Source organism: Enterocloster sp., from assembly GCF_057861365.1.
The window spans coordinates 115,343-173,013 of sequence record NZ_DBMACH010000005.1 but is presented as its reverse complement, the minus strand read 5'-3'; the positions used below and the strand labels follow the sequence as shown (position 1 = coordinate 173,013).

Annotated in this window: 50 protein-coding genes (2 of these 50 running past the window's edge); 39 read left to right on the top strand and 11 right to left on the bottom strand. The window is 47.5% G+C overall.

Annotated elements, in window-relative coordinates:
* The 6 genes from ACZM6M_RS07440 to ACZM6M_RS07415 all read left to right on the top strand — a co-directional run.
* Positions 1 to 194 carry the end of a nucleoside deaminase gene (locus ACZM6M_RS07440; RefSeq protein WP_066544700.1) on the top strand. Its footprint begins 286 nt before the window's first position, so 194 of the gene's 480 nt are visible here — the last part of the coding sequence; the start codon falls outside the window, past its left edge; it ends in the stop codon at positions 192 to 194.
* A 19-nt stretch (positions 195 to 213) separates the two neighbouring features.
* Positions 214 to 1,512: a uracil-xanthine permease family protein gene (locus tag ACZM6M_RS07435; protein ID WP_066544699.1), complete on the top strand. Its 1,299-nt coding sequence runs from the start codon at positions 214 to 216 to the stop codon at positions 1,510 to 1,512.
* A gap of 96 nt (positions 1,513 to 1,608) precedes the next feature.
* Complete coding sequence (locus ACZM6M_RS07430) at positions 1,609 to 2,376, top strand: GntR family transcriptional regulator (RefSeq protein WP_066544697.1); 768 nt, start codon at positions 1,609 to 1,611, stop codon at positions 2,374 to 2,376.
* Between the two features lie 157 nt (positions 2,377 to 2,533).
* Positions 2,534 to 3,445 carry a 4-(cytidine 5'-diphospho)-2-C-methyl-D-erythritol kinase gene (gene ispE / locus ACZM6M_RS07425; protein ID WP_066544694.1) on the top strand — a complete coding sequence of 304 codons (912 nt, stop codon included), beginning with the start codon at positions 2,534 to 2,536 and terminating at the stop codon, positions 3,443 to 3,445.
* 21 nt (positions 3,446 to 3,466) lie between these two features.
* Positions 3,467 to 4,171: a GntR family transcriptional regulator gene (locus ACZM6M_RS07420; RefSeq protein ID WP_066545276.1), complete on the top strand. Its 705-nt coding sequence runs from the start codon at positions 3,467 to 3,469 to the stop codon at positions 4,169 to 4,171.
* 3 nt (positions 4,172 to 4,174) lie between these two features.
* Positions 4,175 to 4,378, top strand: a complete 204-nt coding sequence (locus ACZM6M_RS07415) for a hypothetical protein (protein WP_066544692.1) — start codon at positions 4,175 to 4,177, stop codon at positions 4,376 to 4,378.
* A 36-nt stretch (positions 4,379 to 4,414) separates the two neighbouring features.
* On the opposite strand, the gene ACZM6M_RS07410 is transcribed toward ACZM6M_RS07415, so the two are convergent.
* Positions 4,415 to 5,065, bottom strand: a complete 651-nt coding sequence (locus ACZM6M_RS07410; RefSeq protein ID WP_081422846.1) for a stage II sporulation protein R — start codon at positions 5,063 to 5,065, stop codon at positions 4,415 to 4,417.
* Between the two features lie 309 nt (positions 5,066 to 5,374).
* On the opposite strand from ACZM6M_RS07410, the gene ACZM6M_RS07405 reads away from it, so the two are divergent.
* Together ACZM6M_RS07405 and ACZM6M_RS07400 are read left to right on the top strand one after the other, a co-directional pair.
* On the top strand, positions 5,375 to 6,436 hold the full coding sequence (locus ACZM6M_RS07405; protein ID WP_066544691.1) for a D-alanine--D-alanine ligase family protein: 1,062 nt from the start codon (positions 5,375 to 5,377) through the stop codon (positions 6,434 to 6,436).
* Between the two features lie 36 nt (positions 6,437 to 6,472).
* On the top strand, positions 6,473 to 6,898 hold the full coding sequence (locus ACZM6M_RS07400; RefSeq protein WP_418926590.1) for a YwiB family protein: 426 nt from the start codon (positions 6,473 to 6,475) through the stop codon (positions 6,896 to 6,898).
* An 84-nt stretch (positions 6,899 to 6,982) separates the two neighbouring features.
* Here ACZM6M_RS07400 and ACZM6M_RS07395 read toward each other — a convergent pair whose 3' ends face one another.
* Positions 6,983 to 7,435, bottom strand: a complete 453-nt coding sequence (locus ACZM6M_RS07395; RefSeq protein WP_066544684.1) for a hypothetical protein — start codon at positions 7,433 to 7,435, stop codon at positions 6,983 to 6,985.
* A gap of 309 nt (positions 7,436 to 7,744) precedes the next feature.
* On the opposite strand from ACZM6M_RS07395, the gene rpoB reads away from it, so the two are divergent.
* Positions 7,745 to 11,677 (top strand): DNA-directed RNA polymerase subunit beta, encoded by a 3,933-nt coding sequence (rpoB, locus tag ACZM6M_RS07390; protein ID WP_066545270.1) that lies wholly within the window; start codon positions 7,745 to 7,747, stop codon positions 11,675 to 11,677.
* Positions 11,678 to 11,696: 19 nt separating this feature from the next.
* Complete coding sequence (rpoC, locus tag ACZM6M_RS07385; RefSeq protein WP_489490042.1) at positions 11,697 to 15,548, top strand: DNA-directed RNA polymerase subunit beta'; 3,852 nt, start codon at positions 11,697 to 11,699, stop codon at positions 15,546 to 15,548.
* A gap of 73 nt (positions 15,549 to 15,621) precedes the next feature.
* On the opposite strand, the gene ACZM6M_RS07380 is transcribed toward rpoC, so the two are convergent.
* From ACZM6M_RS07380 to ACZM6M_RS07360, 5 genes are all read right to left on the bottom strand, one after another.
* Complete coding sequence (locus tag ACZM6M_RS07380; protein WP_337434279.1) at positions 15,622 to 16,527, bottom strand: GDSL-type esterase/lipase family protein; 906 nt, start codon at positions 16,525 to 16,527, stop codon at positions 15,622 to 15,624.
* A 45-nt stretch (positions 16,528 to 16,572) separates the two neighbouring features.
* On the bottom strand, positions 16,573 to 17,991 hold the full coding sequence (locus ACZM6M_RS07375; protein WP_337434255.1) for an MBOAT family O-acyltransferase: 1,419 nt from the start codon (positions 17,989 to 17,991) through the stop codon (positions 16,573 to 16,575).
* A 218-nt stretch (positions 17,992 to 18,209) separates the two neighbouring features.
* On the bottom strand, positions 18,210 to 18,641 hold the full coding sequence (locus tag ACZM6M_RS07370; RefSeq protein WP_418926541.1) for a PepSY domain-containing protein: 432 nt from the start codon (positions 18,639 to 18,641) through the stop codon (positions 18,210 to 18,212).
* A 148-nt stretch (positions 18,642 to 18,789) separates the two neighbouring features.
* Positions 18,790 to 19,752 (bottom strand): anti-sigma-I factor RsgI family protein, encoded by a 963-nt coding sequence (locus tag ACZM6M_RS07365; protein ID WP_489490040.1) that lies wholly within the window; start codon positions 19,750 to 19,752, stop codon positions 18,790 to 18,792.
* On the bottom strand, positions 19,749 to 20,477 hold the full coding sequence (locus tag ACZM6M_RS07360; protein ID WP_066544673.1) for a sigma factor: 729 nt from the start codon (positions 20,475 to 20,477) through the stop codon (positions 19,749 to 19,751). The genes ACZM6M_RS07365 and ACZM6M_RS07360 overlap by 4 nt, the downstream gene beginning before the upstream one ends.
* A 271-nt stretch (positions 20,478 to 20,748) precedes the next feature.
* Between ACZM6M_RS07360 and rpsL the strand changes: the two genes are divergently transcribed.
* From rpsL to ACZM6M_RS07335, 5 genes are all read left to right on the top strand, one after another.
* Positions 20,749 to 21,168, top strand: coding sequence for a 30S ribosomal protein S12 (gene rpsL / locus ACZM6M_RS07355; RefSeq protein ID WP_066544671.1), 420 nt, complete (start codon positions 20,749 to 20,751; stop codon positions 21,166 to 21,168).
* Positions 21,169 to 21,400: 232 nt separating this feature from the next.
* Positions 21,401 to 21,871 carry a 30S ribosomal protein S7 gene (rpsG, locus tag ACZM6M_RS07350; RefSeq protein ID WP_176255006.1) on the top strand — a complete coding sequence of 157 codons (471 nt, stop codon included), beginning with the start codon at positions 21,401 to 21,403 and terminating at the stop codon, positions 21,869 to 21,871.
* A 42-nt stretch (positions 21,872 to 21,913) separates the two neighbouring features.
* Positions 21,914 to 24,031 carry an elongation factor G gene (gene fusA / locus ACZM6M_RS07345; RefSeq protein WP_066544667.1) on the top strand — a complete coding sequence of 706 codons (2,118 nt, stop codon included), beginning with the start codon at positions 21,914 to 21,916 and terminating at the stop codon, positions 24,029 to 24,031.
* 100 nt (positions 24,032 to 24,131) lie between these two features.
* A complete protein-coding gene (tuf, locus tag ACZM6M_RS07340) occupies positions 24,132 to 25,325 on the top strand; it encodes an elongation factor Tu (RefSeq protein ID WP_066544665.1) in 1,194 nt (397 codons plus the stop codon).
* 130 nt (positions 25,326 to 25,455) lie between these two features.
* Positions 25,456 to 26,070: a thiamine phosphate synthase gene (locus ACZM6M_RS07335; protein ID WP_066544664.1), complete on the top strand. Its 615-nt coding sequence runs from the start codon at positions 25,456 to 25,458 to the stop codon at positions 26,068 to 26,070.
* On the opposite strand, the gene thiM is transcribed toward ACZM6M_RS07335, so the two are convergent.
* Together thiM and thiW are read right to left on the bottom strand one after the other, a co-directional pair.
* A complete protein-coding gene (gene thiM / locus ACZM6M_RS07330) occupies positions 26,057 to 26,875 on the bottom strand; it encodes a hydroxyethylthiazole kinase (RefSeq protein ID WP_066544662.1) in 819 nt (272 codons plus the stop codon). The genes ACZM6M_RS07335 and thiM overlap by 14 nt on opposite strands.
* A gap of 48 nt (positions 26,876 to 26,923) precedes the next feature.
* Positions 26,924 to 27,640, bottom strand: a complete 717-nt coding sequence (gene thiW, locus ACZM6M_RS07325) for an energy coupling factor transporter S component ThiW (protein WP_066544660.1) — start codon at positions 27,638 to 27,640, stop codon at positions 26,924 to 26,926.
* 397 nt (positions 27,641 to 28,037) lie between these two features.
* Between thiW and ACZM6M_RS07320 the strand changes: the two genes are divergently transcribed.
* The 6 genes from ACZM6M_RS07320 to ACZM6M_RS07295 all read left to right on the top strand — a co-directional run bounded on the left by ACZM6M_RS07320 (position 28,038) and on the right by ACZM6M_RS07295 (position 34,386).
* Positions 28,038 to 28,916: a YitT family protein gene (locus ACZM6M_RS07320; RefSeq protein WP_066544659.1), complete on the top strand. Its 879-nt coding sequence runs from the start codon at positions 28,038 to 28,040 to the stop codon at positions 28,914 to 28,916.
* Positions 28,917 to 29,036: 120 nt separating this feature from the next.
* Entirely contained in the window at positions 29,037 to 30,773 is a 1,737-nt protein-coding gene (locus tag ACZM6M_RS07315) for a DUF5722 domain-containing protein (protein ID WP_418926542.1), read from the top strand.
* Between the two features lie 54 nt (positions 30,774 to 30,827).
* On the top strand, positions 30,828 to 31,601 hold the full coding sequence (locus tag ACZM6M_RS07310; RefSeq protein WP_066544655.1) for an AIM24 family protein: 774 nt from the start codon (positions 30,828 to 30,830) through the stop codon (positions 31,599 to 31,601).
* A 217-nt stretch (positions 31,602 to 31,818) separates the two neighbouring features.
* Positions 31,819 to 32,517, top strand: coding sequence for an N-acetylmannosamine-6-phosphate 2-epimerase (locus ACZM6M_RS07305; protein ID WP_296036266.1), 699 nt, complete (start codon positions 31,819 to 31,821; stop codon positions 32,515 to 32,517).
* A 10-nt stretch (positions 32,518 to 32,527) separates the two neighbouring features.
* The gene (locus tag ACZM6M_RS07300) at positions 32,528 to 33,433 is read left to right on the top strand and encodes an ROK family protein (RefSeq protein ID WP_066544650.1); all 906 of its coding nucleotides are present in this window, start codon (positions 32,528 to 32,530) and stop codon (positions 33,431 to 33,433) included.
* Between the two features lie 95 nt (positions 33,434 to 33,528).
* Positions 33,529 to 34,386 carry a MurR/RpiR family transcriptional regulator gene (locus tag ACZM6M_RS07295; RefSeq protein WP_066544647.1) on the top strand — a complete coding sequence of 286 codons (858 nt, stop codon included), beginning with the start codon at positions 33,529 to 33,531 and terminating at the stop codon, positions 34,384 to 34,386.
* A gap of 79 nt (positions 34,387 to 34,465) precedes the next feature.
* Here the strand turns inward: ACZM6M_RS07295 and ACZM6M_RS07290 are convergent, their stop codons facing one another.
* Positions 34,466 to 35,107 (bottom strand): GDSL-type esterase/lipase family protein, encoded by a 642-nt coding sequence (locus ACZM6M_RS07290; protein ID WP_066544645.1) that lies wholly within the window; start codon positions 35,105 to 35,107, stop codon positions 34,466 to 34,468.
* Positions 35,108 to 35,260: 153 nt separating this feature from the next.
* Here ACZM6M_RS07290 and ACZM6M_RS07285 point away from each other — a divergent pair, with 153 nt between their 5' ends.
* The 18 genes from ACZM6M_RS07285 to ACZM6M_RS07200 all read left to right on the top strand — a co-directional run bounded on the left by ACZM6M_RS07285 (position 35,261) and on the right by ACZM6M_RS07200 (position 57,521).
* Positions 35,261 to 36,184, top strand: a complete 924-nt coding sequence (locus ACZM6M_RS07285) for a dihydrodipicolinate synthase family protein (RefSeq protein ID WP_417301525.1) — start codon at positions 35,261 to 35,263, stop codon at positions 36,182 to 36,184.
* 273 nt (positions 36,185 to 36,457) lie between these two features.
* Positions 36,458 to 37,849 (top strand): ABC transporter substrate-binding protein, encoded by a 1,392-nt coding sequence (locus tag ACZM6M_RS07280; protein ID WP_066544639.1) that lies wholly within the window; start codon positions 36,458 to 36,460, stop codon positions 37,847 to 37,849.
* 66 nt (positions 37,850 to 37,915) lie between these two features.
* The gene (locus ACZM6M_RS07275; RefSeq protein ID WP_066544637.1) at positions 37,916 to 38,812 is read left to right on the top strand and encodes a carbohydrate ABC transporter permease; all 897 of its coding nucleotides are present in this window, start codon (positions 37,916 to 37,918) and stop codon (positions 38,810 to 38,812) included.
* A gap of 14 nt (positions 38,813 to 38,826) precedes the next feature.
* Positions 38,827 to 39,651: a carbohydrate ABC transporter permease gene (locus ACZM6M_RS07270; RefSeq protein WP_066544635.1), complete on the top strand. Its 825-nt coding sequence runs from the start codon at positions 38,827 to 38,829 to the stop codon at positions 39,649 to 39,651.
* Between the two features lie 454 nt (positions 39,652 to 40,105).
* Entirely contained in the window at positions 40,106 to 41,317 is a 1,212-nt protein-coding gene (locus tag ACZM6M_RS07265; RefSeq protein ID WP_066544632.1) for an aspartate kinase, read from the top strand.
* Positions 41,318 to 41,647: 330 nt separating this feature from the next.
* Positions 41,648 to 43,099 carry an acyl-CoA carboxylase subunit beta gene (locus ACZM6M_RS07260; protein ID WP_066544631.1) on the top strand — a complete coding sequence of 484 codons (1,452 nt, stop codon included), beginning with the start codon at positions 41,648 to 41,650 and terminating at the stop codon, positions 43,097 to 43,099.
* Positions 43,100 to 43,116: 17 nt separating this feature from the next.
* On the top strand, positions 43,117 to 43,944 hold the full coding sequence (locus ACZM6M_RS07255) for an OadG family protein (RefSeq protein ID WP_066545266.1): 828 nt from the start codon (positions 43,117 to 43,119) through the stop codon (positions 43,942 to 43,944).
* A 32-nt stretch (positions 43,945 to 43,976) separates the two neighbouring features.
* On the top strand, positions 43,977 to 44,369 hold the full coding sequence (locus ACZM6M_RS07250; RefSeq protein ID WP_066544629.1) for a biotin/lipoyl-containing protein: 393 nt from the start codon (positions 43,977 to 43,979) through the stop codon (positions 44,367 to 44,369).
* A gap of 50 nt (positions 44,370 to 44,419) precedes the next feature.
* Positions 44,420 to 45,565 carry a sodium ion-translocating decarboxylase subunit beta gene (locus tag ACZM6M_RS07245; RefSeq protein WP_066544627.1) on the top strand — a complete coding sequence of 382 codons (1,146 nt, stop codon included), beginning with the start codon at positions 44,420 to 44,422 and terminating at the stop codon, positions 45,563 to 45,565.
* 40 nt (positions 45,566 to 45,605) lie between these two features.
* Positions 45,606 to 47,018, top strand: coding sequence for an oxaloacetate decarboxylase subunit alpha (locus ACZM6M_RS07240; RefSeq protein ID WP_317439079.1), 1,413 nt, complete (start codon positions 45,606 to 45,608; stop codon positions 47,016 to 47,018).
* Between the two features lie 200 nt (positions 47,019 to 47,218).
* Positions 47,219 to 48,835 (top strand): response regulator transcription factor, encoded by a 1,617-nt coding sequence (locus tag ACZM6M_RS07235; protein WP_484074125.1) that lies wholly within the window; start codon positions 47,219 to 47,221, stop codon positions 48,833 to 48,835.
* Positions 48,832 to 49,908 (top strand): sensor histidine kinase, encoded by a 1,077-nt coding sequence (locus ACZM6M_RS07230; RefSeq protein ID WP_296036234.1) that lies wholly within the window; start codon positions 48,832 to 48,834, stop codon positions 49,906 to 49,908. Before ACZM6M_RS07235 ends, ACZM6M_RS07230 begins: the two co-directional genes overlap by 4 nt.
* 23 nt (positions 49,909 to 49,931) lie before the next feature.
* Positions 49,932 to 51,383 (top strand): ATP-binding cassette domain-containing protein, encoded by a 1,452-nt coding sequence (locus ACZM6M_RS07225; RefSeq protein ID WP_296036231.1) that lies wholly within the window; start codon positions 49,932 to 49,934, stop codon positions 51,381 to 51,383.
* Positions 51,384 to 51,496: 113 nt separating this feature from the next.
* Positions 51,497 to 52,801, top strand: coding sequence for an AGE family epimerase/isomerase (locus tag ACZM6M_RS07220; protein WP_296036228.1), 1,305 nt, complete (start codon positions 51,497 to 51,499; stop codon positions 52,799 to 52,801).
* Positions 52,802 to 52,822: 21 nt separating this feature from the next.
* Positions 52,823 to 54,358: a sugar ABC transporter ATP-binding protein gene (locus ACZM6M_RS07215; protein ID WP_317439077.1), complete on the top strand. Its 1,536-nt coding sequence runs from the start codon at positions 52,823 to 52,825 to the stop codon at positions 54,356 to 54,358.
* A 13-nt stretch (positions 54,359 to 54,371) separates the two neighbouring features.
* Positions 54,372 to 55,388 carry an ABC transporter permease gene (locus ACZM6M_RS07210; protein WP_296036223.1) on the top strand — a complete coding sequence of 339 codons (1,017 nt, stop codon included), beginning with the start codon at positions 54,372 to 54,374 and terminating at the stop codon, positions 55,386 to 55,388.
* Positions 55,389 to 55,454: 66 nt separating this feature from the next.
* Positions 55,455 to 56,540 carry a substrate-binding domain-containing protein gene (locus tag ACZM6M_RS07205; protein WP_296036220.1) on the top strand — a complete coding sequence of 362 codons (1,086 nt, stop codon included), beginning with the start codon at positions 55,455 to 55,457 and terminating at the stop codon, positions 56,538 to 56,540.
* A 69-nt stretch (positions 56,541 to 56,609) separates the two neighbouring features.
* The gene (locus ACZM6M_RS07200; RefSeq protein WP_337434272.1) at positions 56,610 to 57,521 is read left to right on the top strand and encodes an ROK family protein; all 912 of its coding nucleotides are present in this window, start codon (positions 56,610 to 56,612) and stop codon (positions 57,519 to 57,521) included.
* A gap of 8 nt (positions 57,522 to 57,529) precedes the next feature.
* Here ACZM6M_RS07200 and ACZM6M_RS07195 read toward each other — a convergent pair whose 3' ends face one another.
* Positions 57,530 to 57,671 carry the 3' end of a S8 family peptidase gene (locus ACZM6M_RS07195; protein ID WP_417045305.1) on the bottom strand. The gene runs 1,124 nt beyond the window's last position, so only the last 142 of its 1,266 coding nucleotides appear in the window; its start codon lies beyond the right edge, outside the window; it ends in the stop codon at positions 57,530 to 57,532.

Sequence of the window (57,671 nt, the reverse complement as noted above, 5' to 3'; positions counted from 1 at the left end):
ATATCGGAAGGGTTGTTTACGGCATGACAGAAAGAAGGCTGTTGGAGCTTACGGGAAGCAATGAACAGAATCCCACCTTTGATCTTCCGTGCCGCGAGGTGTTCGCCAGAGGACAGAAGGATATAAAGGTCATCGGACCGGTAGAGGCAGTAGAGGTAGAAGCGGCAAAGGTACATGAGGGATACTGGAATTAGTATTCAGTAAGGAGTGGGTATGAAAAAGGAGAGTTTTGACGAAAAAGTGGGATGGGGCAGGATGCTGTTAGTGGGGTTTCAGCATGTGCTTACCATGTGCCCTGGAACCATTGCAGTTCCGCTGATACTGGCAGGAGCTTTGGGATTGGATGAAAAGGAAACAGCCTTTCTTGTCTCAGCCAATTTCTTTACAAGCGGCATTGCAATCCTGATCCAGGTGCTGGGGATCGGAAAGCTGGCAGGATCCAGATACCCGATTGTTCTGGGGTCGTCCTTTGCACCCTTAAGTCCCATGATCCTGATCGGTAAGGAATATGGGATGGCGGCTTTGTTTGGTTCAGTAATTGCCTCCGGTGCGGTGATTTTTCTTTTATCCTTTTTCATGGATAAGATTTTAAAGCTTTTCCCGCAGGTAGTTGTGGGAACCTTTGTAACACTGATTGGAATTACTTTGGCGCCTACCGCGCTGAGGGATCTGGCGGGGGGAGAGGGAAACGCAGGCTTTGGCTCCGTCGAAAATCTCATCCTGGGTCTGGCAGTGCTTATATTTATACTGATGGTGGAAAAGTATGGAAAAGGCATCTGGAAAAGTATGTCATTGCTTCTTGGTATTACCGCAGGAACGGCTGCAGGATGTTTTTTACATATGGTGGATATTGCTTCCATTGCGCAGGCAGAGATATTCCAGCCGGTTCAGCCTTTTGCTTACGGAGTGCCGGAATTTAAGCTGTGGCCTATTTTCCTTATGACGATTTTCTGCATTATCAATATGATCCAGTGCATCGGCGTATTTTCCGTGATGGATGAAATTGCAGATGTGGAAACAGAAAATGAGATTAAGGAGCGGGGGATCCGCGGGCAGGCAGTAGCTCAGATGATCACAGGAGCATTTAATTCCGTCCCATCTACCATGTTTAATGAAAATGTGAGTTTGATCGGTTTAACAAAGATAAAGAGCCGTTCGGTCATAACGACCGCAGGGATCATGATCATACTGGCAGGAATTTTCCCAAAGATTTCTGCGGTATTTACAGCGGTTCCCAAGTGTGTGCTGGGAGGAGCTACCCTGGCCTTGTTCGGAGTGATCACTTCATCGGGAATTTCCATGCTTTCCAGACTGGATTTCTCAAAGGATAATAATTTTAAAATCGTGGGAACCAGTATTGCCATCGGCGTAGGTGCAGCATTCGCATCCGATGCGTTTGTAAATATTCCCGGAACACTTCAGATGATCCTCAGCAACGGCTTATTTATGGTAAGCATCAGTGCGATTCTTTTAAATCTGCTTCTCAATGGAAAAAAAGCCTTTCGTAAATGATATACTGTATTTCTTGACAAAAAAAAGTGATTCTTCTATCATCTTAGTTAGAATGTATGTTTAAGCACATCGGAAACAGGAAAGAGAGGAATCACCTTGGCGACTCAGAAATTACGCATAAAACCATTGTCAGGGCAGGCGAAGGAGGCAATCCTTCAATATATAGAAGAAATGGATCTGAAAAGGGACAATAAGCTTCCAAGAGAGGAGGCTTTGGCAGAAATGCTGGGCGTAAGCCGGATCACCATCCGCCAGGCCTTAAATGACCTGGCCTCAGAGGGAATCATTTTCAGGCGTCAGGGGCGGGGAACCTTTGTAAATGTGGATTCTCTGGATATCAAGGTTACCTTCAGCCCCTGTATGGAGCTTACGCAGATGATCCAAAAAAGCGGATATACGCCTTCAGTCCGTCTTTTGAAGATCCGGAAAATAAAAAGAGAGGAAGAAATCTGCTCTCTTTTACAGATGCAGCCAGATGAACAGCTCGTTGTTGCTGAAAAGCTGTTTCTGGCAGATGATCAGATCTGCGCCTACTGCCGTGATTATTTTAGCATGGATCTGATCGGGGGAGAGGAATCCTTTGAGATGTTTTCACATTATGAGGATTCCATTTACAGATACATTTATGACCTTTCCGGGGAAAAGGCCCAGTGGGACAAGGTGGAGATCGATACGGCAGACCCGGCGGATATTCCGGGCCTGAAAGGATACGTTTCCGTCAAGGAGCTGGGTTCCAGACCTTATCTGTATCTTAAAACATTAAATTACAGTGATCGGGACAGGCCGCTTGTATATGCAAATGAGTATTTTAATACAGGGATTATACAGTTTAATCTGATACGGCAGAAGAATATACAGTATTAAAAATGGGAGACGTCTGGAAAATGGGCGTCTCTTTTTTCGTAAGTATTACTTTTTGTTTATTTTTTATATTGAAAATCCTTGCATTTTCATGTATACAATGTTATGTATTATAAAAACAGACATATAAACGAGAAAGAGAAAAAGGGGAGCGGGGAGAATGATTTCGCATTTACGCTTAAAAGCATTCGGAAAGATCAATCTGGCTCTGGATGTGCTGGGCAGAAAGCCGGACGGATACCATGAGGTGCGCATGATCATGCAGACAGTGGGCCTCCATGACAGGATTGACCTGTACCGGACAGCGGAGCCGGGAATCCGTTTGGAAACTAATCTTTTTTATCTGCCGTCCAATGAGCAGAATCTGGCTTACCGGGCCGCGGCTCTGCTGTTTGATGAATTTGGTATTGAGGAAGGACTTTCGATCCGCTTAAGAAAGTTTATCCCTGTATCAGCGGGGATGGCAGGAGGAAGTACTGATGCTGCATCCGTGCTTTACGGCGTAAACCGGATGTTTGGACTGGGGCTTACAACCTCACAGCTGATGGAGCGGGGGGTGAAGCTGGGAGCAGATATACCTTACTGCATCATGAGGGGAACGGCCCTTTCGGAAGGAATCGGTGAAAAACTTACCCGTCTGCCATCCATGCCTCAGTGCCAGGTGCTGATCGCAAAGCCGGGGATCAGCGTTTCCACAAAAACCGTATATGAAATGCTGGATGCCAGGACGCTGAGGCCTGAGGATCATCCTGATATTGACGGAATGGTGGAGGCAATCCGAAAAAGGGATCTCTATGAGGTGGCAGGAAGGTTTGGAAATGTTCTTGAACTGGTAACGGCGGGCCGCTATCCGGTGATCGGACAGATTGAGGAACTGATGAAGGAATATGGGGCCATCAATGCTATGATGAGCGGAAGCGGGCCTACTGTATTCGGTCTGTTTTCCAATCCGTCTTCAGCCAGAAAGGCATACGAGGCGCTTCGGTATGGGGAAGGGATAGATCTGGCAAAGCAGGTTTACCTTACCAATTTTTATAACATGAATCAAGGCGCAGCCGGCAGACTGCGGTAAAACACAGGGGAGAGTATTATGATGGACAATAATTTTAAGGTAAATATGAACGAGTATCTTCCGCTTCGGGACGTGGTGTTTAATACGCTGCGCCAGGCGATCTTAAAGGGGGAACTGGCTCCGGGAGAGAGGCTTATGGAGATCCAGCTGGCTGAGAAGCTGGGGGTGAGCCGTACTCCGATCCGTGAAGCCATCCGGAAGCTGGAGCTTGAGGGACTAGTGCTTATGATCCCGCGAAAGGGAGCGGAAGTGGCTAAAATCTCGGAAAAAAGTCTGAGGGATGTACTGGAGGTGCGCCGTTCTCTGGAGGAGCTGGCGATTGAACTGGCCTGCGAGCGTATGGAAGCGGAGGATCTGCGCAGGCTGGAGCAGTGCCAGGAGAATTTCTGCAGGGCGATCCGCAGCGGAAGTCCTATGGAGATGGCAGAGAGTGATGAAGCATTTCATGATGTGATCTACCAGAGTACGGGAAATGAAAAGCTGGTGCAGATGTTAAATAACCTGAGAGAGCAGATGTACCGCTACCGTCTGGAATATATAAAGGATGCAGATAAGCGCCAGGTGCTGATGGTGGAGCATGAGCATATTTTAAGCGCCTTAAAGGTGAGAAATCTGGCTGAGGCCAGGATGGCTGCCAGAGAGCATATTGATAATCAGGAGATTACTGTTTCGAAAAATATTAAGGAGCAGGAGGAAAATGTTCTTCCTGTCCGCGGGAGAAGGTAAAATATGGAAGAGAAGAATTTTAAGGAGCGTTATCTGGCAGGGGAAATCGAGTTTGAAGAAATCGACCGGTACATCAGCCGCTGGAACAACAGTGATGACGAGCGGACGCTGGCAAAGTATCTGGGCCTGAATGAAGAGGAAGAGGACGTCTGGATCGATGAGAGCGACGAGGCGCTCAGGGAGATGCTGGATCGTCAGAAAAAGTAGGATTTTGTATGCAGGGAGGGACTGACCGGGAGATGGTCAGTCCTTTTTTGGGGTGAGAAGTTCCAGGAGACGGAAACGGATCTCTACTTTGGGAGGCTCATTGAAAATGGTTTCGTAATCATCAGGGGCCATATGTTCTGCCAGTTCTTTTTTCGAGGATTCGGGAACAGTTTTTGCGGAAGAATCGGTAAGGCAGAGACTGGGATAGAGGACGCACCACCAGTTGCGTCCTTTTCCATTTCCTATGGTAATCCGGACGGCATCATAGACGCCGCAGGGGAAGGAGGCTTCGCCGTAGGTTTTTGTGGGGAAATAGTCTTTGGTCAGAGTAAGGGATACAGGGGCTGGGGAGCCCTGGGATGTAAGCCAGCTTTCGGCGGTCTGGGTGAGGGTGTTTTTTTGCTGGAGGATCCAGTGGGCCAGTTGGGGCTTGGTGGCGTTTTTGGGGGCGTGTGTCTGGATGTGGCTTAAAAGGATATCGCGGACGCCAAGCTTAAGGGATTGGTCTTTTGGAGAGTTGCTTTCGGCCAGAACATGGAAACGGAGGATGTCCGGGGCGATTCTGGCGGCCATGGTTTCCTGGGAGATGGTGCGGGCGGAGGCCAGGAGCAGGAAGGGGGTTAGAAGGAGGATGGGGAGGATGTGGAAGATTGGGAATGGGAAAAAATAGGAAGGGTGTTTTTTCATAGGGCGTTGGGGGCTCCTTTCTTGGATTTTTGGGTCGCGATCGCTGATTTGGGTCGCGAAAGCTGATTTGGGCCGCGAAAGCTGCGGACGGCGGGGTCTTCTTGTCCGGCTGGGCCGGACAAGAAGCATCGGAGATCCCTCCGATGGGAGACCAGAACCGAAAACCTGCTTACAAGCGAGCTTGACGCAGGTTTTTGGTTCTGGTTTCCCGCCGTCCTGATTGTTTTGGGGTATTTCTATTTATCTCCACATATGCTATACTGTATACGCCCTGTGGGGCAGAAAGATGGAATAGGAGTGAAAATGACGATGGAAAAGAAAACAGCAGCGGTTATTTTCGGCGGGCAGTCTTCGGAGCACGTTGTGTCCTGTATGTCGGCTGCCAATGTGATTGACCGTATCAATACAGATAAATATAACCTGATTCTGATCGGAATTACACAGGAGGGAAAGTGGTTGAAGGTGGACTCTGTCCAGGCAATCAGGGATGAGTCCTGGAGAAAGGGAACGGTTTCTGCTGCAATCCTTCCGGATGCAGAGAAGAAGTGCGCCCTGTTTATGGAGAATGGGACAATGACAGAGGTGAAGCTGGATGTGGTATTCCCGGTTCTTCATGGCCTTTGCGGAGAGGACGGCACGATCCAGGGACTTTTGGAGCTGGCAAAGATACCGTATGTGGGCTGCGGAGTACTGGCATCCGCTGTTTCCATGGATAAGCTTTATACAAAGATCATTGTAGATGAGCTGGGGATCAGGCAGGCGGCCTATGTGCCGGTGATGAAGGAGCAGCTTGAGGATATGAACAAGGTGGTAAACCGCATTGAAGGCCGCTTCGCCTATCCTGTATTTATCAAACCCTCCAACGCAGGCTCTTCCAAGGGAGTGAGCAAGGCGGATAACCGGGAGGAGCTGGAGGCCGGACTTACAGAGGCAGCCTGCCATGACCGCAAGATCCTGGTAGAAGAGATGATCGTGGGCCGTGAAGTGGAGTGTGCTGTATTCGGAGGAGGAAGCGAGGAAGTGAAGGCTTCCGGCGTGGGTGAAATCCTGGCTGCGGCAGATTTTTATGATTTTGACGCAAAGTATTACAACGCAGAATCAAAGACAGTGACAGACCCTGAGCTTCCGGGAGACGCTGCGGAGAAGATCCGCAGGGCGGCGGCGGCCATTTTTAAGGCGGTAGACGGCTACGGCTTGTCCAGAGTGGACTTTTTCGTAAAAGAAGATGGAGAAGTGGTATTTAATGAAATCAACACCATGCCCGGATTCACTGCTATCAGTATGTACCCCATGCTGTGGGAGGCCAGAGGAATTGGCAAGGAGCAGCTGGTAGACATGCTTCTGGAGCACGGCCTGAAACGGTTTGCTTAAACGATACAGCCGGTATAAAAGAAGGAGGAGAACGGCATGACAAAAGATGTACTGATTACCATCCGTGGTGTTCATACTCTGGATCATGAGGATAACGATGTGGAAATGATTGTCCGCGGGGATTATTATCAGAAAAACGGAAAGCATTATATCCTTTATGAAGAGATACTGGAAGGAGCGGAGGAGCGGGTGAAAAATGTCATTAAAATTTCCCCTTCTTCCATGGATATTATAAAAAAGGGTGTTACGAACAGCTGTATGCTGTTTGAAAAGAATAAAAAGAACCTTTCCTGCTACAGCACTCCTGTGGGCAATCTGGTGATCGGCATTCAGGCCAATCACTTTTATGTGGAAGAGCAGGAGAACAGCATAAAGGTCAATGTAGATTATTCCCTGGACATTAACTATGAGCATATGTCGGACTGCCGTATCTGCGTGGATGTGCAGTCATGTACAGCATAGTTCTGTCTGGATAAAACAGAAACATAAAAAAGAAATATAAAAGCAGCCGGCGTCTGAAACCTTCAGATACCGGCTGCTTTTGAATTACTGCTTGTCCTTTTTAAATCTTGCAAAAAATCCCTTTTTCTTTGGAGGAGCAGGGATGGCACCTCCCCGAACGCTTTTGATCTGTGTAATGTAGATACCGCTTAAGACTACTTTTGCCTCTGTCTTTACAGGAAGAGACTCAAATACTCCTGCGTCGGCGATCAGAGTCATCACCTTGGGACCGATCTTTGCTTTTACAACGGGAACTTTGGCCCAGCGCATATACTTGGGCGTCTGGTCCACTACCATCTTGGGAAGCCCGGACTGTGTGAGCTTGAGCTTCTTTTTATCAATGACCAGGATGGATACGGTCTGTGCAGCAGCATCCAGCATCTGCTGCTGCTCTGCCTGACGCTTCTGCAGCTTGCTTCCCAGAAAATAGAGGATCACAAGTACGATTGCAGCGATCGCCAGAAGTATCAGCAATACATTTAGAATGGTTTGTACCATATCGGTATACCTCCAGACTGTAAATAATTTCCTTCTCCTTTGCAGTAAAAACCTGTCATACCTGCCAGAAGACATTCTATAACAGTATATCATTTTTGTAAGAAAAAAGCAAGAAAAAATTCTTGACACCTTGACGTCCCTATGTTATTATGGAGTGTGCACTATTGTGGCGACGTGGGCTTTTTGCGCCCATTATGCGGCGCCCGATTACCGAGAACGACAGTAATGGCCCGGAGTGCTGGAAGAGATGCGCATTCTCCAGCCGGACGGGATATTGCAACCAAATTAGAAAACAGGGGTGAAACGTCAATGGAGAAAAGCAGAATACGTCCGGTACCGGCCGGGAAAAGCGTAAGAATGAGCTATTCAAGGCAGAAGGAAGTCCTTCAGATGCCAAACCTGATCGAGATTCAGAAAGACTCCTATCAGTGGTTCTTAGACGAAGGACTGAAGGAAGCATTTGATGACATCTCTCCGATCACTGACTTCGCAGGACATCTGAGCCTGGAATTCGTTGACTTTACATTATGTAAGGATGATGTCAAGTACACCATCGAAGAGTGTAAGGAACGCGATGCCACTTACGCGGCACCACTTAAGGTAAAGGTTAGACTGTACAATAAAGATAAAGATGAGATGAACGAACATGAGATATTCATGGGAGATCTGCCTCTGATGACAGACACGGGCTCCTTCGTTATCAACGGTGCAGAACGTGTTATTGTCAGCCAGCTTGTGCGTTCCCCTGGTATCTACTATGGCATTGGTCACGATAAGGTGGGTAAGGAGTTATATACATGTACTGTGATCCCCAACCGCGGCGCATGGCTGGAGTACGAGACAGACTCCAACGATGTATTTTATGTCCGCGTGGACAGAACCCGTAAGGTTCCTGTTACCGTGCTGATCCGTGCTCTGGGCTTCGGCACTAATGCAGAGATTTTAGAACTGTTCGGCGAAGAGCCAAAGCTTCTTGCCAGCTTCGGAAAGGATACCTCCGATAACTATCAGGACGGTCTGTTAGAGCTGTACAAGAAGATCCGTCCCGGTGAGCCGTTATCCGTTGACAGCGCGGAGAGCCTGCTCAACAGTATGTTCTTTGATCCCAGAAGATATGATCTGGCAAAGGTGGGACGTTATAAATTTAATAAGAAGCTGTCCTTTAAGTTCCGCCTCAATGGCCAGGTTCTGGCTGAGGATGTGGTGAATGAGGAGACAGGTGAGATTTTAGCCGAGGCAGGCACAAAGCTTGATAAGGAGTCTGCGATGCGTCTGCAGAACTCCGGCGTTCCCTTCGTATGGGTAGAAGGATCAAACAGAAAGCAGAAGGTTCTTTCCAATATGATGGTTGAGCTTGACGCTCATGTTTCCTTCGATCCGGAGGAGGTTGGCGTTACAGAATTAGTATACTACCCTGTGCTGTCTGCTATTCTGGAAAAAGCAGGTTCGGATGAGGAGCTTTTAAAGGAAGAAATTCGAAAGAATATCCACGATCTGATTCCAAAGCATATCACAAAGGAAGATATCATTGCTTCCATCAACTACAATATGCATCTGGAAGAGGAAGTGGGAACGGCTGATGATATCGACCATCTTGGCAACCGCCGTATCCGTGCCGTAGGCGAGCTGCTCCAGAACCAGTACCGCATTGGTCTGTCACGTATGGAGCGTGTGGTAAGAGAGCGTATGACTACTCAGGACGTAGACGGCATCACACCGCAGTCCCTGATCAATATCAAGCCTGTAACGGCTGCTGTAAAGGAGTTCTTTGGAAGCTCCCAGCTGTCACAGTTTATGGATCAGAACAACCCTCTGGCTGAACTGACCCATAAGAGACGTCTTTCCGCCCTGGGTCCTGGCGGTCTGTCAAGAGACCGTGCCGGATTCGAGGTGCGAGATGTTCACTATACACACTATGGCCGTATGTGCCCCATCGAGACTCCTGAGGGCCCCAACATCGGTCTGATCAACTCTCTGGCAAGCTATGCGAGAGTAAACCAGTACGGCTTTATCGAAGCGCCTTACCGCGTAGTAGATAAGACCGCTGATCCTGCCAATCCAAGAGTCACCGATGATGTAGTATACCTGACTGCAGATGAAGAGGACAACTTTATCGTGGCACAGGCGAACGAGGCTCTGGATGAAGAGGGACATTTCGTTCACAATAACGTATCCGGACGTTTCCAGACAGAAACCTCCGAGTTCCAGAAGCGAACCATTGACCTGATGGACGTATCCCCGAAGATGGTATTCTCCGTGGCTACTGCTATGATCCCATTCCTTCAGAACGATGACGCAAACCGTGCTCTGATGGGATCCAACATGCAGCGTCAGGCCGTGCCGCTGTTGAGTACAGAGGCTCCTGTAGTAGGTACCGGTATTGAGGCAAAGGCTGCCGTTGACTCCGGTGTCTGCGTAGTGGCAAAGAATGCCGGTGTGGTAGAACGCTCCGCTTCCAACGAGATCATTATCAAGAGAGATTCCGATGGAAACAGAGATGTATACCATTTGACAAAGTTCAAGAGAAGTAACCAGAGCAACTGCTACAACCAGAAGCCGATCGTATATAAGAATGATCATGTAGAGGCCGGCGAGGTGATCGCAGATGGTCCTTCTACCTCCAACGGCGAGATTGCCCTTGGAAAGAACCCGCTGATCGGTTTTATGACCTGGGAAGGCTACAACTACGAGGATGCGGTTCTGCTTTCCGAGCGTCTGGTTCAGGATGACGTATATACCTCTATTCATATCGAAGAGTATGAGGCGGAGGCCCGTGACACCAAGCTGGGACCGGAAGAAATCACCAGAGATGTTCCCGGTGTAGGCGAGGATGCATTAAAGGATCTGGATGAACGTGGTATTATCCGTATCGGTGCTGAGGTCCGTGCCGGAGATATTCTGGTAGGAAAGGTTACTCCAAAGGGAGAAACTGAACTGACAGCAGAAGAACGTCTCCTGCGTGCGATCTTCGGTGAGAAGGCAAGAGAAGTCCGTGATACCTCCTTAAAGGTACCTCACGGAGCATATGGAATTATTGTAGATGCAAAGGTATTTACAAGAGAAAACGGCGATGAGCTTTCACCGGGAGTAAATCAGACGGTACGTATCTATATCGCTCAGAAACGTAAGATTTCTGTAGGTGATAAGATGGCTGGACGTCATGGTAATAAGGGTGTTGTTTCCCGCGTGCTTCCTGTAGAGGATATGCCTTTCCTGCCAAATGGCCGTCCTCTTGATATTGTACTGAATCCTCTGGGCGTGCCTTCCCGTATGAACATCGGACAGGTGCTTGAGATCCACTTAAGCCTTGCTGCAAGAGCACTTGGCTTTAACGTTTCCACACCGATCTTCGACGGCGCAAACGAGAATGATATACAGGATACCCTGGAGCTGGCAAACCACTATGTAAACCTGCCCTTTGACGAGGCAGAGAAAGCAGAATGGGAAAAGGACGGTGTCACAGAGACGCCTTCCGGACAGCCATGGAATGGAGAAACCTTTGAGCAGCTTTATAAAGAACAGCTTGTTCCGGAGGCAATCGGGTATCTGTCTGAGAACAGAGCGCACAGAGAGCTGTGGAAGGGCGTACCCATTGGCAGAGACGGAAAGGTCCGCTTAAGAGATGGACGTACCGGAGAGTATTTTGATGGAGCCGTTACCATTGGACACATGCATTACCTGAAGCTGCATCACCTGGTAGACGATAAGATCCATGCACGTTCTACTGGCCCATACTCCCTGGTTACACAGCAGCCTCTGGGCGGTAAAGCTCAGTTCGGCGGACAGCGTTTCGGAGAGATGGAGGTTTGGGCTCTGGAGGCATATGGTGCATCCTACACCCTGCAGGAAATCATGACTGTAAAGTCCGATGATGTAGTAGGCCGTGTGAAGACCTACGAAGCTATCATCAAGGGCGAGAATATTCCTGAGCCGGGTATCCCCGAATCCTTTAAGGTACTTCTTAAGGAAATGCAGTCTCTGGGCCTGGATGTACAGGTACAGAGAGAGGATGGAACCGAAGTTGAGATGACCGAAAATATCGACTACGGTGATACCGAGCTGCGCGCCATGTTAGAGGGCGACCGCCGCTTTAACGATCAGGAATCCCTTGCTTCCTACGGTTATCAGGAGCAGGAGATCAAGGATAATGAATTTGTAAGCGTAGAATCGGCTTCCGAGTCTGCTGGAAATGACACAGATGATCTGTATGACGCTTATACAGATGATGGTGAAGACGAATAATAGAAGGGAGTAAGAGCTCATGCCGGAAACAAATGAAACTTATCATCCAATGACATTTGATGCCATTAAGATTGGTCTGGCTTCCCCTGAAAAGATTAGATCCTGGACCCACAGGACACCTGAACCTGCTGACAAGCCCAGCAAGCAGTGGAGAGAATGGTGGGAGCAGGGTGCCATGCGCAACCGTATGCCTGAGCCTTCAGGCGCTCCCTCCAGAGAGTGGAGAGAGTGGTGGGAGCACGGCGTTGTAAAGAAGCCAGAGACCATCAACTATAGAACTTTAAAGCCGGAGAAGGACGGTCTGTTCTGCGAGAGGATTTTTGGTCCAAGCAAGGACTGGGAGTGCCACTGCGGCAAGTACAAGAAGATCCGCTATAAGGGCGTGATCTGCGACCGCTGCGGCGTTGAGGTGACAAAGGCCAGTGTAAGAAGAGAGCGTATGGGACGTATCGAGCTTGCAGCTCCTGTTTCCCATATCTGGTACTTTAAGGGAATTCCCAGCCGTATGGGACTGATTCTGGATATTTCCCCCAGAACCCTGGAGAAGGTGCTCTACTTTGCTTCCTATGTTGTACTGGATCCAGGTGTTACCAGCCTTCAGTATAAGCAGGTTCTGTCTGAGAAGGAGTACCGTGAGGAAGTAGAGAAGTACGGCGGCTCAACTGCCTTCCGTGTGGGAATGGGTGCTGAGGCGATTCAGGAGCTTCTGATGTCCATTGATCTGGAGAAGGATTCAGCTGATTTAAGAAAGCAGCTGGTAGACGCTACCGGACAGAAGCGCGCAAGAATCATTAAGCGCCTGGAAGTGGTAGAGGCATTTTTAAACTCTGGAAACCGTCCAGAGTGGATGATCATGGACGTAATCCCCGTGATTCCGCCGGATATACGTCCTATGGTACAGCTGGACGGCGGACGTTTTGCTACCTCTGACTTAAATGACCTGTACAGAAGGATCATCAACCGTAACAACCGTCTTGCCAGACTTCTGGAACTGGGCGCTCCGGATATCATCGTCCGCAACGAGAAGCGTATGCTCCAGGAGGCAGTAGACGCCTTGATCGACAATGGCCGCCGGGGCCGCCCTGTAACAGGACCTGGAAATCGTGCGCTTAAGTCCCTTTCTGATATGTTAAAGGGTAAGCAGGGACGCTTCCGTCAGAACCTGTTAGGTAAGCGTGTTGACTACTCCGGACGTTCCGTTATCGTAGTAGGCCCTGAATTAAAGATTTATCAGTGTGGTCTGCCAAAGGAAATGGCTATTGAGCTGTTTAAGCCTTTCGTTATGAAGGAGCTTGTATCCAATGGCACCGCTCACAATATCAAGAACGCAAAGAAGATGGTGGAGAAGCTCCAGACGGAGGTTTGGGATGTACTGGAGGATGTAATTAAAGAGCATCCTGTTATGCTGAACCGTGCTCCTACGCTGCACAGGCTGGGTATCCAGGCTTTTGAACCGATCCTGGTAGAAGGTAAGGCCATTAAGCTTCATCCTCTTGTTTGTACCGCGTTCAACGCTGACTTCGACGGCGACCAGATGGCAGTTCATCTTCCTCTGTCTGTAGAAGCACAGGCTGAGTGCCGCTTCCTGCTTTTAAGCCCGAACAACCTGTTAAAGCCTTCTGACGGCGGCCCTGTGGCTGTTCCGTCTCAGGATATGGTTCTCGGTATTTACTACCTGACTCAGGAGCGTCCCGGTGCAAAGGGCGAGGGAATGATTTTCAAGAGTGTAAATGAGGCAATTCTGGCTTATGAAAACCATGAAGCTACTCTGCACTCCAGGGTAAAGGTAAGAGTATCAAAGACTCTGCCTGACGGCACGGTAAAAACTGGTATTATCGAGTCTACCATCGGCCGTCTGATCTTCAACGAGATCATTCCTCAGGATCTTGGCTTTGTAGACCGTTCCATTCCTGAAAATGAGTTAAAGCTGGAGGTTGACTTCCTGGTAGCTAAAAAGCAGTTAAAGCAGATCCTTGAGAAGGTTATCAACGTACACGGCGCTACCCAGACGGCCGTTACTCTGGATGACATCAAGGCAATCGGCTACAAGTTTTCTACCAGAGCAGCCATGACCGTATCCGTTTCCGATATGACCGTGCCTGCAAGCAAACCGGAACTGATCGCAAATGCACAGGCTACCGTAGACCACATTGCAAAGAACTACCGCCGCGGTCTGATCACCGAGGAGGAGCGCTATAAAGAAGTAATCGAAACCTGGAAGACCACCGATGATCAGCTGACCCACGATCTGCTGACCGGACTGGATAAGTACAACAACATTTTCATGATGGCCGACTCCGGTGCGCGAGGATCTGATAAGCAGATCAAGCAGCTGGCAGGTATGCGAGGACTGATGGCCGATACAACCGGTCACACCATCGAACTTCCTATCAAGTCTAACTTCCGTGAAGGTCTTGACGTACTGGAGTACTTCATTTCCGCTCATGGTGCACGTAAGGGTCTGTCTGATACGGCTCTTCGTACGGCTGACTCCGGTTACCTGACCAGACGTCTGGTAGACGTATCTCAGGATCTGATCATCCGTGAGGTAGACTGCTGTGAGGACAAGGATATTCCATTTATGGAGATTAAGGCATTCACAGACGGAAATGAAGTAATCGAGGATCTGCAGGAGAGAATTACAGGCCGTTATATTGCCGAAGATATCGTTGATCCCGATACGGGAGAGCTGGTAATGAAGGCAAACCATATGTGTACGCCTAAGCGTGCTGCAGCTGTTATGAAGGTATTGGATAAGCAGGGACGCAAGTCTGTGAAGATCCGTACCGTATTAAGCTGTAAGTCCCATATCGGTGTGTGCGCCAAGTGCTATGGAGCCAACATGGCAACCGGCCAGCCGGTACAGGTCGGTGAGGCAGTCGGAATCATCGCGGCACAGTCCATCGGTGAGCCCGGTACACAGCTTACCATGCGTACTTTCCATACGGGCGGCGTTGCCGGCGGCGATATTACACAGGGTCTTCCTCGAGTTGAGGAGCTTTTTGAGGCCCGTAAGCCAAAGGGTCTTGCCATTATCACTGAGTTTGGCGGCGTTGTAACTATCAAGGATACAAAGAAGAAGCGAGAGATCACAGTTACTGACAATGAAACCGGAAATTCCAAGACCTATCTGATTCCTTACGGTTCCAGAATCAAGGTTATGGACGGACAGGTTCTTGAGGCCGGTGATGAGCTGACCGAAGGTAGCGTAAATCCTCACGATATCTTAAAGATCAAGGGCGTTCGTGCCGTACAGGATTACATGATCCAGGAAGTACAGCGTGTATACCGTCTTCAGGGTGTAGAAATCAACGATAAGCACGTTGAAATGATCGTTCATCAGATGTTAAAGAAGATCCGCATCGAGGAAAGCGGCGACAGTGATGTACTGCCGGGCGTATCCATGGATGTTCTGGATTTCAATGAGATGAATGAGGCTCTGATCGCAGAGGGCAAGCGTCCCGCAGAGGGCAAGCAGGTTATGCTGGGTATTACAAAGGCATCTCTTGCTACAGATTCCTTCCTGTCAGCCGCATCCTTCCAGGAGACCACCAAGGTTCTGACCGAGGCCGCTATCAACGGTAAGGTAGATCACCTGATTGGTCTGAAGGAGAATGTTATTATCGGTAAGCCAATCCCGGCAGGTACCGGTATGAAGCGCTACAGAACTGTAAAGTTGGATACGGATGATAAGATCGCAGCGGCAGCTGAGGAAGAGATCCTTCTTTCTGAAGAGGAAGAGCTGACATCTGAGGAAAGCAGCGAGCTTACAGAAGATAACGTAGCAGAAGAGGTTCTGGATCTGGACGATACTGTAATCGAGGACGAGGATGCAGAGGAAGAAGAAAGCTCTGAGGATGCAGAAGAATAAAATACAGGTCTGAATGACAGATTGAATCATAAAAACACCGGACGGACAGGGAAAACTGGCCATCCGGTGTTTTTTATGCATTTTGTGTTCTGAGCCATTCGGCCCAGACCGTATAATACTTTCCCATAATGTGGGCATTGTCTACAGAATATTTGGAATCAAGGTTTCCCTGGCCGTCGTCAAAAAGACTGTTTACATCTATATAGCCGCAGCCTTTTTCTACAGCCATCTGGTAAATAGCTTGATTTAAAGAATCAATTTTTCCATTTCCATAGACCGGGTCGGAATCGGACTTCTTTTTTGTTACATGGAGATTAGCCTCCAGAATGATTCTGGCCTGGGGCTGAAGCTGGTGGATCCAGTCTACGATAGAGGCGTACTTCTTTGTTACGGAGGAAGGAGGGTATCCCAGTTCATTGATGCCCAGCATGAGGTAAATCCGCTCATAGCTGTGTTGGGAGAGAAGTTCTTCCAGTGTTTTTTTGCTTCCATCCTTTACGGTAAGATTGGTTGAGAGAAGGTTAAAGCTGCTCATGCCGGAATTGGCAAAAAACTCTGCTTCTTCCAGACCTCCGTATTCCTTTAAGCCTTCTGTCCGTGAATCTCCGATAAAAAGGGAGGTGCTTAGGTCAACGGGAACAGAGGTGTCAGCAGGCGGCAAAGTCTCCGCCGGAGGCGCTTCTGTGGAGGACTCTGTGACAGGGGCAGACCCGTCAGTGGGCGGCTCCGCAGGGGAGGACTCTGGAGAGGGGAACTTTGCTGTAGGAGTTTCGGTGCTGCCTTTGGAGGCAGCACTTTCGGAAATGGAATCAGAGGATAGGGGGATGTTAGATGGCTGTTTATCCTCAGTTTCTGCCAGCCGCTCGATTTTATGTTCACCTGAAAACGTTTCTAGTTCCCATATCCGGGGAATAAGGGAACTTCCTTTTACGGCAATCAAACTTCCAATAAGCATCATAGTATACCAGTATTTTTTCATTTTATTCACACAATTTCTCTTTCTATCTGTTTCTTAGAACTTTCCTTAGAACCGGAAGTATAAAAACGGGTCATCCATTCCCATTTTAATACAGTAAACACAGAGCCAGAACAGAACTATAAGTATAACGGCAGTCAGAAAACTGCGGCGGTGCCGGCTGTAGATCCGCCTTGGCAGATCGGTCATAAAAATCAGGCCTGCAAGAAGAGACAACCCATAGATGCGGCCGTATTTCAGATAGTCTCCCTCAAACCAGGTGTAGGTTCCGGGGGCTGTGAAAAACGGAAAGAGCCTCTGTAAATAAATAAGGATCTGTGGCGGCTGTGAAATGGCAAAGACCAGCCAGTTTAAAGGAATCACAAGAGCCATATACAGGTGCCCCGCGGCTGGAAAACGGTTTAAGATACGTCCCAGTCCCATTTTTTCAATAGAGATCAGAGCAAAAAGCAGAAGACCCCAGAGAAGAAAATTCCAGTCAGCGCCATGCCAGAAACCAGTCAGAAGCCACACGGTGAGTAGATTGCGCACCATAATGACAAAGCCTTTTTGATTGCCACCAAGAGGAATATATACATAGTCGCGGAACCATTTTCCAAGGGTTATATGCCACCGACGCCAGAACTCCGTCATTGTCAGAGACTGGTAGGGATAGGCAAAGTTTCTGGGAATCTGAAATCCCAGGATCCAGCCGATTCCCTGGGCCATGAGGGAGTAGCCGTAAAAGTCAAAGTAAAGCTGAAGGCTGAATGCAATGATTCCCATCCAGGCAAGCGGCGTGGAGATGCTTTCGTATCCAATGGCTCCGACCTGGCTCCACAGCCTGCCGAGCTGATTGGCAAGCAGCACCTTAAGGCTTAAGCCAATAGTAAACTCTCTAAGACCGGTTTCCAGACGGTTCATGGAAAAACGGCGCCGGATCAGCTGAGAGCGGATTTCCTGATAACGGGTAATGGGGCCGGAGGTTACCTGGGTAAACATGGAAAACCAGGTACAGAAGCGAAGGAGGGAATGTTCACTGCGGATTTCCTTCCTATATACATCGGCCAGATAGGCGATGGCCTGAAAGGTGTAAAAGCTGATTCCAAGGGGGAGGGACAGGCGGATGACGGGAAACTGCAGACCTGTTTTTGTATATGACAGGAGCAGGTTTAAGTTTTCCGTTATAAATGTGCTGTATTTAAAAAGGATCAGCCAGAACAGGTTATAGAAGATCCCGGCATTCAGCCAGAAGCTGCGTTCTTTTGCATCCCGTTTTCTTCCAATAAGCTGTCCGATGAAAAAGTTTACAGGTATTGAAAGGAGAAACAGGACAAAATAAAGAGGGGAGTGTCTGGCTCCATAAAAATAGAAGATCAGGCTTCCGGCAAAAAGGCACTGATTCCGCCATTTCTCCGGACATATGAAATAAAGAATCAGAAATAAAGGAAGAAAACGAAATAAAAAGTCAAAGCTGGAAAATATCATTAGTAGTCCATCCTGTCTAAATCATATTTAAGTTTAGGATGCAAATGGCTTCTGCACCTCATATAATATAAATTAGACGAACGGAAGCATATAAAAGTTTCATAGAAACAGAAAAAATTTAAGAAAGTGGGAACACATGAAAAAAGCCGCAGGCTTCTGCGTCAGCATTTGCCATGCGGCTTTGAGCCGGGGATGGTCACTGTCTTACAGAGAACGGATTAGTCGTCCCAGTGGTCATCATCGTCGAATCTGTCGTCATCCCAGCGGTCGTCATCATCCCAGCTGTTATCGCGGTCGTCATCCCAACGGTCATCCCGCAGATCATCCCAGTCACGGTTGTTTTCGTAATCAGCCTTGATCACTTTACCGGTATAAGCGTTTACTTCCACATCATACTCAAACTTTCCGGCAGTGAATTCCAGCTCATATACGCCGTCGTCCAGTTCGCATTCCTGTTCTGTGAACACAGCATCCGCTTCTTTAATTTTCATAGCCTTTAAAGCGGCTTCCTTTGCCTGCTCAATGCCGATTATCTTTTTGGCAGTTCTGGGGGATGCTGATGCGGTAATCGTGCTGCCGATTACAGTTACAAGTGCCATTGCTGCAACAACTGCTGCCATCATAGATTTTTTCAGGTTCATCTTTCTCATTATAGTTTCCTCCTTGATCTATCACCTGTGCTTGGATTGTTTTTTCTTTACATAGACAGAATACGGAGTGCATTTGAAAAAAACGGGGTCGAAATGAAAAAAATATAATTTTTTAAAAGTTTAATATGTCCCTGATATCAGGTCGATTTTAATCATTGCTGTCATCATCATCGTCGTCATTATCGTCATTGTCCCCATTGCCATTATTGCTGTCATCATCTGCTGCGTCATCCCAGTCGTCCTCCTGATTATCGTCTGAGCCATGATTGGTGGTATCATCCCAATCCTCATCCCGCTGTTCATCTGAATCCTCATTCCAATTATCATTCGGGTGGGCTGTCGGGACAGTTTGATGTGCCGCCGGGGCAGTCTGCACAGCGGCAGGCACTGTTTCGGAAACGGGGGGAGCAGCAGGAAATGCGGTTTCGGCTTCACGTGCCGTACCAGATTCCGGACTCTCATCAGGTTTGGGATCAGCACTTATATGGATATCCGATCCAAGGCGACCGTCAAGCTCCCAGGTGAGATCCCTTTTCATCTCATCCGCCCAGTCCTCATGAGCAGAGGAAACGCCTACATAGATCGTCCCGCCTGGAGCCAGATAGTCCATATCTATGGCCCGCTCGGCCAGATCTGCCGCAGCTTCTTCGACTTTCTTCCTTTTATAGTCATATCCCCGGATCAAGTCCTCTCCATCCCGGTTGATGCCGGATAATGAAAGCACATAATCCAGCCGGTTTACAGACAGCTCTACTTCCGGGTTGATGGACAGCCGTACTGTTCCGTAAGGGCTCATAATAAAATAGTGGCCTCCAGACAGCAGAAGGCAAAGGGCTGCGGCTGCGGGAAGAGCAGACTTTAACCAGCGGGAAAGGCGGCTGGTCCTTCGGACGGCAGGCTGTACTTCCACCGCTTCCTCAAATACTGTATCGTAAAAAGAATCAGACTGGCAGTCCGCTTCCGAAAAGGCGGCTCCGGGTTCTACGATTTCCATAATGGTATCTACCGTCTGTCCTACCTCATAATCCATATTGGCGGCCTTCAGAAAACGCCCGTCCTCATCCAGCACCACTGCATAAGCCATATGACATTCCATGATCAGATATTTCATTCTGCTGCGCCTCCTTTTTTCATCTGTGAGAGATGACCGCGTATGATTTCAAATCCGTTTGTAAAAGCAAGAAGAATGGCAATGAGATATTTCCGGTGACGTTCCAGCGTCTTTTTTTCTGCCCCTGAGCCCAGAGCCAGCTGGCTTAAGGGGAGTTTACGGCTGCGGATCATCTGTTCCAGAAGCTCCGGATGCTTTTTGGCGTAATCCAGAACCTTCATGCAGGCGTCCAGGGTGCGCTCCTGGCGGGGGCAGCTGTCTGCCACATCAGTGAGCGAAAGTCCAAAACCTGCAAGCTCTGCGGAAAATGTTTCGATTTCCGACTGAGCGGCAGCCAGATCCTGATAATCGGAAATATCATCAACTCCCGGATCGGTCTTTTCCAAAAGAGTGCAGCCGTCCTCCTCCGCAGGCTGGTCTAAGGAGAGCTGCCCACTGTGCTTTTGCTCCTTCCGGAAATAGTCGATCAGGCGGTTTCGGATTCCGGCTGCTGCAAGAGGCAGAAAAGGACCTCTGTCCGGATTATAAACCGTCATTGTTTCATAAAAAGCAAACATGGCCACAGACAGCTCATCATCCCGTCCCTCAACCGGAGGACGGTGGATAAAGCGTGCGGTTTCTGCTTTGATAAATGGCATATAGGATCGGATCAGCTGATCCGCTGCCTCAGGATCCTGCCTGGAGCGCATGACCTGCTGAACGATTTTATGTTCCTCGAATTTCATAGTAATCCTCCCAAAGATAGAATACGCAGACAAAGAAATGAAAAACGGGGCAGGGGCTGCGTATATTTGATTATCCATGAAAATACCAGATGATGCAATAAAAATTGCGTAAATGTTTTATAGAAAAATGCAAAAGAGCACCCTCAAAAAATACTTGACAGATTTACGCCTTATGCTATAATGAAAAAGTGTGTTCAAAACACTTATGTTTTGGTGCACAAAAGCTGAAAGACACAGCAACCAACAGTCAATATCACAGGAGGTGAAAAGGATGCCAACATTTAACCAGTTAGTTAGAAAGGGAAGACAGAGCAGCGCAAAGAAGTCTACTGCACCAGCTCTGCAGAAGGGTTACAACTCTTTACAGAAGAAGGCAACAGACGTATCTGCACCACAGAAGCGCGGCGTATGTACCGCTGTTAAGACTGCTACCCCTAAGAAGCCTAACTCTGCACTTAGAAAGATCGCCAGAGTACGTCTTTCCAATGGTATCGAAGTAACAAGCTACATCCCAGGAGAGGGACACAACCTTCAGGAGCACAGCGTTGTTCTGATCCGTGGAGGAAGAGTTAAGGACCTGCCAGGTACCAGATACCACATCGTTAGAGGTACACTGGATACAGCAGGCGTAGCAAACAGAAAGCAGGCTCGTTCCAAGTACGGCGCTAAGAGACCGAAAGACAAGAAGTAATTTCAAAGCAGTTTGGAACAAACCAGATTAGTACCACTAACAGCAGTAAAGTGACGGCGGAAGATATTTCCGCATTTGTTAGTGCCGGATCCGTGATATTGTACCTGTGGTTGCAGGAAATATATAGACCGAGCACGAACACATTTTATGGAAACATGTGAGTACCGTTGAGTTAATGGAAACTGCCTGTATCATTTCAGATAAAAGGCAGCATATTAAGGAGGGAAGTAACGTGCCACGTAAAGGACATACTCAGAAAAGAGACGTTCTGGCAGACCCGATCTACAACAATAAGGTTGTGACAAAGCTGATCAACAATATCATGTTAGACGGCAAGAAGGGTGTTGCACAGAAAATCGTATACGGCGCATTCAATCGTGTGGCTGAAAGCACCGGTAAGGATGCAATCGAAGTATTTGAAGAAGCAATGAACAACATTATGCCTGTACTTGAGGTTAAGGCAAAGCGTATCGGCGGCGCTACCTATCAGGTGCCCATCGAGGTTAAGCCTGAGAGAAGACAGGCTCTGGCTCTGCGCTGGATCACTCTGTACTCCCGTAAGAGAGGCGAGAAGACTCAGGAAGAGAGACTGGCAAATGAGATTATGGACGCAGCCAACAACACCGGCGCATCTGTAAAGAAGAAAGAGGATATGCACAAGATGGCAGAGGCAAACAAGGCGTTTGCTCACTACCGTTTCTAATTGCAGACCGGCTTTTTTCGTTAAATTAAGGAGGAAAATCCCTTGGCTGGAAGAGAATATCCGTTGGAAAGAACCAGAAATATCGGAATCATGGCTCATATCGATGCTGGTAAGACTACCACAACCGAGCGTATTCTGTATTACACTGGTGTAAATTATAAGATCGGTGATACTCACGAAGGTACTGCTACCATGGACTGGATGGCTCAGGAGCAGGAAAGAGGTATTACCATTACTTCCGCTGCTACAACCTGCCACTGGACTCTGCAGGAAAACTGCAAGCCGAAGCCAGGCGCATTAGAGCACCGTATCAACATCATCGATACACCTGGACACGTAGACTTCACTGTTGAGGTTGAGCGTTCCCTGCGTGTATTGGATGGCGCTGTAGGTGTGTTCTGTGCAAAGGGCGGCGTTGAGCCACAGTCTGAGAACGTATGGCGTCAGGCTGACACTTACAATGTACCCCGTATGGCATTCATCAACAAGATGGATATCCTGGGTGCAAACTTCTACGGCGCTGTAGAGCAGATCAAGACCCGTCTGGGCAAGAACGCTATCTGCATTCAGCTGCCAATCGGCAAGGAAGAGGATTTCAAGGGAATCGTCGATCTGTTTGAGATGAAGGCCTACATCTATAATGATGATAAGGGCGATGACATTTCTATCGTTGACATTCCTGAAGATATGCAGGACGATGCAGAGTTATATCGTACCGAGCTAGTAGAGAAAATCTGCGAGCTGGACGATGACCTGATGATGATGTATCTTGAGGGCGAGGAGCCTTCCAATGATGAGCTGAAGAAGGTATTAAGAAAGGCTACCTGCGAGTGTACAGCAGTTCCTGTATGCTGCGGTACCGCTTACAGAAACAAGGGCGTTCAGAAGCTTCTGGATGCTATTATCGAATTCATGCCATCTCCATTAGACATCCCTGCGATCAAGGGTGTTGACCTGGACGGAAATGAGATTGTTCGTCATTCTTCTGATGAAGAGCCGTTCGCAGCGCTTGCATTCAAGATTATGACTGACCCATTCGTGGGCAAGCTTGCATTCTTCCGTGTATATTCCGGTACTCTGAACTCCGGTTCTTACGTACTGAATGCTACAAAGGGCAAGAAGGAGCGTGTAGGACGTATCCTTCAGATGCATGCTAATAAGAGAAATGAACTTGATAAGGTTTACTCCGGCGATATCGCTGCAGCAGTAGGCTTTAAGACAACCGGTACAGGCGATACCATCTGTGATGAGAAGAACCCTGTTATCCTGGAGTCTATGGAGTTCCCAGAGCCGGTTATCGATATCGCGATCGAGCCAAAGACAAAGGCAAGCCAGGACAAGATGGGCGACGCTTTAGTCAAGCTGGCAGAAGAAGATCCTACTTTCAAGGTTCGTACAGACGAAGAGACCGGCCAGACCATTATCTCCGGTATGGGCGAGCTTCATCTGGATATTATCGTAGACCGTCTGCTGCGTGAGTTCAACGTAGAGGCTAACGTAGGCGCTCCTCAGGTTGCTTACAAGGAGACCTTTACCAAGGCCGTTGACGTTGACAGCAAGTATGCAAAGCAGTCTGGTGGTCGTGGACAGTACGGTCACTGTAAGGTTCACTTCACACCAATGGAAGCAAACGCAGAAGAGACCTTCAAGTTTACTTCATCCGTTGTTGGCGGTGCTATTCCTAAGGAGTACATCCCGGCAGTCGGCGCAGGTATTGAGGAAGCAGCTAAGACTGGTGTTCTGGGCGGATTCCCTGTACTGGGCGTTTGGGCAGATGTATACGACGGTTCTTACCATGAGGTTGACTCTTCTGAAATGGCATTCCACATCGCAGGTTCCATGGCATTCAAGGATGCTATGCAGAAGGGTAATCCAATCCTGCTTGAGCCGATCATGAAGGTAGAGGTTACCATGCCTGAGGAGTACATGGGTGATGTTATCGGTGATATCAATTCACGCCGTGGACGTATCGAGGGTATGGAGGACATTGGCGGCGGTAAGATGGTTAAGGCTTACGTTCCGCTGTCTGAGATGTTCGGCTACTCTACAGACCTTCGTTCCAGAACACAGGGACGCGGCAACTACTCCATGTTCTTCGAGAAGTATGAGCCAGTTCCAAAGAACGTTCAGGAGAAGGTTCTTGCTGACCACAAAAAGTAAAAAAGGCTTGTAAATCAAAGTAAAATAGAATATAATGATTGATAGCCTGACTAACTATATCAGCCCTAAAAGGGGCGCAAATTAAGGAGGACGTTATAAAATGGCTAAAGCTAAGTTTGACAGAACTAAACCACATTGTAACATCGGTACCATTGGACACGTTGACCACGGCAAAACTACTCTGACCGCAGCTATCACAAAGGTTCTTTCAGAGAGAGTTGCAGGCAACGCAAAGGTAGATTTCGAGAACATCGATAAGGCTCCAGAGGAGAGAGAGCGTGGTATCACCATCTCTACTTCTCACGTTGAGTATCAGACAGAGAAGAGACACTATGCACACGTTGACTGCCCAGGACATGCTGACTACGTTAAGAACATGATCACTGGTGCTGCTCAGATGGACGGCGCTATCCTGGTTGTAGCTGCAACTGATGGTGTTATGGCTCAGACAAGAGAGCACATCCTTCTGTCCCGTCAGGTAGGCGTTCCTTATATCGTAGTATTCATGAACAAGTGCGATATGGTAGACGACGCTGAGCTGCTTGAGCTGGTTGACATGGAGATCCGTGAGCTGTTAAATGAGTACGAGTTCCCAGGTGATGATACACCTATCATCCAGGGTTCTGCTCTGAAGGCTCTTGAGGATCCAATGGGCCCATGGGGCGACAAGGTTATGGAGCTGATGGACGCTGTTGACAGCTACATTCCAGATCCTGTACGTGAGACAGAGAAGCCATTCCTTATGCCTGTAGAGGACGTATTCACCATTACTGGCCGTGGTACTGTTGCTACTGGTAGAGTAGAGCGTGGTACTCTGAACCTGAACGACGAAGTTGAGATCATCGGTATCCATGAGGACGTTCGTAAGACCGTTGTAACTGGTATCGAGATGTTCCGTAAGCTTCTTGACAGCGCTGAGGCTGGTGATAACATCGGTGCTCTGCTGCGTGGTGTTCAGAGAACAGAGATCGAGCGTGGACAGTGTCTGTGCAAGCCAGGTTCTGTAAAGTGCCACAACAAGTTTACCGCTCAGGTTTACGTTCTGACCAAGGACGAGGGTGGCCGTCATACACCTTTCTTCAACAACTACCGTCCACAGTTCTACTTCAGAACAACTGACGTTACCGGCGTTTGCGAGCTGCCAGCAGGTACAGAGATGTGTATGCCTGGTGATAACGTAGAGATGTCCGTAGAGCTGATTCATCCAGTAGCTATGGAGCAGGGTCTGCGTTTCGCTATCCGTGAGGGTGGACGTACAGTAGGTTCCGGTAGAGTTGTATCTATCGTAGAGTAATTAAATCGTTACAGGCCATCAGGCCGTACGAACGTGATAAATGATATATCTGAATGGATATTGTGCCCAAACGAGTTGGCCCCCGGAGTTTCCGGGGGCTTTTTATAATACAGAAAGGGAAATGCAGCTTATGTATGAACGTATGGTAGCAGTAACCAATCACAGGCTCTGCAGAGTGCCGGAGGGGGCGGATCAGACAGAAGATGGCTGTTTTGAACCGGGAACGGGACTCTGGGAGAGCTATCTGGATCAGATTCGGAAGATTGTAAGTGTCAAACCCAGAGCAGTAGTGCTCAGGGAAAAGGACTTAAGCCCTGAGATTTACAGGAAGCTGGCAGAGGAAGTGGATCAGATCTGCCGGGAACAGGATCGGATGCTGATTTTGAACACAGCTCCTGCAGCAGCCGCACAGCTGGGCATGAGGAAGCTTCATCTTCCGATGAGTATATTGAGAAGGGAAGGGAGACCGCTGGATGCAGAGTGTGTGGGAACATCCATTCACTCGTTGGAAGAGGTAAAAGAGGCTGTCCGGCTGGGCGCAGATTATCTGTTTGCAGGCAATATCTATGAGACAGATTGTAAGAAAGGGCTTCCGGGGAGAGGACTGGACTTCTTAAGCCAGGTTTGTATGGAAAGCAGTGTTCCTGTTTATGCCATTGGCGGAGTAAATGAAGAACGCCTGCCGGAGATCCTGAGTACAGGAGCGGCAGGCGGATGTATGATGTCCGGTTTTATGAAGCTGTAGAAGAAAGATCAACAGAATGCAGACGGATTTCGGATTTCAGCGTTTCATCTGTCATCAGGGAAAGCTGATCCAACAGGCTTATGTGATATGTTCCAAGTCCCTTTGAAGCATCGGCCCGTTCTCCGGCAATTCCCAGGACAGCAGCTCCGCAGACCGCTGCCTCAAGGGGGGATACTACTGCCATAAAGGTTCCCATAATGCAGGTAAGCATACAGCCGGTTCCCGTGATGCGGGCCATGGATGGAGAACCGTTTTCAAGAAAATAGGCTTTATCATCCTGAGGAGATACAATAATATCCACCTCACCGCTGGCAGCTACGACGGCCTGTGTGCGGTCTGAAATCTCTTTCATCAGCCGGGCCAGACGAAACTGTGCCATTGGGTCATCCTTAGTGACAGCGTCTTCCCGGCTTACGTCGATCCCCTGGTTGTGGAAGCCTGCGCCGGCAATGGCGCGTATCTCGGAAACATTTCCCTTGATCACAGCGGGACGGCATTCTTCCAGAAACCGTCTGGCAAGCTTCATACGGAAATCACTGCAGGTGATGCCTACCAGATCTATGACAGCCGGACGCACATTTCCTGCCAGAAAAATGGATTCGGCCCTGGCATCGGTGATATTTCCCAGGCTGACAGTAAGGGAACGGGCTATTTGGGCAATCGAGGCTGCTTCTTTGGGATGCTCCGCCATGATAGGACGTGCGCCCAGAGCCAGAACTGCATTTGCACAGTCATTGACTACAATGGGGTGGGTGATGCAGTGGATTAAAGGTGCTTCTTTATGCAAGAGGGAGATAGGATTCATGATGAGATCCTCCTTTGATGTAAGTATGGAAATGGGAAAATGCGCGTTTCAGGCTGCTTTGGGCCGTTTGATGCTCCAGTATATCAGGGCGGCTGCCAGAAAGCCGACCAGAACTATATAGCGGAGACTGTTTATCACAGAACCGCCCTGAGGTACAAGCTGATGGACAGCTACCGTCACAGCCAGATAGCCGATAAAGCCTGAAAATGCGATTCCCAGCGCATCATTTACCACGTCCTCTCCGGAATCATACGTCCGGGAACCCAGAGTTTCCTGGAACATGGATAAGAGTCTGGCTTTCTGCAGATGCTTTAAAAACAGAAATGCAATGGTTCCTCCAATGAGCGTGCCTGCAATGAAGGAAGGCACATAAAAGAACCAGGTAAGGCCGGTTTTTCCCCAGACAAAGGTCATGACAGGATAGGAGAGTATGGCTCCGATGATGCCTGTGCCGATGACCTCCCCTGCAAAGGCCCATACCAGCCTGCCACGGGACATTCGGTAGAGCATACCGGATAAAAAGGCTCCGAATATAGCTCCTGTGAGTGCTAAAGGCGGGATCCCCATACAGGTCATGCGGATGATGCCAATGGCAAGGGCGCACACAAAGGCATACCAGGGGCCAAGCATGACCGCACAGGTGACATTGATAAAATGTGCCATGGGACACATTCCCTCTACCCGGAGAATGGGGGAAATGACCACTCCCAGGGCTGTCATCATGGCAAGAAAGACCAGTTTTGCAGCGTGTTTGTTTTTGTTCATAGATTCCTTCCTCTTTTCTGCTGCGGGAAATGCCGGCAGGGAGCATTTCAGGGTACAAAAAAACGCACCTGCGTGCGTCAAGTCTATGTTCCCGGAATACAGGCATAGCGACGGCAACTTCCAGACAGCTGTAATAGGGCGCAGAATATGCGCTCTGCGGTCGATGCTCGATTGCATCCTCTCAATCCGAAACACGGACTCCCATCGCTATCCTTTTGTACGCAGCATCAGGGCGCTCCCCCTCACACCGGCTCAGCATCCGAAAAAGGAAACAGATACAAAAGTTCTAAATGTATTATAAACGCAGGAAGGAGATTGTCAAGTGCAAGTTTCTTGACAGCTCCCATGAAAAATGATACCCTCGGTGATAGGAAATAAAATAAGGGAGAATCTTGTAATGGAACAGAAGAATGACAGACAAAAATGGCTTCGTATGACCGCACGGGTGGGAGCCATTTTATTTGGAAATGCGATTTATGCCATGGCCGTAGTGTTGTTTATCATGCCGAATGGGCTTGTAACCGGAGGTACTACGGGCATGGGCCTGTTTTTTAACCGGCTCTGGGGAATCCCTGTGAGCCTTTTTGTAAGTATTTTTAATATTGCGGTCTTTGGTCTGGGGCTGTGGCAGTTAGGAAAGGAATTTGCCCTTACCACGGCCTTAAGCACCGTGTTTTATCCCGCTGCCCTGGCAGTAATGGAGCGCACGGGAATACATGGCTTTTACATGGAAGAACGGCTGGTAGCCGTAATTTATGCCGGTATTCTCATTGGAGCGGGAATCGGGATCGTCATAAAGGCAGGCGCTTCTACCGGAGGTGTGGACATCCCCTGTCTGATCCTGCGCAAGAAGTGCGGCATCAATGTATCCCTGTCTCTTTATGTACTGGACTGCGTGATCCTGGCAATGCAGCTCATTACTTCATCCGCAGAGGCAGTGCTTTACGGCATTCTTCTGATCGTGACTTATACCCTGGTGCTGGATAAGGTTCTCATGGCCGGCATGACAAAGATGCAGGTGAAGATAGTAAGCCGACGCCATGAACAGATTAATGCCCTGATCAGCCAGCGGCTGGACTGCGGAACCAGCCTTCTCCACATGGAAACCGGTTACCTTCACCGGGAACAGGATATGGTGCTGGCTGTGATTTCCAAGCGGGATCTGCCAAGGCTGAACCAGCTGGTGCTGGATGAGGATCCGGAAGCGTTTATGATCATCAATCAGATCAATGAGGTTCAGGGGCGGGGATTTACTTTAAAGAAGGTATACAAGTAAGACTTAAGATAATGTAATAAAATCGTAATTGAATTTGTAAGATAGATTATGTATCATAGAGGTTGACATCAAAACGGGTCATCCGTAAGTACACACATCAATTCTGGAGGTAATCTCAAAATGAAGCATAAACTGTTTAAAAGAAGCAGAGGCATGGCTCTGGCAGCCGCGCTGTTTTTTGGAGTGACAGCAGTAAGCCTGGGTGCTTTTTCCAGGTCTGTATCCGCGGAGGAAACACAGGCTTCAGGTGAAGCTGCACAGGAGGCAGCAAAAGAGGATATTGCGCTCACAGGCCAGATCCGTTCCTGTAAGGTGACGGCAGACAAGCAGAATGTGGAAATCGCCTTTTCCACCAGCGGCGATACAGCCGGCACCGATGGAAAGGTCTATATATTTGAACAGCAGACCTATGAGAACAGTCTGGATGGAAGAACCGATTATATTGCTTCGGCAGACGCCCTTATATCATCCTCTGCTCAGGTGCCGTTAAATTTCGGAAGCACAGCAGACCGCCTGTACAGCAAATTTGTACTAGCTGCTTATGACGGCACAGAGTATAAAGCCATCAGCGAGCCTCATTACATTACCAATCCTGAGGCAGTGGCCAAAAATACGGAAGCATTCAAGGATCCTCTGACTAAAAAGGGACTGAACATCGAAATTGATATGCTGGAGGATGCCTTTGACCTGGGCGTAAAGCATGTAACCACCAATATTGCGTTTTCACAGATCATGGGTACAGGCATTGAATATGAATATGACGGCAAGATCTATCATTTTAACAAGGCCATCATGGATGATTATGACAGGACCATCAGCGCTCTTTCCAATAAGGGAATGACCGTCACGGTGATCATTTTAAATGACTGGAACCCCAACCGTTCGGATCTGATCTATCCGGGTACGAAGAAGTCTTCCAATGCCTTTTATTATATGTTCAACGGGGCAAACGAAGCCGGTTTTGAGCAGACCAGAGCCATTGCGGCCTTTTTGGCTGACCACTACAGCGGAAAAGATTCCAACCATGGAAAGGTTTCCAACTGGATCATTGGAAATGAGATCAATAATCAGCAGTGGAACTATATGGGCTCTATGGATCTTACAAATTATGTAAAAGTATACCAGCAGGCGTTCCGTATTTTCTACACGGCCATCAAGAGTACCAATGCCAATGACCGGGTGTATTTCTCACTGGATTACAACTGGATGAATGAGATTGACGGAAAGCTGAAATACGGCGGCAAGGAGATCGTAGACAGCTTCAATTCCATTGCTAATGTTCAGGGGCAGATGGACTGGGGACTGGCCTATCATCCGTATCCCTGTCCCATGATTGAGCCGGAATTCTGGGATGATCCCAAAGCTACCGGGCTCTTTACAAATGATTTTAACTCACCAGTTATAAATTTTGCCAATCTGAACGTACTTACCGATTACTTTAACCAGGAGGCACTGAAGGCTCCTTCGGGAAATGTGCGTCATATTATTCTGACCGAGCAGGGCTTTACCTCCTATAGTCCCACCAGAGGCGATATTCCTGAGATCCAGGCAGCTGCCTATGCGTACTCCTACTACCTTGTAGACAGTAATCCATATATTGACGCATATACGGTAAGCCGCCAGGTGGATGCTCCCAGCGAGGCAAAGCAGGGACTGAAGTTCGGCCTGTGGGAGTGCGATATGAATCAGCCGGATAAGATCGTAGCAACGAAACGCAAGAAGATCTGGCAGGTATTCCGGGATATTGACAAGAAAAATTCGACTCTGGAAACCTCAGAGTTTGCCAAGTCTATTATCGGAATTGAAAAGTGGTCTGATGTGATTCCAAACTTCAAGTGGAAGAATCTGGAAAAATAAAATCAAACGATATCTGCCGCAGGCTGCGATATCAGAGAGAACAGGAGGAAATCTATGTACCGTATTTCTAATTTCACCGACAATGATGATGTAAAAGTCCTTGCAAAGCTGGGAGCCTTTGAGGTAATCGAATATCAGCGCGACTTAAGCGTGACTCCCGGATCGGCAGTAACCGCTTATTACTGCGCGCAGATGAATGTGAGAAAGCGCCAGCTGGTATGCAGTCTGGATCAGTCTAATGTGACCATTCAGGCAGGCGCCATGCAGTGGATGTTAGGAGATGTAAAGGCAACCACCGGCATTAAGGGCGTGGGAGATTTCCTCGGCAAAGCGGTCCGGGGCAAGGCAACCGGAGAATCCGCCATAAAGCCGGAGTATACGGGAAGCGGCGTTTTGGTGCTGGAACCTACCTATAAGTATCTGATCCTGATGGATGCAGCCCAGTGGGGCGGCGGAGTGGTGCTGGATGACGGTCTGTTTTTAGCCTGTGAATCTACCCTGCAGCACAAAGCGGTGATGCGTTCCAATTTCTCTTCTGCAGTGGCCGGAGGAGAGGGACTGTTTAACCTGAGCCTGAATGGGAACGGAGTGTTCTGTATCGAATCTGAATGCCCGAAAGAGGAGTTGATCGAGATTGAGCTTCAGAACGATGTGCTCAAGGTGGACGGCAATTATGCCATTGCCTGGAGCAAGAGCCTGGACTTTACGGTAGAGCGCTCCGGAAAGAGTCTGATCGGCTCCGCAGCTTCGGGCGAAGGCCTGGTAAATGTATACCGCGGCACAGGAAAGGTGCTGATGATGCCAACGGCAAAGATGCCGAATATCTGATGGAACACGTTTGAAATGGAAACAGGATTGTCTGTGAGATGCCATTCTCAGGGCAGTCCTGTTTTTAAAATGAGTAATAAAAAAATATTTCAACACATTTATAATTGAAAAAAATATTTCTTTATGATATAGTTATAAAAGAAATATTTCATGGCATCGACCTTTTGGGCAAAATGGGGAATGTCTGTAAGGGTGGTTGCAGAACAGGAGGAGATACATGAACAAGCAGGAACTATTTGAGCAGATCAAGGGGCAGATGATCATCTCATGCCAGGCTATTCCGGGAGAACCTCTGTATGTGGAGGAAAAATCTGTGATGTACCTGATGGCGAGAGCGGCAAAGATGGCGGGGACTCCGGCGATCCGCACCAGCAGCATCCGGGACGTAGCTGCGATCAAGGAGGAGACAGGACTTCCGGTTATCGGACTGGTAAAGATCCAGTATCCCGGCTTTGAAAGCTACATTACTCCTACCATGAAGGAGGTCGATGAGCTTGTCGCTGTTGGAAGCGATGTGATCGCGTTAGACTGTACGCTGCGCGCACGGGGAGACGGAAAGACCGTAAATGAGTTTATAAAAGAGGTGCGCCAGAAATATCCGGATGCCATTCTTATGGCAGATATATCAAACTATGAGGAGGGAATCAATGCCTGGAAGCTGGGAATGGATATTGTGGGAACTACCATGAGCGGCTATACGGCAGATTCTCCTCATATGGACGGCCCGGATTATGAGCTGGTAAGCCGTTTGTCAAAGACTGTGGACGTTCCGGTTATCGGAGAGGGGAAAATCCATTACCCAGATCAGGCGGTAAAAATGCTGGATGCGGGAGCGTTTGCCATTGTGGTAGGCGGAGCGATCACAAGACCGTTAGAGATTGCAAACCGTTTTATGGATGCAGTGAAGAACCGATAGGAGGAGCACGATGGGGACAGCAGCACTGGATATCGGAGGAACCGCCATTAAGTCAGGGATATGGACGGGAATAAAGGACGAAATAAAAGAAGTAAGGGAGACTCCGACCAATGCCCGGCTTGGAGGTGCCCATGTAGTGGAACAGGCTGTAAAGATTCTGGAAAGCTATCATGGTTTTGATGCCATTGGGATCAGCACCGCCGGACAGGTAGATTCCCAAAGAGGAATGATACGCTATGCCAATGAAAACATTCCCGGTTATACGGGAATGGAGATCGGCCGCATGTTGAGAGAGCGTTTTCATGTGCCTGTAGCCGTAGAAAATGATGTAAATGCAGCCGCACTGGGTGAAGGAATCTTCGGCGCAGGAAGGGGAGAGAGGGATTTTCTCTGTCTGACCTACGGCACCGGTGTGGGCGGAGCGATTGTGATGGATCAGAAGGTGTACCATGGCTGCGCCTTTTCTGCAGGAGAATTTGGCGGTCTTCTGATTCATCCTGAGGATCGGAAAGAGGGAGAGTTTTTCAGCGGCTGCTATGAGAAATACGCTTCAGCCACAGCACTTGCAGCCAGAGCCATGGTCATTGATCCAGCGCTTACAGACGGGAGGAAGATATTTGCGGCTATCGACCAGCCGGGGGTGCAGGCGGCTGTGGATGAGTGGATCGATGAGATTGTAAACGGACTGCAGACGCTGATCCATATTTTTAATCCGTCCTGTGTGATCTTAGGCGGCGGCGTCATGGCCCAGCCTTATGTAACAGAGCAGGTAAGAGTGCGTACTATGGAGCGCATTATGCCAAGCTTCAGGGATGTGAATATTCTTCCTGCCGAGTTGGGAAACAGAGCCGGTCTTTTGGGAGCTGCCTGGCTGGGGAGAGAGGAAAAAAGAAAAGAAAACGGAAAGTTACAATAAATGAAAAATCAGATAAAAGCCTGAAAAAGTATGGACAAGGCAAAAGAAACTGGATAAAATGGAAGAAATTATACAGATTGAGAGGAATGGATCGTATGCAGGGAGATTTTATAACGAGTATCAAATCCGCATATAATCAGTTTACCAAGGCAGAAAAGAAAGTGGCAGATTATATTCTGGCAAATCCAAGGGACGTTCTGTTTATGTCCATTACAGATCTGGCGGAGGCCTGTGAGGTGGGAGACACCAGTGTGTTCCGATTCTGCAAGACTATGGATTTAAAGGGATACCAGGAATTTAAGATGATGCTGTCCTTAAGCATCAGTAAGGGACAGGAGCAGGTAGACCAGTTTACAGGGAACAATATTTCTATGGAGGATTCCTTTGGGGAACTGGCCAGAAAGGTATTAAATACCAATATCAATGCCCTGAATGAAACTTTTTCCATGATAAAGGAGGAGGATATTGACCGGGCCATCACACTGATCCACCGGGCCAGAAGAGTGTTTTTCTTTGGCGTAGGAGCCAGTATGCTTACCGCCATGAAGGCAATGAATAAGTTTATGCGTATTGAAAACAAGGTATTTTGTATACAGGACAGCCATATGCAGGCCATGGCTGCGGCTACTATGGATGAGCGGGATACAGCGGTTATTTTTTCCTATTCCGGAGCAACCAAGGATACCATCCATGTGGCAGAGGTAGCGAAGCGGTCCGGCGCCAAGATTATTTGTATTACCCGTTTTGTGAAATCACCTCTGAGCGCCTATTCGGATGTCACCCTTTTATCCGGAGCCAATGAGGGGCCTCTTCAGGGCGGGTCTACCTCGGCAGAGATCAGCCAGCTGTTTCTGGTGGACCTGATCTATACGGAATATTACCGCCGTTACTTTGAACAGTGCAGTGTGAACAATGAAAAGACATCAGGGTCGGTATTGGAAAAGCTCTGCTAGTAAATGAACAAAAACGCAGCAACCTATCTGCCTTTCGCACAATATTTGTGGAGACAGGTACGTTACTGCGTTTTAATGTTTATGGAATCAGACAGGGAATCTGTTTTGCCAAAGCTTCTGCCAGTTCCCGATGCCCCTGAGCAGTGAGATGCATGAAATCGATGTGATTGTTTTCCGTCACAACCGTGTTGGCATCAAAATAGCGGCACCCTGTAAGAAGGGCAATTTTTTCATATTCTGAACCCAGTCCGGCAGATTTTTCTGCACAGCCCCGCCCCATTGTATTTCCTACACTGGAACCGGCGTATTCAGGATCGATATTTTTGGGTGTTACGATCAGAATATTGGGGCCGTTTCTCCAACAGTCAGAAATGGACCGGGCCTTTTCGATCAGACGTTTTAATCCAAGTGCGATACATGCAGAGGATGCGCCAAAGCGTTCCTTGGTATCATTGGTGCCAAGCATGATGACCAACAGATCTACAGGCTCGTGGCTCATCAGGCAGGAATAGATGGAATCAAGGCCGTTAAGCCCTTCATAGAGAGGATCGGGAAAACAGCAGGTTCTTCCGGACAGGCCTTCCTCCAGAACCAGATATTCCGTTCCTAAAAGCTCCTGCAAAAGACAAGTCCACCGTTCCTTTTCAGAGAAGCGTCCGCCGGTTTCTGCGCAGTATCCGTGGGTATTGGAGTCTCCAAAGCACACAATATGTTTTTTCATAAAGCATTTCCTCCTTTTCTTACGCCTATCATACCATTGGAACGGTTTAAACACAATGACCAAAGAAAAAATTTTTACCATTATATTTTTGTTGAAAAAAATAATTAAAGTGTTATACTGGAGATATCCGGTAGGAAAGAAAGGTGGAGCATTATGAGAGATATTACAAAGTATCAGGGGATTATTCCGGCATTTTATGCCTGCTACGAGGAGGATGGAAGCATCAGCACAGAGCGGACCAAAGCCCTGGCAGAGCATCTGTTGAAAAAAGGAGTAAAGGGCGTCTATGTGGGCGGTTCCTCCGGCGAATGTATTTACCAGAGCAAGGAGGAACGCAAGGCAGTTCTGGAAGCTGTGATGGAAACCGTAAAGGGAAAGATGACCGTTATCGCCCATGTGGCCTGCAACAATACGGAGGACAGCTGTGAGCTGGCAGCTCATGCAGAGAGCCTGGGCGTGGATGCGGTAGCGTCTATTCCGCCCATTTATTTCCATTTACCGGAGCATGCCATTGCTCAGTATTGGAATGACATTTCTGCCGCAGCTCCCAATACGGATTTTGTGATTTACAACATTCCGCAGCTGGCAGGCGTAGCTCTTACCATGCCTCTGTTCAGAGAAATGTGCAAAAATCCAAGAGTGGCTGCTGTGAAAAACAGTTCCATGCCCGTACAGGATATCCAGATGTTTAAGATGGAGGGCGGAAAGGATTTCGTTGTATTTAACGGACCGGATGAGCAGCTGGTATCCGGCCTGGCCATGGGAGCCGACGGAGGCATTGGCGGTACTTACGGGGTAATGCCTGAGCTGTATTTAAAAATATTTGAGCTGTGCAGGAAAGGAAAGTATGAGGCGGCGAGAAAGATCCAGTATGATGCGGATGCCATTATTTATGCCATGTGCGCCTGCCATGGAAATCTTTATGCAGTGATGAAGGAGATTTTAAAGCTTCGTGAGGGACTTGATCTGGGAAGCGTGAGAAAACCCATGCCCGGTTTGATCCCTGAGGATATGGAGCAGGTAAAGAAGTGCGCTGCCATGATCGATGCTGCCATAGCCGCGCTGCAGGAGATTTAAAATGACGTTTCCAAAGGATGGCGGCATCAGTATTTGTATAAAATAGAACAGTACATCAGACAGGAGCTTCGTTAGATGCATAAAAATGCAAAAACGAAGCTCCTTAATTTATTTATTTTGCTGAAAAAAAAACGGAATAAAAAAAGAAAAGAAATTTTTTTCGGGCAAATTGACAAAAAGAAAATATTATGCTATGATGTGTTTAACAATAAAAAATGTTTCCGCCGGGGGTAAGAGACGGAACGGGGAGAAACGAGAAGGAGGAACTTTCGTATGAAGAAAATAGTATCTTTGGGACTGGCGGCAGCTATGGCGGCATCCGTACTTACAGGCTGCGGCGGGGGAAGTGCGCAGACAGCAGATACAAAGGCAGATGCTAAGACCGAGGAAGCAAAGGGAAGCGAAGCTGCTTCTGATAAGGCAGAGGGAACTGCCACGGCAGAAGGCATGACAGAGATCACATGGTGGGCATTCCCGACCTTTACACAGGACGGTGACAATCCGGCAGGAACCTATGAGCAGGAGATCATCGATGCATTTGAGGCAAAGAACCCGGATATCAAGGTGAAGCTGGAGACCATCGATTTTACATCAGGACCGGAGAAGATCACGGCAGCCATCGAGGCAGGCACTGTATGCGATGTGCTCTTTGATGCTCCCGGACGTATCATTTCCTACGCACAGAACGGCAAGCTGGTAGCTTTGGACGATATGTTCACAGAGGAATTTGTAAAGGACGTAGACAATGAGGCTCTGATCAACTCCTGCAAGTCCGGCGACAGCTATTATATGTATCCCATCAGCAGCGCAGCATTCTGTATGGCAGTGAGCAAGAATGCATTAGAGGAAGCAGGCGCTATGGACTGCATCAACCTGGAAGGCGACCGCACCTGGACCACAGAGCAGTTTGAGGAAATGATGAAAAAGCTTTCTGAAGCAGGCTTTATGGGCGGCACCGTATACTGCTCCGGACAGGGAGGCGACCAGGGTATCCGCGCATTCGTTACAAACCTGTATGACAGTTCTGTAACAGATCCTGAGATTACTACATACACCCTCAATGACGAAGGCGGCGTAAAGGCCATGACAAAGATCAAAGAGTGGGTAGACAACGGATATATGTTAAACGGCTCCGCATATAACGGCGGTGAGGACGTAGATCAGTTTGTAGCAGGAAATACCGCATTTACAACCCTCTGGTCTCCAGGACTTGCAAGCCAGAGAGCAGAGACATTAAAGGAGAACGGAATCGAGGCAATCGCACTTCCATTCCCATCTGAGGACGGAACACCTGCATTAGAGTATCTTGTAAACGGCTTCTGTGTATTTGACAACGGCGACGAGGCAAGAGCAGAGGCATCCAAGAAGTTTATTGATTTCATCTGCAATGATGAAGAGTGGGGACCAAAGAACGTAGTAAAGACCAGCGTATTCCCGGTTCGCCAGTCCATGGGCGATCTGTATGAAGGAAATGAGGATATGTCCTTCTACGCTTCTCTTACAAAATACTATTCTCCATACTACAACACCATTCCGGGCTTTGCAGAGATGAGAACCTACTGGTTCCCGATGCTCCAGGCAGTGATCAACGGCGATTCCGAGCCAAAGGCTGCTCTGGACGACTTTGTAGCAAAGGCAAACCAGTCTATCGTAAACGCACAATAAGACAGGTATTCTCCCCATATTACAGCCTGTAGTATGGGGAGTCATTTTTAGAAGGAGAGAACTGCCATGAAGTCAAGGAAAATCAATAAGATCAGAATGAGGGAAACGCTGGTTTCCTATGCATTCCTGCTGCCGGCCATGCTGTTTTTTGTGCTGTTTGTGCTGGTTCCCATGGGAATGGGCGTAGTTACCAGTTTTTTCCGTTATAATATGAAGGGAATGACCTTTACAGGACTGTCTAATTACATGACTATGTTTGCAGATCCTGTATGGCAGAAATCCCTGGTGAACACCCTGCTTCTGGTAGTAGGCTCCGTTCCCATTACTGTACTGTTTGCGCTTTTTGTAGCAGCCATGACTTACGAGAAGAATCCATTTACAAGATCCTTCTTCCGATGTGTGTTCTTCCTGCCTGTGGTTACGGGTACTGTAGCGGTAACAGTTGTCTGGAAATGGATCTACGACCCTTTAAACGGTATTTTAAACTGGATCTTAAAATCACTGGATCTGATTGAAAAGAACATTATGTGGACGGGAGATAAAAGATATGCTCTCTGGGCCATTCTGATTATACTGATCACTACCAGCGTAGGACAGCCCATTATTCTCTATATCGCTTCTCTGGGAAATGTTCCCAAGGATTATGTAGAAGCAGCTCAGGTAGACGGCGCCAATGATTTTCAGGTATTCTGGAAGATCAAATGGCCCAGCCTTCTGCCCACCACACTGTATATCGTGGTGATCACTACCATCAACTCCTTCCAGTGCTTCTCTTTGATCCAGCTGCTTACTTCCGGCGGACCCAATTACAGAACGACTACTATCATGTACTATCTGTATGAGACAGCATTTAAGAAGTTCGAATATGGCTACGCCAATGCCATGGGCGTAATACTTGCATTGATCATTGGTTTTATCAGCTTTGTCCAGTTTAAGGCATTGGGCAGCGACGTTGAATATTAAAGGGGGATGAGAAGATGAAAAATAAAGTGAAAATTCTGGATGCCGCCTCTATGGTGCTTCTGCTCCTTCTCAGTGTGGTATTTATTTTCCCCTTCTACTGGATTTTGACGGGAGCCTTTAAATCCCAGAAGGTTACGATCAAGCTGCCTCCGGAATGGTTCCCTCTTCACCCGACCTTGGAAAACTTTGAGAAGCTGTTTCAGAACCCGGCGCTCCAGTGGCTGATCAACAGTATCTTTATCGCCGGTGTAACGCTGATCATCGTCTGTGTGGCAGCCTCTATGGCCGGTTATGTGCTGGCAAAGAAGCGCTTTTACGGCGATAAGCTGCTGTTCAGTATTTTTGTATTCGCAATGGCCCTTCCAAAGCAGGTAATCCTGGTGCCGCTGATGAAGCTGGTTTCCTTTATGGGGATCCATGATACTCCATGGGCCGTTATCCTTCCTTTGTGCGGCTGGCCCTTTGGTATCTTCCTCATGAAGCAGTTCAGTGAAAATGTTCCTACAGAGCTTTTGGAGGCTGCAAAGATCGACGGAAGCGGTGAAATCCGTACCTTTACAAGCATTGTTATGCCGATCGTAAAGCCGGGTCTGGGAGCGCTTGCGATCTTTACCTTTATTAATACATGGAATGACTATTTCATGCAGTTAGTAATGTTAAATTCCAGAACGAACCTGACGATTTCTCTGGGCGTGGCGACACTCCAGCAGGAGTTCTCCACCAACTACGGAGTCATCATGGCGGGTGCGGCTCTGGCGGCGGTTCCCATTGTTGCGGTGTTCCTGATGTTCCAGAATTACTTTACTCAGGGTATTACCATGGGAGCGGTCAAGGGGTGATGGGAGAGGGAATTGCACCCCCTACACCATCCTTCCCATGCCGGTCTTCCATGGCTCCGGTTTCCGGTCATAAGAAAGTCTAAGAGGCTGAAATTTTTCTAAAAGCAAGCTCCATATCAAAAACTCGCCGTGCTCAGACAGGTTTGATATGGAGCTTAACGAAAAATTCCAGCCTCTATGTCTTTCTAAATGGCCTCCAAAGTCGCCCTGGCAGACCGGCATGGGAAGGCTGGCACAGGGGGCGCAATCTCCGGCGGAGGTGTTCCGGGGAGGAAAACTTGAGTTTCTGTATTTTGCAGACACCAGAACACAGTGTAAAGTGCGGAAACTCAAAGAGGAAACAAGTTGACAAAAGGGTTCATATGAGTAAAATATGGTATAGGTTAGGGCGGTGGCCGTTTGGCCATGGCTCTTTATATTTACCCTGGTTTGGGGTTAAGGAAGGAAAACAGATATGAGTTTGATCGTACAGAAATTCGGCGGGACCTCTGTGGCTGACACGGAGCGGCTGCGCAATGTTGCAAGGATCATTACAGAGACATATAAGGCGGGAAATCAGGTGGTGGCAGTATTGTCTGCCCAGGGGGATACGACAGATGATCTGATTCAGAAGGCAGAGGAGATTAACCCAAAGGCTTCGGCCAGAGAGATGGATATGCTTTTGTCTACAGGAGAGCAGATTTCGGTATCGCTCTGTGCGATGGCGATTGAGGCTTTGGGATATCCGGTGATTTCTCTTACCGGCTGGCAGTCCGGCATCAGCACGAATACGGTTTCGGGAGATGCGCGTATCCGAAAGGTGGATACGGAGCGCATTGAGGCGGAGCTGAATCAGAAGAAAATAGTGATTGTTACAGGATTTCAGGGAATCGACCGGAACCAGAATATTACCACTTTGGGACGGGGCGGTTCGGATACCTCTGCGGTAGCTCTGGCTGCGGTTCTGGGGGCCGACCTGTGCCAGATTTATACGGATGTGGACGGTGTTTACACGGCAGATCCCAGAAAGGTTGCAGGAGCCAGAAAGCTGGATGAGGTGACGTATAATGAGATGCTGGAGCTGGCGACGCTGGGAGCGCAGGTGCTCCATAACCGTTCGGTGGAGCTGGCAAGAAAGTACAATGTAAAAATGGAGGTCCTGTCAAGCTTTACAGGCCATCCGGGAACAAAAGTGAAGGGAGTTGCAAAGCGTATGGAGCGTTCATATATCAGCAGCGTGGCAAAGGATAAGGATATTGCGAGGATTGCCCTTATTGGCGTGCCAAATGAGATCGGAACCTCATTTAAGGTGTTCTCTCTGTTGGCAAGAAATCATGTAAATGTGGATATTATTCTCCAGGGCATTGGCCATGAGGAAGGGAAGGATATCTGCTTTACAGTGGCAGAAAAGGATCTGAATAAAACGGCAGAGCTTTTGACGGAGCATAAAGAGGAGCTGCGCTACAGCCGTATGGAGACGAACTGCGATGTGGCTAAGGTTTCTGTTGTAGGAGCAGGCATGATCAATAATCCGGGAGTAGCTGCAAAGCTCTTTGAGGCGCTGTATGATGCGGGGATCAATATCAATATGATTTCCACCAGCGAGATCAAAATTTCTGTGCTGGTAGACCGTAGGGATGCAGATCAGGCGGTACAGGCCATTCATGACCGGTTTTTCACGGTGTAATTGTATTTTTATGGAAAATGCAGATGTGTTTTGCTGAAAAATGTCAAAATATACAGTATGAAAGATAAAAAATGGGCGCTGTTTCATGTACCTGCATAAAGCGAGAGGAACTCTCTGGATGCAGGCATGGGGACTGCGCCCGTTTTTTTGAAAAAATTTGTTAATAATTTATCGAAAACAGGCAATTTCATGGTTCTGGGGTCTTGTCATTTGACAAAAATCTTATTATAATCATATATGGCAGTATTTTTGTTTTTATGCGGAACTGTAAGGGGATTTTTTGCAGTTCCAGCCAGTATTGTAAACTTTAGAATGATGGAGGACTGGAAAATGAGTAATTCAGCACAAACTTCAGCAAGCAGCCGTATTGCATCCCTGCTTGATGAGAACAGTTTTGTTGAAGTCGGCGCGTATATCACCGCTAGAAACACGGACTTTAACATGGCTGAGCAGGAAACACCGGCTGACGGTGTGATTACAGGCTACGGCACCATCGGAGGATGCCTGGTTTATGTATACAGCCAGGATGCATCCGTACTGGGAGGCTCCATGGGTGAGATGCATGCAAAGAAGATCTGCAGCATTTATTCCATGGCTATGAAGATGGGAGCACCTGTGATCGGTCTGGTAGACTGTGCCGGACTGCGTCTGCAGGAGGCAACAGATGCGCTGGATGGCTTTGGAAAGCTGTATTTAAGCCAGGCAATGGCATCTGGTGTGATCCCTCAGATCATGGCAGTATTCGGTACCTGCGGCGGCGGAATGGCTGTGGCAGCCGGAATGGCAGATTTTACCTTTATGGAAGAGAAGTCCGCGCAGCTCTTTGTAAATGCTCCCAATGCATTAGAGGGCAATTATAAGGCAAAATGTGATACAGCGGCAGCTGCATTCCAGAGCAAGGAGTCCGGCGTTGTTGATTTTACCGGTGATGAAGCATCCATTCTGTCTCAGATCCGTACTCTGGTATCCATTCTTCCTGCTAATAACGAAGAGGATCTTTCCGAGGAGGACTGCCAGGATGATTTAAACCGTATGTGCAGCGGCATTGAAGGTCTGGCGGGAGATCCTATCCAGGTATTATCCATGATTTCTGATAATCATTTTGTAATGGAAGTAAAGAAGGATTATGAACCTTCTATGGTAACTGCATTCATCCGTTTAAATGGCGTGACTGTGGGCTGTGTGGCAAACCGCACAGAGCGTTATGAGGATGGAAAGAAGGCAGATGAGTTTGAGGCTGCTTTATCCGGCAAGGGCTGTGACAAGGCAGTGGAGCTGATCAGCTTCTGCGACGCATTCAGTATTCCTCTGCTGACCCTCACAAATGTAAACGGCTATAAGGCAAAGATGTGCAGCGAAAGACGGATCGCCAGAGCAGCAGCCCGCTTAACCTACGCTTATGCAGACGCTACTGTTCCAAAGGTGACTGTAGTAACCGGAAAGGCACTGGGAAGCGCAGGCCTTACCATGGGAAGCAAGAGCCTGGGAACCGACCTGGTATATGCATGGCCAAATGCAGTGATCGGCACTATGGAGCCTGAGGCTGCGGTTAAGATCATGTATGCAAAGGAAATCGAGGCTTCTGATGATGCAGTGGCTCTGATCAGCGAAAAGACTGCCGAGTATACAAAGACTCAGTCCGGAGCAGTGGCTGCCGCAAGAAGAGGCTATGCAGACGATATCATCAAGGCAGAGGAAACCCGCCAGAGGCTGGCAGCTGCATTTGATATGCTTTATACAAAAAGTGAGGACCGTCCTTCAAAGAAGCATGGCACGGTTTAAAGAGGGGTGACATGTATATGAGACGATTATTTAAAAGGATGGCAGCAGCAGTTTTAGTATCTGCCTGCCTGGTAAGTCTGTCTGCCTGCTCTAAAACAGAGGAGGAAACAGAAAGCTTATCCATCAGCATGGACGGTACGCCTGTGGAAGACGCCATGGGACAGTCCCTTCTTTTATCCGCAGCTCAGACTCTGGGCGCTTCCGATGAACAGCTGGTAGTCCAGGGCAAGCTGGCCCAGTCTCAGGGAGATACCGTTTCTGCAGAGCTTTATCAGGCCCAGCTTGATGTGCGGGAAGAGATGGGCGCTCTCCGCAGTGTTGATATTGAGGATGGCTCTGTGGTGCTTCTGGAGGACGGAAGCTATACGGTGATCCTTCCTGTAGAGTTTGCAGAGGGAACCAAAAAGTATGTTATGAACTTGAATATGGCAACACAGCAGATCCAGGCTCAGTTTACCGATATGTCTGCAGGCGTTGAGGAGGACAGCTCCATCGGAGGCCTGTTAAGGACGGCCAGCGTATATACGCTCATCGGTCTTGGAACCGTATTCTGTGTACTGGTATTTATCAGCCTTCTGATTTCCTGCTTTAAGTTCATCCATGCATGGGAAGAAGGACAGAAGAATAAAGCGGCTGATAAGAAGGCAGAACCTGCGAAAGCTCCTGTACCGGCTGTTTCTGCTGCACCGGCAGTTTCTGCTTTACAGACAACAGGACCGGAGCTGGCAGATGATGCAGAGCTTGTAGCAGTGATGGCAGCAGCGATTGCGGCCTATGAGGGAACTTCACCCAACGGTCTGGTGGTACGCTCCATCCGCCGCGTAAGCAGTTCCAGAAGAAGATAAAGACTCATTTCAAATCAAGGAGGAAACAGATCATGAAGACATATACCATTACAGTAAATGGAAAAGCATATGCAGTAACCGTTGAAGAAGGCGCAGCCGCACCAGCCGCTTTTGCAGCCGCACCGGCTCCCGCAGCCCCCGTACCTGCACCGGCACCAGCTCCCGCTGCCGCACCGGCACCAGCTCCTGCTGCACCTGCAGGCGCAGCAGGCTCCGTTAAGGTAACGGCTCCTATGCCTGGAAAAATCGTAGCTGTAAAGGCTGCAGCAGGCCAGGCAGTAAAGAAAGGCGAAACTGTTCTTGTTCTTGAGGCTATGAAGATGGAAAATGACATCGTTGCTCCTCAGGACGGTACCGTTGCCAGCATAAATGTATCCACAGGCGATTCCGTTGAGTCCGGCGCAGTTTTAGCCACTCTGAACTAAGCAGAAACACGGATCCGCAGTAAGTTGGATTCCATTATGGAGGTAACATTATGGATTTTGGCAATTTAGTAACAAACCTTTTGGGACAGATGGCGTTTTTCCATCTGACCATTGGGAACTATGTGATGATCGGTGTGGCGCTGGTCTTCTTATACCTGGCAATCCGCCGGGGATTTGAGCCTCTGCTGCTGATCCCCATCGCATTTGGCATGCTGCTTGTAAATATCTATCCGGAAATCATGTATTCTCCGGAAGAAACGTCCAACGGCATCGGCGGTCTTTTGTGGTATTTCTTTACTCTGGATGAGTGGAGTATCCTTCCGTCCCTGATCTTCCTTGGCGTAGGAGCCATGACAGACTTCGGTCCGCTGATCGCAAACCCCATCAGCTTCCTTATGGGTGCTGCTGCTCAGCTGGGTATCTATGCCGCATATTTCCTGGCAATTTTCCTGGGATTCTCAGGAAAGGAAGCGGCTGCTATTTCCATCATCGGCGGTGCTGACGGCCCTACCTCTCTGTTCCTTTGCAGTAAGCTGGGACAGACCCAGATCATGGGTCCAATCGCAGTTGCAGCTTATTCCTATATGGCTCTGGTTCCTATTATCCAGCCGCCGTTTATGAAGCTGCTCACTACGGATAAGGAGCGCAAGATCAAGATGGAACAGCTCCGTTCCGTATCCAAGCTGGAAAAGATTTTATTCCCGATCATTGTAACAATTGTAGTCTGCCTGATTCTGCCGTCTACTGCTCCATTAGTAGGTATGCTGATGTTAGGAAACCTGTTCCGTGAGAGCGGTGTTGTAAAACAGCTGGCAGAGACAGCATCCAATGCCCTGATGTACATTGTCGTTATCCTGCTGGGTACATCCGTAGGTGCTACTACCAGTGCAGAGGCATTCTTAAATGTAACTACCATCAAGATCGTTCTTTTAGGTCTGGTTGCATTTATTTTCGGTACCGTAGGCGGTATCCTGTTAGGAAAGCTTCTGTGCAAGCTGACCGGAGGAAAGATCAATCCTCTTATCGGTTCCGCAGGCGTGTCTGCCGTACCTATGGCAGCCCGCGTATCCCAGAAGGTTGGTTCCGAGTATGATCCTACCAACTTCCTGCTGATGCACGCAATGGGACCAAACGTTGCAGGCGTGATCGGCACGGCTGTAGCAGCCGGTACTTTTATGGCAATCTTTGGCGTATAAAAGGGAATTTTATCACAGTATTTAAGGAGGATTTTTAACTATGGCAGAGATAGAGAAGAAGCCGGTAAAGATCGTGGAAACCGTCCTGCGTGACGCCCATCAGTCTTTGCTTGCGACCAGAATGTCAACAGAGCAGATGCTTCCCATCATCGATAAGATGGACAAAGTAGGCTACCATGCAGTAGAGTGCTGGGGAGGCGCTACCTTTGATGCCTGCCTGCGTTTCTTAAAGGAAGATCCATGGGAGCGTTTAAGAAAATTAAGAGACGGCTTTAAGAATACAAAGCTGCAGATGCTGTTCCGCGGACAGAATATCCTGGGCTACAACCATTATGCAGATGATGTAGTAGAGTATTTCGTACAGAAGTCCATTGCAAATGGTATTGATATTATCCGTATTTTTGACTGTTTAAATGATATCCGCAATCTGGAGACAGCCGTAAAGGCTACCAAGAAGGAAAAGGGACATGCTCAGATTGCTCTGTGCTATACCCTGGGTGATGCTTATACTCTGGATTACTGGAGAGACATTGCAAGAAAGATCGAGGATATGGGTGCAGACTCTCTGTGTATCAAGGATATGGCAGGTCTTCTGACTCCATATCAGGCGGCAGAGCTGGTACAGGCATTAAAGGAAGGTACAAAGCTTCCGATCGACCTTCATACCCATTATACATCCGGCGTTGCTTCCATGACCTATATGAAGGCCGTAGAGGCAGGCTGTGAGATTATCGACTGTGCTATGTCACCTCTGGCTCTGGGAACCAGCCAGCCGGCAACTGAGGTTATGGTTGAGACCTTCAGAGGCACTCCATATGATACAGGCTATGATCAGAATCTTCTGGCGGAAATTGCGGCATACTTCCAGCCGATTCGTGAGGAAGCTTTAAAGAGCGGCCTCTTAAATCCGAAGGTTCTGGGTGTAAATATCAAGACCTTGCAGTATCAGGTACCTGGCGGTATGCTTTCCAACCTTGTAAGCCAGTTAAAGGAAGCAGGACAGGAAGACAAGTATCAGCAGGTATTAGAGGAGATTCCAAGAGTAAGAAAAGACTTCGGAGAGCCACCTCTGGTAACTCCTTCTTCTCAGATCGTTGGTACACAGGCAGTTCTCAACGTGCTTATGGGTGAGCGCTATAAGATGGTTCCGAAGGAGTCCAAGAAGATCATGCTTGGTGAGTTCGGACAGACTGTAAAGCCATTTAATCCGGAAGTACAGAAGAAGATCATCGGTGACGAGACGCCGATCACCTGCCGTCCGGCAGATCTGATCCAGCCTCAGCTTCCTCAGTTTGAGAAGGAATGCGCTCAGTGGAAGCAGCAGGATGAGGACGTATTAAGCTACGCTCTGTTCCCGGCTGTAGCCAAGGAGTTCTTCCAGTACAGAGAAGCACAGCAGAAAAAGGTAGACGTGACTGTAGCTGATAAGGAAAATAAGGCTTACCCTGTGTAAATGACGGGATAAAACTGCATATGTAAAATAAAACAGCCTTCCAGCTTCCGGTGCATTGATGCGCCGGGAGCCAGGAGGCTGTTTTTTGCGAAAGATTTGTAAAAAATCCCCTTTTGCTTGGCAAATATGTGGTGAGATGATAAACTGAAAGCGCAACTGATTATTCAAATAAGACAAAAAATGAAAAATATGAGGATATTATGCTGAAGGTTTTGATTGCAGATGATGAGGAGAAAATCTGCCAGCTGATTGGAAAGCTGATTAACTGGGAATCTCTGGGACTGAAGGTAGCTGCAGTGGCATCTAATGGGGTAGATGCTGTAAAAAAGATTATGGAATATAGGCCGGATATTGTGATAACGGATATCAGGATGCCTGGGATTGATGGGATGGAACTGATTGAACGAACTAAAAAAATATGTCCAGATACAGAAATTATTATTATCAGCGGTTATCGGCACTTTGAATATGCGCAGACAGCTATTCGCTACGGAGTTCGAAATTACCTGTTAAAGCCTATTCGTAAGGATGAATTAAGGGAAACACTGGAAAAAATAGTAGATATCTGCCGTGAGAGGAATGAGCAGTTGGATTTTGAGGAGCGGGTGCGTCTTGCATTGAAAAATGATGCTGAAAGACTTCGGACGGGATTTATTTCCCAACTGATCTATGGAAGCAGTGAAAGAAAGGGAGATTCTTCTATTGAGGCTGTAAATGCCCAGTTTCATTTCCGGTTTCGTGAAGGTATTTTTCAGATTTTAGGAATCCGTTTTGACAGAATTGGTCATGACGATAACTGCATATCCTTTTTAGCAGATCGTGCAACAGATATTATCAAACAGTTTTTAGGTTCGCTGTGTTTTGATTTTGAGCTTTATGTGGAATGTTCCAATCTTTATGTGCTGCTTAATTATTCAACAGAGGATCAGAAAAATATCCGAAGGGCTGTGCGGCAGATATTTGATGAATTAAAGCAGCAGGAAGCAATTTTAAAAGGAATGGAAATAACTGCAGGTATGGGACGGATGACAGGTTGTATCGGTGAGTTGAGATCCTCTCTTTTAGATGCCCGTTTTATGCTGCAGCAGAGGATTATAGCCGGAACAGGGCGGATTCTGGAAATTGGCGAACAGGGGAGAGTTACGTCTGGTTTTGTGGACAGTGAAGCATTTGGACAGTTTAACAGAGACATGGAGCGGGCGCTGGAAAGCCTGAACACTATGGAGGTAAGAAAGGTTATCTGCGGTCTTTTGGATCAGCTGTCATCGTACAATGGCATGACCGGATATGAGGCCCTGCAGATGTCACGAGAAGTATGCAACCACTATATATTCTGCATGAAAAACCGCAGTATCTATATTGAGAATGAATCTAAATTTGTGGAAAATTTCAGCAGAGAGTCTGAGGACTGTGTTTCCATGGAGGAGCTGTTTCATTTGCTGTCGCGTACAGTATGCCGTTCATTTGACACTGCTGTGGAGGCTAAAAGAGCAGAAGATAACCGTCCTATGCGTCTGGCAAAGAAGTATATACAGGAAAATTACAGTAAGCCTTTGACCTTGGAGGAAGTCAGTGCGAAAGCAGGATTTGCACCGGGATATTTCAGTACACTGTTTAAGAAGGAAACGGGAACAGCATTTTTGGAATATGTGCAGTCAGTACGAATGGAATCGGCCAAAAAACTGCTTACAACGACAACAGACAGCATGTATGTGATCTGTGAAAAGGTGGGATATAGCGATGTGAAATATTTTACAAAATGCTTTGTGAAATATACAGGATTAAAACCGGGAGAATACAGGAAGATATATTCATGAGAAATAGGGAAAACTATATTTTAGGAAGAATACAGTGGTTTGTAATTGGTATAGGCTTTTTTGCAGCATCTATGTCGGTATTTGTCCTTACAGGTGAAGGCGGAATACGCAGAAGAGTTTTTGCACTTATACTTCTGGGCGCTTTTCTTGTGTTTTTGTATTACGGTTACCAAAAAATTTATCGACCGTTAAAAATCAATAATCGGATTAAAGCCAGCTTTGCCCGGGGAGACAGTTATGAGGATATTTATAATATGGCGTATCCTATAAGCGCGGAAGAAAAAGCTATGTTTGAGAGATTTTCGCTCCTGTTGGATAAGAATCGTCTGATTGCATTATCAAAAAAAACATCAGAGTATCTGGCATTGCAAAATCAGATCAATCCTCATTTTCTTTATAATACATTGGAAGGAATAAGGGCAGAGGCAGTAATTTCTGGGGTAGATACCATTGCGGAGATGACAGAAGCACTGGCAACATATTTCAGATATACAATTTCACAAGTGGATAATCTGGTGACGCTGGAGGAGGAACTTGCAAATGTAGAGAATTATTATTATATTCAGAAATTCCGTTTTGGTGACAGGTTGGATCTTATGATACGCTATGATTGCGAGGATGAATACAGTGTACTTCAGTGTCAGATTCCTAAGCTGACGCTTCAGCCGATTGTGGAAAATTCTATTTACCATGGTCTGGAACAGAAAATGGAAAAAGGTCATCTGGATATCAAAATAACTGCTACAGACCAACACTTGATTATTATGGTATCAGATGATGGTGTGGGAATGGAGAAGGAACAGGTAAAAAAGATGAATGAGGTTCTGCGCAGTCTTCGCTTGGAGGAGATGCAGACAGAGTCTTCCAGAGGCGGTATTGCGGTCCGAAATGTAAATAATCGAATTAAACTCCTTTTTGGTGAAGAATATGGAATTAGCATATACAGCCAGTCTGGTGCTGGTACAGATGTGGAAATTACGCTTCCGCCCAATTATGACGGCGGTTCTTACGCATCTGAAAAGGTGGGCGGCTGCAATGCAGAAAAACAGGAAAATATTCACTTTAAACCGTAGTGGGTTTGAGGAGGAAACAGGTTATGAAACAGGAAATACTGCGCTTTGAAAATGTTACACGGCAAGTAGATGGAGCTGTATATCTGGATAATTTTAATTTTTATATGACTAAGGGAGAAATTGTAGGGATGCTGTCTGTGAATGACAGAGGAAAGAAAGAACTTTTGAATCTTTTAATGAAAAGACTCCCGATTGAATCAGGACGTATTTATTGGGATGGGGGTTTGGCAAACAGCTGGTTAGACAGTGAATATCCTAATAATAAGGTGTATGTGATTGATGAGCATAGTTCTTTAATTGAAGATCTTTCCATTGCTGATAATATGTTTGTGATGCGTTCCGGTTTTAAAAAGTATGTGATAGAAGAGAGGGTTCTTGAGGAGCAGGCAAAAAGGGTTTTGGAGAGTCTGTCTATGCAGGTAGATTTGAATCAAAGAGTATCCAGACTTACTGTTCTGGAGCGGATCATGATTGAGATGGCCAAAGCGTATCTGATGGGCTGCAGCCTCTTGATTGTAATGTACCCGGAGCAGCTGATCGGTCAGGCGGAGTTTGAGCGGTTTCATCAGCTTCTGCGAAGTATAAAGAAAAAGGGAATTTCTACGCTGTATTTTTGTTATCATCATTGGATTATGTTTCAGATCTGCGATCGGATTGCTCTTTTTTCCAGAGGACGGATAAAGAAGCTGTTCGATCATCGGGACTTTACGGAAAAAGCCATTGCACCATATATATATTATTTTAAAGACGCCAGAATAGCCCGGGCAGGAGAAACACCTTCTTATGGTCTGGAATTTCGGGAATTATCGGGAGAAAATATCGGGAGGCTGAATCAGGGGATTGTTCCTGGTGAGTGCATCACATTTTTAGACTCCGAAGGACGTATGGGAAGAGAACTGCTGAAAATTCTCACGAAAGAAAAAACGGATTATGAAGGAAGAGTTTTCTGTAAAGGAATTGATTTGAAAAAAGGGGGAAGAAGCTGCCTGGACAGCGGGATGATCGTGTTGGATAACAATCCAACGGAAACTTTTCTTTTCAGCGAAATGTCATATCTGGAAAATCTCTGCTTTCTTTTGGATCGGAAACTGAGAAAAAGGATTTTAAAGCCTTCCTATCTTTCCAGTGTCAGAAATGAGTATGCACGGAGAGTGGGAGATGTAATTGATGCAGGGGATATCCGATCCCTTTCATTAAAAGAAAAGTACGGGTTAGTTTATAATAAAATCCGCCTGTTTCATCCGGAAATTCTTGTAATTCTCAAGCCTTTTGCTTATGGAGATATGCATTGCAGAAATTATATTTTAGAGCAGATTCGTGAATTAAAGGAAATGGGACTTTGCATTCTGCTTGTTACGAATTATATTACAGATTGTCTCTACATTTCTGATCATATATGTATTTTAAAAGATGGAAGAGATGTTGTGTCTCTGGAGCCGGAAGAATATGGTATTATAAGCCGAATTTTTTCGTAAGAATGTCTACCTGATTCGTAAGTTTATCCCCTTATTAAAAAACAGTCCCCTGTTATAATTATTCCATAAATATATGGTATCCTGCCATACAGTATGAGAAGGGGGTATCTGGTTTGAAGCCGGAAAAAAGAGAAAAACTTCAGACAGTCAGAAATGAAATGGAAGCATTTATGAAAAGAAGTGTTCCGTTCTGGCTGGAGCATGGGATTGACAGAGAATACGGAGGGTATCTGGTCTGCTTTGACTGCCATGGCCGTCCGATGAAGGAACTGGCGGTTTTATCGCCGGATGACAAGATGATTGTGACCCAGACAAGGATGATATGGGGATTTTCTGCTCTGTTAAGAAATGGGCTGGCAAAACGCTGCGGCTGGGAAGAGGCCTGCAGGGAGGCAGCCGTTCAGGGAGTGGACTTTTTTATTGAGAAATTCTGGGACAAAAAGCATACGGGATGGGCCTGGGTAACAGACCGCAAGGGAAATGTGCTGGATAACGGCAAGCTGGTGTATGGTCAGACCTTTGCAATCTATGCGCTGGCAGAGTATTATATGGCAACGGGTGATGCACGCGGACTGGAATATGCAGAAAAAACCTTTGATGCATTAAAGAAGTATGCAGCGGATACGTATCATGGAGGGTATTTTGAGAATTTTAAAGAAGACTGGACATTAGAAAGTCCGGGTGTATATGGAGGCGATCTTAAGTCTCTGGATATCCATATGCACACCATGGAAGCTTATACGACTCTTTATGAAGCAACAGGAAAGGAAATTCATAAGAGGGCTCTTGAGGAAATCATCCAGATAGTTCTTACTTATATGGTAGATTACGATTTCTGGTGCGGACGAAATCAGTTTGGTTCAGATTTTACCCCCAGACCTGCAATTTCTATTCGGAGAACATGGAATTATGACAGAGATCCGGAAAGTGCCAACAAAAATCCTCTGGATACTACCTCCTATGGACACAATATTGAGCTGGTCTGGCTTTTAAATCGTGCGTATGAGGTATTGGGAGAACCGCCTGCCAGAGAATTTACAAGAAAATTTGCGGATTATACGCTGGCAAACGGCTGGGATCCAATCTATGGAGGCATTTATCGGGATGGAATGCATGATGGACGGATTGTAGTGACGGATAAGGAATGGTGGCAGAACTTTGAGTCCCTTACAGGCTTTTTAGACTGCTATCAGGCAACGGGGGATGAGCGGTATCTGGATACTTTTATAGACCTGTGGGAATTTGACCAGAAGTATTTTTATAATCCGGAAGCAGGGGAATCCAGACAGCTTTTAAAAGCAGATGGAACACCGATTATTGAAGATGCAGGGAACCAGTGGAAATGCATTTACCATACAGACCGAGCTATGATGGAATGCTGTCTCAGAATAGAGGATATGAACCGGGAAAATGAGTAAGAGCACCGGAAAGGAACGAATATGGAAGAAATGAACACACATACGCCGGCGGGCCGTGAACTGGTGCGTATGAGCGGGATTATGAAGGAATTTCCGGGCGTAAAGGCGTTGGATGATGTAAAGCTGGAATTGTATTCAGGAGAGGTTCTGGCGCTTTTAGGAGAAAACGGAGCGGGAAAGTCTACCCTGATGAAGATTCTGTCGGGAGTTTACCAGAGAGATGACGGGGAAATCGTTCTGTTTGGGAAAAAAATCCAGAATTGGGATGCAAACCATGCAAAAGAGGCTGGTGTTGCAATTATCCATCAGGAACTGAATATGTGTACCCATTTAAGTGTTGCTGAGAATATTTTTCTGGGCCGTGAACTGGTCAAAAACGGACGCCTGGACAATGAAAGGATGCATGAGGAGACAAAGAAGATCCTTCATCGTCTGAATATTGACATCGATCCCAGAACTCAGGTGGGAGATCTGGCGGTATCCAGACAGCAGATGGTAGAAATTGCAAAGGCTCTTTCTCAGAATGCAAGGGTACTGATTATGGATGAGCCTACATCAGCTCTGACATCCAAAGAGATTGATGAGTTGTTTAAGATTATTCATCAGTTAAAAGAAGATGGAATCGGCATTATCTATATTTCCCACCGTTTGGAGGAACTTCAGCATATTGTGGATCGTGTGATTATCATGCGGGATGGAAAATATATTACGCAGATGCCTTATGATGTAAACCGGATGGATGAGATCATAGCCAATATGGTAGGCCATGAGATTAAAGAGAAATTTCCTCATGTGGACTGTACAAGAGGAAAGAAAATTTTAGAGGTCCGTCATCTGAGCGCGGGACGCCAGGTAAGGGATGTAAATCTGGAATTGTATGAGGGTGAGATTGTCGGGATTGCAGGCCTTATGGGTGCAGGCCGTACAGAGACTACGCGGGCAATTTTTGGTGTAGATTCCAAGGAAGAAGGAGCAATTTTCATTGACGGCAAAGAAGTAAAGATACACTGTCCGGCAGATGCCATACGGGCTGGGCTTGTACTGGCGCCTGAGGATCGGAAAAAGGATGGACTATGCACCAGATTGAGCATTTCTGATAATATTGCTCTGCCGAATCTGGATATGCTCTGTAAAGGCTTGTTTGGAACCGTAGACCGGAAGAAGGAAAAAGAGATGGTGGATCATTCTGCAAAGGCATTAAAGATCCGTATGTCTGGGGCGCAGGTGGATGCAGGAAGCCTTTCAGGAGGAAACCAGCAGAAGGTAGTAGTGGCTAAATGGCTGGCAAGAAATTCAAGGGTTGTTATTTTTGATGAGCCAACAAGAGGAATTGATGTGGCGGCCAAGGTCGAAATTTATAATCTGATGAATCAGTTAAAGCAAAATGGTATAGGCGTTATGTTTGTGTCCTCTGAGATGCCGGAGGTTCTGGGAATGAGCGACCGAATCCTCGTTATGTGTGACGGACGGATCACTGGTGAATTTAATGCATCGGAAGCGACTCAGGATAAGATCCTTACCAGCGCTACGCGGTTTGAACAAAAAGCAGTGTCATAAGGAGGAGGAACACATGAGTAATTCCAATGAAAAAAAGCCTGGTATACTGGGACGCTTTCTGTCCCAACGGGGAATGGGACAGGTCATTACAGTGGGAGTAGGCCTGGTTATCCTCTGTCTGGTATTTGGCTTTATCAATCCAAATTTCTTTACATACAGAAATGTGGCAAATCTGCTGAGACAGATTGCTCCGATTTTGTTAATCGGTGTAGGACAATCCTATGTTCTTTTTACAGGAAATATTGACCTTTCGGTCGGTTCTGTCGTAGGAATGAGCTGTATGATTTCTGCTACACTGATGTGTCATGGCATGAATCCCTGGGTTTCTGTTGTGATTACAATGGCATGTTGTCTGGCAGTAGGCTGTGTCAATGGAGTTCTGGTATCAAAATGCAAGCTGCCGCCGTTTATTGCCACATTAGGTACCATGACGATTGCCCGCGGAATTGCCCAGATCGTAAATGGAAATTACAATACAGATTCCATTGGTGAGGCGGCAAAGGGCTTCAGAACCTTTTTCTACAGCGGCAAATTCATGGGGATTTTCAGTGCATTCTGGATTGCGATGGCAGTATGGCTGGTATTTAACTATCTGATGAGCCATACCAGAACAGGCCGCCATATCTATGCGACAGGAAGTAATATTGATGCTGCAAGACTTTCTGGTGTAAACGTAGATAATACGGTTATCTGTGTTTATGTGGTATCTGCGTTCTGTGCCTGCATTACAGGCTTGATTACCTGTGCATCCACAGGAACAGGAACCATGGATGCAGGAACTTCCTATGAAATGTATGCGGTAGCTGCTTCTGTAATTGGCGGTGTTTCTACGCTGGGCGGTTCTGGAATTCTTTCTGGTACGGTGATCGGTGCAGCAATCTGGGGTGTGCTGCAGAATGGTCTTCAGTTTGCCGGTGCTCCGGTTGCAATCAGAAATATTGTGATTGGAATTATTGTTGTAGTAGCAGTGCTTCTGGATGTAATTGTCCGTTCTGGAAAAGGAAAAAGCAAGAAGCATAAAAATGGATAAGCAGTAAAATAGGGTTGAAAGCAGAAATGCTTTACAATAAGAGAAAGAAAGGAAAGGTATTGTATTATGAGGAAAAAGGCATTATCAATGATTCTGGTGGCAGCTATGGCATCTGCAGCATTAGCGGGCTGTTCATCTGCTCCAAAGGAGACAGCTGCACCGGAAACAACGGCAGCAGAGACAGAGAAGAAAGAGACAGATGCAAAGAAGGAAGAGACAACCAAAGCAGAGGAAACCAAAAAAGCAGAGGAAGCAGGCGGGGCTGCGAATGATATGCTGGCTGGAGAGACAGGAGATATTGCAAAGCCTGGAGACGGAAAAGGCCAGAAGGTTGTTCTGATTACCATTGACTCTATGGATCAACATTGGGTAAATATGGATAAAGGATGCAAAAAGGCCGCAGAAGAGCTGGGATGTGAATATAAGTGGATTGCTCCTGATGTAAAGGATGATGCAAAGCAGATTGAATGTGTGAATAATGCTGTAGCGGATGGTGCTACTGCAATTCTGGTAGCAGCCAATGGACCGGATGCAATTACAGCGGCTCTTGAAGAAGCGGATGAAGCAGGTGTAAAGATTGTTCAGGTTGACTCTTTTGCAAATTATCCATGTGTACAGAAGCTGGGAACCGATAATCGTGCTGCAGGAAAGATCGCAGGCGAGAAGGTTCTGGAGGCTCTGGAGGCAAAGGGTGTGAAGGAAGGAAAAATTGGCATTGTATCTGTAAATGCAGCTACTACTTCTACTGTAGATCGTGATGAAGGCTTCCGATCCGCTTTTGAGGGAACTGCTTACGAAATTCTTGAAACTCAGTATGCAGACGGCGATGCAGCAAAATCCAAGGATGCGGCAGCTAATTTCATTTCTCAGGGCTGTGTTGCCTTATTTGGTGCAAATGAAGGCTCTTGTGTAGGCGTTGGAAATGCAGTTGCAGAGGATGGAAATAATATTGTTGCAGCTGGTATGGATAAGTCCGACGCAGTAATTCAGCTGATTAAAGACGGCTCCTTAATCTGTACAATGGCTCAGAATCCTGATATTATGGGATATGAGGGAATGTATGCAGCTATTACAGCAATTAACGGCGGCAGTGTTGCCCCGGAATATATTGATACAGGCGTTTCTGTACTGACAGCTGATAAGGTTCAGTAAAAGAAAAATGAAATTTGAAAAAGATGCTCCCGGTATTTCCGGGGGCATTTTTGGGTAGGAGGATACAGGATGTATGTGTTAGGATTTGACATTGGAGGAACAAAGTCTGCGGTTGTTCTGGCAAATATTGAAGATACTCAGGTAAGTTTTCTGGGAAGGTATGAAAGAAAGACGGTTCCAGATTGGAAGAAAGTATTGAATGAGTTGGAAGAAAATGGAAGAAAAATAGCAAAAGAGCATGGGATTTCTATTGGATCGAATGAAGGAGTGGAACGAATTGGAATTTCTTGTGGAGGCCCTTTAAGTTCAGATCGCAGGCAGATTCTTTCGCCGCCTAACCTTCCGGGCTGGGATCGGGTTCCAGTAATAGATTATCTGGAGAAAAAAATGGGGATTCCAGCACGTTTGGAAAATGATGCAGACGCAGGGGCATTGGCTGAGTGGAGATTCGGAGCCGGACAGGGCTGCCGCAGCATGATTTTTCTGACTTTCGGAACCGGTTTGGGAGCTGGCCTTATTTTAGACGGCAGATTATATCGGGGAGCATCTGGTCTGGCAGGAGAAGCAGGACATATACGGATGGAAAAGGATGGGCCGGTGGGATATCAGAAATCCGGAAGCCTGGAGGGCTTCTGTTCAGGAGGAGGAATTGCCAGGATGGCAGAGATAGAAGGGATAAAAGCAAGTGCAAAAGAACTGGCTGCTATGGCAGAAATGGGAGATGAGAAAGCTTTGAAAATTTTTGAACGCTCTGGGGCCATATTTGGAAGAGGGCTTGCAGTTTTAATTGATTTGCTGAATCCGGAGCGTATTATTGCAGGCTCTGTGTATGCCAGAAGCCATCATTTTCTGGATTCAGCTATGTATAGAGAACTAAAAAAGGAGGCTTTGGCTCCCAGTCTGGCAGCCTGCAGGATTCTGCCGGCTGCACTGGGAGAGCGAATCGGGGATTATGCTGCCATCAGTGCGGCTTTGGAATAAAAGGATATTTATCTCCCCCACTTCATAGCCGCCGCCACATCCAGCATACCGCCGGAAGCGGTCTTCCCTTTTAAGGGAGCCAGCTTGTGGACTGAGGACAGCAGGGCGGTTCTCACATCGGAAAGACTGAGATCCGGACGGCCGGAGTAG

Excerpts from the sequence above, each read along its gene's own strand:
- ACZM6M_RS07290 (WP_066544645.1), bottom strand. The coding sequence starts at position 35,107 with ATGAAAAAACATATTGTGTGCTTTGGAGACTCCAATACCCACGGATAC.
- ACZM6M_RS07200 (WP_337434272.1), top strand. The coding sequence starts at position 56,610 with ATGTATGTGTTAGGATTTGACATTGGAGGAACAAAGTCTGCGGTTGTT.
- ACZM6M_RS07410 (WP_081422846.1), bottom strand. The coding sequence starts at position 5,065 with ATGAAAAAACACCCTTCCTATTTTTTCCCATTCCCAATCTTCCACATC.
- rpsL (WP_066544671.1), top strand. The coding sequence starts at position 20,749 with ATGCCAACATTTAACCAGTTAGTTAGAAAGGGAAGACAGAGCAGCGCA.
- ACZM6M_RS07240 (WP_317439079.1), top strand. The coding sequence starts at position 45,606 with ATGGCAGAGATAGAGAAGAAGCCGGTAAAGATCGTGGAAACCGTCCTG.
- ACZM6M_RS07405 (WP_066544691.1), top strand. The coding sequence starts at position 5,375 with ATGGAAAAGAAAACAGCAGCGGTTATTTTCGGCGGGCAGTCTTCGGAG.
- ACZM6M_RS07265 (WP_066544632.1), top strand. The coding sequence starts at position 40,106 with ATGAGTTTGATCGTACAGAAATTCGGCGGGACCTCTGTGGCTGACACG.
- ACZM6M_RS07335 (WP_066544664.1), top strand. The coding sequence starts at position 25,456 with ATGTATGAACGTATGGTAGCAGTAACCAATCACAGGCTCTGCAGAGTG.
- ACZM6M_RS07310 (WP_066544655.1), top strand. The coding sequence starts at position 30,828 with ATGTACCGTATTTCTAATTTCACCGACAATGATGATGTAAAAGTCCTT.
- ACZM6M_RS07420 (WP_066545276.1), top strand. The coding sequence starts at position 3,467 with ATGGACAATAATTTTAAGGTAAATATGAACGAGTATCTTCCGCTTCGG.
- ACZM6M_RS07400 (WP_418926590.1), top strand. The coding sequence starts at position 6,473 with ATGACAAAAGATGTACTGATTACCATCCGTGGTGTTCATACTCTGGAT.
- ACZM6M_RS07295 (WP_066544647.1), top strand. The coding sequence starts at position 33,529 with ATGCAGGGAGATTTTATAACGAGTATCAAATCCGCATATAATCAGTTT.
- ACZM6M_RS07225 (WP_296036231.1), top strand. The coding sequence starts at position 49,932 with ATGAAACAGGAAATACTGCGCTTTGAAAATGTTACACGGCAAGTAGAT.
- ACZM6M_RS07285 (WP_417301525.1), top strand. The coding sequence starts at position 35,261 with ATGAGAGATATTACAAAGTATCAGGGGATTATTCCGGCATTTTATGCC.
- ACZM6M_RS07275 (WP_066544637.1), top strand. The coding sequence starts at position 37,916 with ATGAAGTCAAGGAAAATCAATAAGATCAGAATGAGGGAAACGCTGGTT.
- rpoB (WP_066545270.1), top strand. The coding sequence starts at position 7,745 with ATGGAGAAAAGCAGAATACGTCCGGTACCGGCCGGGAAAAGCGTAAGA.
- ACZM6M_RS07280 (WP_066544639.1), top strand. The coding sequence starts at position 36,458 with ATGAAGAAAATAGTATCTTTGGGACTGGCGGCAGCTATGGCGGCATCC.
- ACZM6M_RS07365 (WP_489490040.1), bottom strand. The coding sequence starts at position 19,752 with ATGAAATATCTGATCATGGAATGTCATATGGCTTATGCAGTGGTGCTG.
- ACZM6M_RS07375 (WP_337434255.1), bottom strand. The coding sequence starts at position 17,991 with ATGATATTTTCCAGCTTTGACTTTTTATTTCGTTTTCTTCCTTTATTT.
- ACZM6M_RS07435 (WP_066544699.1), top strand. The coding sequence starts at position 214 with ATGAAAAAGGAGAGTTTTGACGAAAAAGTGGGATGGGGCAGGATGCTG.
- ACZM6M_RS07270 (WP_066544635.1), top strand. The coding sequence starts at position 38,827 with ATGAAAAATAAAGTGAAAATTCTGGATGCCGCCTCTATGGTGCTTCTG.
- ACZM6M_RS07215 (WP_317439077.1), top strand. The coding sequence starts at position 52,823 with ATGGAAGAAATGAACACACATACGCCGGCGGGCCGTGAACTGGTGCGT.
- ACZM6M_RS07380 (WP_337434279.1), bottom strand. The coding sequence starts at position 16,527 with ATGAAAAAATACTGGTATACTATGATGCTTATTGGAAGTTTGATTGCC.
- ACZM6M_RS07315 (WP_418926542.1), top strand. The coding sequence starts at position 29,037 with ATGAAGCATAAACTGTTTAAAAGAAGCAGAGGCATGGCTCTGGCAGCC.
- ACZM6M_RS07370 (WP_418926541.1), bottom strand. The coding sequence starts at position 18,641 with ATGAGAAAGATGAACCTGAAAAAATCTATGATGGCAGCAGTTGTTGCA.
- thiW (WP_066544660.1), bottom strand. The coding sequence starts at position 27,640 with ATGAACAAAAACAAACACGCTGCAAAACTGGTCTTTCTTGCCATGATG.
- ACZM6M_RS07250 (WP_066544629.1), top strand. The coding sequence starts at position 43,977 with ATGAAGACATATACCATTACAGTAAATGGAAAAGCATATGCAGTAACC.
- ACZM6M_RS07205 (WP_296036220.1), top strand. The coding sequence starts at position 55,455 with ATGAGGAAAAAGGCATTATCAATGATTCTGGTGGCAGCTATGGCATCT.
- ACZM6M_RS07235 (WP_484074125.1), top strand. The coding sequence starts at position 47,219 with ATGCTGAAGGTTTTGATTGCAGATGATGAGGAGAAAATCTGCCAGCTG.
- ACZM6M_RS07255 (WP_066545266.1), top strand. The coding sequence starts at position 43,117 with ATGAGACGATTATTTAAAAGGATGGCAGCAGCAGTTTTAGTATCTGCC.
- rpoC (WP_489490042.1), top strand. The coding sequence starts at position 11,697 with ATGCCGGAAACAAATGAAACTTATCATCCAATGACATTTGATGCCATT.
- ACZM6M_RS07230 (WP_296036234.1), top strand. The coding sequence starts at position 48,832 with ATGAGAAATAGGGAAAACTATATTTTAGGAAGAATACAGTGGTTTGTA.
- ACZM6M_RS07360 (WP_066544673.1), bottom strand. The coding sequence starts at position 20,477 with ATGAAATTCGAGGAACATAAAATCGTTCAGCAGGTCATGCGCTCCAGG.
- thiM (WP_066544662.1), bottom strand. The coding sequence starts at position 26,875 with ATGAATCCTATCTCCCTCTTGCATAAAGAAGCACCTTTAATCCACTGC.
- ACZM6M_RS07300 (WP_066544650.1), top strand. The coding sequence starts at position 32,528 with ATGGGGACAGCAGCACTGGATATCGGAGGAACCGCCATTAAGTCAGGG.
- ACZM6M_RS07415 (WP_066544692.1), top strand. The coding sequence starts at position 4,175 with ATGGAAGAGAAGAATTTTAAGGAGCGTTATCTGGCAGGGGAAATCGAG.
- ACZM6M_RS07395 (WP_066544684.1), bottom strand. The coding sequence starts at position 7,435 with ATGGTACAAACCATTCTAAATGTATTGCTGATACTTCTGGCGATCGCT.
- ACZM6M_RS07305 (WP_296036266.1), top strand. The coding sequence starts at position 31,819 with ATGAACAAGCAGGAACTATTTGAGCAGATCAAGGGGCAGATGATCATC.
- ACZM6M_RS07245 (WP_066544627.1), top strand. The coding sequence starts at position 44,420 with ATGGATTTTGGCAATTTAGTAACAAACCTTTTGGGACAGATGGCGTTT.
- ACZM6M_RS07260 (WP_066544631.1), top strand. The coding sequence starts at position 41,648 with ATGAGTAATTCAGCACAAACTTCAGCAAGCAGCCGTATTGCATCCCTG.
- tuf (WP_066544665.1), top strand. The coding sequence starts at position 24,132 with ATGGCTAAAGCTAAGTTTGACAGAACTAAACCACATTGTAACATCGGT.
- ACZM6M_RS07320 (WP_066544659.1), top strand. The coding sequence starts at position 28,038 with ATGGAACAGAAGAATGACAGACAAAAATGGCTTCGTATGACCGCACGG.
- ispE (WP_066544694.1), top strand. The coding sequence starts at position 2,534 with ATGATTTCGCATTTACGCTTAAAAGCATTCGGAAAGATCAATCTGGCT.
- ACZM6M_RS07210 (WP_296036223.1), top strand. The coding sequence starts at position 54,372 with ATGAGTAATTCCAATGAAAAAAAGCCTGGTATACTGGGACGCTTTCTG.